The following is a 57,671-nucleotide window of genomic DNA, read 5'->3' on the forward strand; positions in this document are numbered from 1 at the left end:
GGGGTGGGGTGCCGGACGTAAAGCGAAGCAGTCCGACACCCCACCCCCGCAGACCCGTCACCGCACCCCAACAGCCCCGCGCAGCGGCAACAACGCGCCGCAGGCGCTCCAAAATCACCCCCCACGGCGGGGGACCCGCCCACGGGGATCCCCCGCGCACGCGAAAGGCGCCGCAGGCGCTCCAAAATCACCCCCACGGCGGGGAACCCGCCCACGGGGGATCCCCCGCGCACGCGAAACGCGCCGCAGGCGCTCCAAAAACACCCCCGCGGCGGGGAACCCGCCCACGTGGGATCCCCCGCGCACGCGAAACGCGCCGCAGGCGCACACGCAACACCCCCCACGGCGGCCCACCCGACAACGTGGGAAGAACCCCCCGATACGCTCGGGACCGTGCAGAAAAACATCCCCACCCCCGGTTTCGCCGACGACGACGGCTCCGCCGATCCCGCGCTCGCGGCCGCCCTCGCGGCCCGCGCGGCGGATCCGGGCGACCCGGCCGCGGAAACCGCCCTGCTCTCCGCCCTGGCGGGCGCCCGCCTGCTCGTTCCGGTGGTGGCGGTCCTCGGGGAGGTCGAGACCGGCCCGGACGGCCTGCGCCGCGAGAAGACCAGCGATATGGCGGTTCCGACCCTCACCGCGCCGGACGGCCGCCGCGCCCTTCCGGCGTTCACGTCGATGGCGACCCTGCACCGCTGGCGGCCGGACGCGCGCCCGGTGGCGGTGCCGCTCCAGCAGGCGCTGCTGGCCGCCGCGCACGAGCAGGCCGACACCGTCGTCATCGACCTGGCGGGCCCGGCCCCGTACCAGCTCACCGGCCCGGCGCTGCGGGCCCTCGCGGAGGGCCGGACCACCGCCGACCCGCTGGCGGACCCGGCCGTCACCGAGGCCCTGCGGGCGCTGCTCGCCGCCGAGCCGGCGGTGGTCGAGGCGCGGCTGACGCCGTCCGCGGAGACCGACGGCACGCTCGCCGTCGGCCTCGCTCCGGACGCCGCCCCCGCGGAGGCCGCCCAGCGCCTGGCCCAGGCCCTCGCCGCCGACGAGACCCTCCGCGCCCGCCTGGTCCGCGGTCTGGACCTGGCCCTCCTCCGCCCCGGCAGCGAAGCCTCCGGCACGCCCCTCTACCGGCGCTGACCCGCCCGCGCCACCCGGCGCGGGCGCCCCGAAGCCGCGCCGCCGCACCGGTCCCCACCCGCCCCGAACGGCCCCACGGCCCGCCCGTACGCCCCCGACACGTACGGGCGCCGCGCCGCCGCCCCGCCGTCCCCTGAGCAGCGCCCGCGCCGGCCCCCGCTCCCCCCTACCTCCCGCGCCACCGGGACCCGGCGCGCCGACCGGTCTCCCTGCTCCGCCCCGCTCGTCTCCGTGGTGCGCGGAAGGCCCGCCGCCCACCGGCGCGCCCCGCCCCCTCCCCGCCAACGGGCGCCCCCGCGCTCCCGGCCGCACAATGCCAGGAGAGCTCAAGATCCACGCGAGGAGAGCCCATGGAGACCACGGAGACCCGCACGGTCGTATCCGAATTCCTCGGCACGCTGCTCCTGGTGTTCTTCGCCGTCGGCGCGGCAGTGCTGGCCGGCGAATACATCGGCACCTTCGGCATCGCCCTGGCCTTCGGTTTCGTCATGCTGGCACTTGCCTACGCCCTCGGCCCGATCTCGGGCTGCCACATCAACCCCGCGGTGACGCTCGGCATGCTGCTGGCGAAGCGCATCACGCCCCGTACGGCCGTCGAGTACTGGGTCGCGCAGATCCTCGGCGGCATCGTCGGTGCCGCCCTGCTCTTCCTGGTCGCCAAGCAGGTCCCGGGCCTCCAGACCCACGCGGCCTTCGGCACGAACGGCTGGGGGGACCGCTCCGCGGTGCACATCAACCTCGGCGGCGCGTTCGTGGCCGAGATCGTGATGACGTTCCTGTTCGTCTTCGTCGTCCTGGGCGTCACGCACAAGGTGGCGGTGGTCGGTTTCGGCGGGCTGGCGATCGGTCTGGCGCTGGGCACCGTCAACCTCATCGGCATCCCGCTGGACGGCACCTCGGTGAACCCGGCGCGGAGCCTGGGCCCGGCGGTGTTCGCGGGCGGCGCGGCCATCACCCAGGTGTGGCTGTTCATCGTGGCGCCGCTGATCGGCGGGGCGGTGGCGGCCCTGGTGCACCAGATCACGCACCCGCCGCAGGAGCCCGTGGTGATCGCCGACCGGGCCGCCCCCGTCGGCCCGGCCCGCCCCGACGAACCGGCTCCCGGCGACCGCGTCTGACCGCGCCGGGCCCGCGGCCCGGGCAGTCACCGGCGGCAACGAGCCCCCACCGGAAGGATCCGGTGGGGGCTCGTCCGCCGAGTGCGGGGCCGGGTCAGCCGTAGACCGGGCCGGTGAACTTCTCGCCGGGGCCCTGGCCGGGCTCGTCCGGGACGACCGACGCCTCGCGGAAGGCGAGCTGGAGCGACTTCAGGCCGTCCCGCAGCGGGGCCGCGTGGTAGGAGCCGATCTCGGTGGCGCTGGCGGTGACCAGGCCGGCGAGCGCCTGGATCAGCTTGCGGGCCTCGTCCAGGTCCTTGTGGTCCGCGCCGTCCTCGGCGAGGCCGAGGTTGACCGCCGCCGAGCTCATCAGGTGCACCGCGACCGTCGTGATCACCTCGACCGCCGGCACCTCCGCGATGTCCCGGGTCATGGTCTCGAAGTCCTGCCGCGCCGCGCCGGCGCTCTCCGGGGCGGCCGGCTGCTGGGGGGTCTGCTCACTCATGGGGTGGGGCTTCACTTCCTGCTGGAGGGGTCGCCCCCAGCCTATGGCCCCGGGGCGGCGGCCCCGCGCCCGGGAGCGCCAGCGGGCGCGGGGTGGTGGCGTGCGGCGCGGCGGCCGCCCGCACACCAGTGGGGCCGCACCCCTTGACTCGTGTATCCTGGTGTTCCGACCGGCCGGACACATAGGTGACCGGCCCACAAGTGGAGGCTCCGATCTCCCACCCGACCGATCTGACGGTTGGCGGGTCAACGGTCCGGCTGCGCCCCGCGGAGACTTCGCGGCGGTGCTCCTGATCTCATGGAGCCCCGCCTGTGTCCCGTCCGGGGCATTTTTCGTGTACCGGCGCGGTTGGTCACACCGAACAGACGTTACGCGGCAGTCCGCCAGGCCGTCGCGTGGTGCTACCGAGGAGGATCCATCAGCGCCGAGCCCCGCATCAACGACCGGATTCGCGTCCCCGAGGTGCGACTCGTCGGTCCCAGTGGCGAGCAGGTCGGCATTGTGCCGCTTGCCAAGGCCCTGGAGCTTGCGCAGGAGTACGACCTCGACCTGGTCGAGGTGGCGGCGAACGCCCGTCCGCCGGTCTGCAAGCTCATGGACTACGGAAAGTTCAAGTACGAGTCGGCCATGAAGGCCCGTGAGGCGCGCAAGAACCAGGCGCACACGGTCATCAAGGAGATGAAGCTCCGGCCGAAGATCGACCCGCACGACTACGACACCAAGAAGGGTCACGTCGTCCGGTTCCTCAAGCAGGGTGACAAGGTCAAGATCACGATCATGTTCCGTGGTCGCGAGCAGTCCCGGCCCGAGCTGGGCTTCCGACTGCTCCAGCGGCTCGCGGAGGACGTCCAGGACCTCGGGTTCATCGAGTCGAACCCGAAGCAGGACGGCCGCAACATGATCATGGTCCTCGGTCCGCACAAGAAGAAGACCGAGGCGATGGCCGAGGCCCGTGAGGCGCAGGCCGCCCGCAAGGCGACGCGTCAGGGCGGGGCTCCCGCGGAGCCCGCTGAGGAGCGCGCCGAGGCGTGACCTCCAGGGTGAGCTGCCCCGGATTCAGGCCGGGGCAACCGCCACGGAACAACCGATACATCTGACGCTCCCGCACAGCGGCCTGGGCCGGCGGGAGCGCCACTGACGAGGAGAGAACGGCGCATGCCGAAGAACAAGACGCACAGCGGTGCCAGCAAGCGCTTCAAGGTCACTGGCTCCGGCAAGGTGCTGCGCGAGCGCGCAGGCAAGCGCCACCTGCTCGAGCACAAGTCGTCCCGCGTGACGCGTCGCCTCACCGGCAACGCCGAGATGGCCCCGGGCGACACCGCGAAGATCAAGAAGCTTCTCGGCAAGTGAGCCGGGGCGCTCCGCCGCACGGGCGGGGCGCACCGACCGCACCGGGACCACACGCTGATCCGGGCCGTGTGAAGAACGACCACGGCCCCGCTACAAGGAGTTAACAAGTGGCACGCGTCAAGCGGGCAGTCAACGCTCAGAAGAAGCGCCGGGCGATCCTGGAGCAGGCCAGCGGCTACCGCGGCCAGCGCTCGCGCCTGTACCGCAAGGCGAAGGAGCAGGTCACCCACTCCCTCGTCTACAACTACAACGACCGCAAGAAGCGCAAGGGCGACTTCCGTCAGCTGTGGATCCAGCGCATCAACGCCGCTGCCCGCGCCAACGGCATGACCTACAACCGCTTCATCCAGGGTCTGAAGGCCGCCAACGTCGAGGTGGACCGCAAGATCCTCGCCGACCTGGCCGTGAACGACGGCAACGCGTTCGCCGCGCTGGTCGAGGTCGCGCAGAAGGCGCTGCCGAGCGACGTCAACGCCCCGAAGGCTGCTGCCTGAATCCCAGCCTCCGAGCGCTGTGACGTCGGGACGACGTCGTGATGACGGACCCGCGGGCCCCGGCCTGCGGGTCCGCCGCGTTTCCGGCCCCGGGCCGTCCCGCCGGGGCCCCGCACCGAACGAAAGAAGCGAGCCGCCGCCCATGGGCACCCCCGAGCTGATCTCCCCGCGTTCCCCGCGCGTCTCCGCCGCCCGGCGGCTGGCCCGCCGCCACTTCCGCGGCAAGGAACGCCGGTTCATCGCCGAGGGCCCGCAGGCCGTCCGCGAGGCCGTCGCGCACCGCACCGGCGGCGCGCCGACCCTCGTCGAGGTGTTCGCCACCGCGGAGGCCGCCGAGCGGCACGCGGAGATCGTGGAGGCGGCGCGGGAGGCCGGGGTGCGGGTGCACTTCGCCGACGACCGGACCGTCGCGGACATCTCGCAGACGGTCACCCCGCAGGGCCTGGTGGGGGTCTGCCGCTTCCTGGACTCGCCGTTCGAGGAGATCCTCGCCGCCCGGCCGCAGCTGGTCGCGGTGCTGGCCAACGTCCGCGACCCCGGCAACGCCGGGACGGTGCTGCGCTGCGCGGACGCCGCGGGCGCCGACGCGGTGGTGCTGACCGACGCCTCGGTGGACCTCTACAACCCCAAGTCGGTGCGGGCCTCGGTCGGTTCGCTGTTCCACCTGCCGGTCGCGGTGGGCGTGCCGGTCGAGCAGGTGGTGTCCGGGCTGCGGGACGCCGGGGTCCGGATCCTGGCCGCGGACGGGGCGGGCGACCGCGACCTGGACGCCGAGCTGGACGCCGGCGCGATGGGCGGGCCGACCGCCTGGGTGTTCGGCAACGAGGCGTGGGGGCTGCCCGCGGAGACCCGGGCGCTGGCCGACGCGGTGGTGCGGGTGCCCATCCACGGCCGGGCCGAGAGCCTGAACCTCGCGACCGCCGCCGCGGTCTGCCTCTACGCCTCCGCGCGGGCCCAGCGCACCGCCGGCGGGTGCCGGGCGGGGTCACCCGCCGGAGGGGCGTAGCCGCGATCCCGGCGGGCGGGCCGGGCCGAGCTAGTAGTCTTGCCAGCTCCGGCCCGGAAGGGGGTAACACGGCGATGACGGCGAGGACTTCGGCGATCGCGGCGACCGCCGGAAGCGGCCCGCCGGCGGCGTCCGGCACCGGCCCCGGGCTGGCCCCCGACGACCTCCCCGACGGGCTGGTGGTGGCCGACGAGCACGGCCGGGTGATCTGCTTCAACGCCGCGGCGGCCCGGATCACCGGGATCGCGCCGGGGGACGCGCTGGGCCGGCCGGTCGGGGACGCGCTGCCGCTCCAGGACCTGGAGGGCCGCCGCTGGTGGCAGCTGACCGACCCGTACGGGGGACTGGCGATCCGGCGCGGGCAGCCCGAGCGGAATCTCCTGCTGGGCGGCCGCGAGGTGCTGGTCTCGGCCCGGTACGTGCGCAGCGCGCCGACCGGTCCGGTGCGGCGGCTGGTGATCGCGTTGCGCGGCACCGAGGCCCGGCGGCGCACCGAGCTGAGCCACGCCGAGCTGATCGCCACCGTGGCGCACGAGCTGCGGTCGCCGCTGACCTCCGTCAAGGGCTTCACCGCCACCCTCCTCCAGAAGTGGGAGCGGTTCACCGACGACCAGAAGCGGCTGATGCTGGAGACGGTGGACGCGGACGCCAACCGCGTCACCCGGCTGATCGCCGAGCTGCTGGACATCTCCCGGATCGACTCCGGGCGGCTGGAGGTGCGCCGGCAGCGGATCGACATGGTCGCCGCGGTGCGCCGGCACGTCCAGGCGCAGACCACCGCGGGCCAGCGCCCGGACCGCTTCCTGATCCGGATGCGGGAGCCGCTGCCCGATCTGTGGGCGGACCCGGACAAGGTGGACCAGGTGCTGGGCAACCTCCTGGAAAACGCGGTGCGCCACGGCGCGGGAACGGTCACCATCGAGGTGGGACCGGCCGGCGGCGCCGGTGGCACCAGTGGGGGAGAGGGGACGTGCGTCACCGTGAGCGACGAGGGCCCCGGCATCCCCGAGGAGTCGATGAGCCGCGTGTTCACCCGCTTCTGGCGGGGCAGCAAGCGAGGCGGCACCGGCCTGGGCCTCTACATCGTCAAGGGCATCGTGGAGGCGCACGGCGGCACGATCACGGTCGGCCGGGCCCCGGCCGGCGGCGCCCAGTTCCGCTTCAGCCTGCCCGTCGCCGCCCCGGCCTTCCTGGGCTGAAGGGGGGCCGCGGGCGCCCCGGCCCCCGGGGGCGGGCCGCCCGCCCCTTAGACTTGACCTTTGGCACCTTTGGCGCACAGGCATCGCGGACACGCGGGCGCAGAGCCGAGGCGAAGCGAGCCGCGCCAAGCCACACCACCGGAAGCACGGGAAGAGATGTCCGCACCCAATAAGTCGTACGACCCTGTCGAGGTCGAAGCCCTGAAACCGGAAGAGATCGCCCGACGGGTCGATGAGGCGCTGGCCGCCATCGCGGCCGCGGGTGACCTTGACGCGCTCGCCCAGGCGAAGGTCGCGCACACCGGTGGCACGTCGCCGCTGGCGCTGGCCAACCGCGAGATCGGCGCCCTCCCCCCGCACGCCAAGGCGGACGCCGGCAAGCGCGTCGGCCAGGCCCGGGGCCGGGTCAGCCAGGCGCTCAAGGCCCGCCAGGAGGAGCTGGAGGCGGAGCGCGACGCGCGCGTCCTGGTCGAGGAGGCGGTGGACGTCACGCTGCCCTACGACCGGGTACCGGCCGGCGCCCGGCACCCGCTGACCACCTTCATGGAGCGGGTCGCCGACGTCTTCGTCGCGATGGGCTACGAGGTCGCCGAGGGCCCCGAGGTCGAGGCCGAGTGGTTCAACTTCGACGCGCTGAACTTCGTACCGGACCACCCGGCGCGCCAGATGCAGGACACCTTCTTCGTGAAGGCCAACGGTGCCGGGGCGGCCGCCGAGGGCGAGTCGGGCGTGGTGCTGCGCACCCACACCTCGCCGGTGCAGGCCCGTACGCTGGTCGACCGCGAGCCGCCGGTCTACGTCGTCTGCCCGGGGCGGGTCTACCGCACCGACGAGCTGGACGCCACGCACTCCCCGGTCTTCCACCAGATCGAGCTGCTGGCCGTGGACGAGGGCCTGACCATGGCGGACCTCAAGGGCACCCTGGACCACATGGTCCAGGCGCTCTTCGGCCCGGACATGAAGACCCGGCTGCGGCCCAACTACTTCCCGTTCACCGAGCCGTCCGCCGAGATGGACATGGTCTGCTACGTCTGCCGTGGCGCGTCCGTGGGCAACCCCGACCGGCCCTGCCGCACCTGCTCCAGCGAGGGCTGGATCGAGCTGGGCGGCTGCGGGATGGTCAATCCCAAGGTGCTGATCGCCTGCGGCGTGGACCCGGAGAAGTACAGCGGCTTCGCCTTCGGGTTCGGAATCGACCGGATGCTGATGTTCCGGCACAACGTGGAAGACATGCGCGACATGTTCGAGGGCGACGTCCGGTTCACCCGGCCGTTCGGGATGGAGATCTGATGCGGGTCCCGCTTTCTTGGCTGCGGGAGTACGTCGACCTGCCGGCGACCACGACCGGCCGCGACGTCCAGGAGAAGCTCATCGCGGTCGGCCTGGAGGTCGAGACCGTCGAGCAGCTCGGCGCGGACCTGACCGGCCCGCTGGTGGTCGGCCAGGTGCTGACCATCGAGGAGCTGGAGGGCTTCAAGAAGCCGATCCGCTTCTGCACGGTGGACGTCGGCGCGGCCAACGGCACGGGTGCGCCGCAGGAGATCGTCTGCGGTGCGCGGAACTTCGCCGTCGGCGACAAGGTCGTCGTGGTGCTGCCGGGCGCGGAGCTGCCCGGCGGCTTCAAGATCGCCGCCCGCAAGACCTACGGCAAGAAGTCGCACGGCATGATCTGCTCCGGCGACGAGCTGGGCATGGGCGACGACGGCTCGGGCGGCATCATCGTGCTGCCGCCGGAGACCGAGGTCGGCACCGACGCGATCGAGCTGCTGGAGCTCCGCGACGAGGTGCTGGACATCGCCGTCACCCCGGACCGCGGCTACTGCCTGTCGATGCGCGGGGTGGCCCGCGAGGCCGCCACCGCGTTCGGGCTGCCGCTGCGCGACCCGGCGCTGCTGGACGTCCCGCCGCCGAACGCCGGCGGCTACCCGGTCCAGGTGGCCGACCCGATCGGCTGCGACCGCTTCACCGCCCGTACGGTCAGCGGGCTCGCCCCGGAGGCCCGCACGCCGATCTGGATGCAGCGGCGGCTCCAGAAGGCCGGGATGCGCCCGGTCTCGCTGGCAGTGGACGTCACCAACTACGTGATGCTGGAGCTGGGCCAGCCGCTGCACGCCTACGACCGGGCGACCGTCGAGGGCCCGATCGGCGTGCGGCGCGCCGCCCCCGGCGAGGAGCTGGTCACCCTCGACGGCACCAAGCGGGTGCTGGACGGCGAGGACCTGGTCATCACCGACAACCGCGGCCCGATCGGGCTGGCCGGTGTGATGGGCGGGGCGAACACCGAGATCGCCGCCCCGGTGGCCGACCCGGAGACCGGGGCGCTGCGCGGCACCACCGACGTGGTGATCGAGGCCGCGCACTTCGACGCGATCGCCATCGCCCGGACCGCCCGCCGCCACCGGCTGTCGTCCGAGGCCGCCAAGCGCTTCGAGCGCGGGGTGGACCCGGAGGCGGCCTCGGCCGCGGCCCAGCGCACGGTGGACCTGCTGGTGCTGCTGGCCGGCGGCACCGCCGAGGACGGCGTCACCGAGGTCGTCTCGCCGCGCGGACCGCGCACGCTCACGATCCCGGCGGACCACCCGGACAAGGTCGCCGGCGTCACCTACGGCCGGGAGACCGTCGTCCGCCGCCTCCAGCAGGTCGGCTGCGACGTCTACGGTCAGGACGAGCTGGTGGTCACCGTGCCGTCCTGGCGCCCGGACCTCGCCGACCCCAACGACCTGGCCGAGGAGGTCATCCGGCTGGAGGGCTACGAGAACCTGCCCTCCACGCTGCCGCTGCCGCCGGCCGGCCGCGGTCTGACGGAGCGTCAGCGGCTGCACCGCCGGGTCGGCCGGGTGCTGGCCGGCGCCGGGTACGTCGAGACGCTGAACTACCCGTTCACCGGCGCGGCGGTCCTCGACCAGCTCGGCATCGAGCCGGACGACCCCCGGCGGGACGCGGTGACCCTGGTCAACCCGCTCTCCGACGAGGAGCCGGACCTCCGCACCACCCTGCTCCCGGGGCTGCTGGCCGCGCTGCGCCGGAACTACGGGCGGGGCAGCCACGACCTGGCGCTCTTCGAGACCGGCCCGGTCTTCCGGGCCACCGGCCAGGAGCAGCCGGCCCGCCGGCTGGTGGTCGACCGCCGGCCCACCGACGACGAGATCGCCTCGCTGGACGCCTCGCTGCCGCAGCAGCCGCGGCGGGCCGCCGTGGTGCTCGCCGGGGCCCGGGAGCAGGCCGGCTGGTGGGGTCCTGGTTACCCGGCCGGCTGGGCCGACGCCATCGAGGCGGGCCGCACGGTGGCCCGGGAGGCCGGCGTCGAGCTGATCGTCCGCCAGGACCAGCACGCCCCCTGGCACCCCGGCCGGTGCGCGGCGCTGCTCGCGGTCGCCGACGGCGAGGAGATCCTCGTCGGCAACGCCGGTGAGCTGCACCCGCGGGTCGTCAAGGCGCTGGGTCTGCCGGAGCGCACCAGCGCGATGGAGATCGACCTGGACCGGCTGGAGCGGGCCGGCGCCGGTGCGCTGAAGGCCCCGCGGATCTCCACGTTCCCGGTGGCCACCCAGGACGTCGCGCTGATCGTCGACGCGTCGGTCGCGGCGGCGGACGTGGAGGCCGCGCTCCGCGAGGGCGCCGGCGCCCTGCTGGAGTCGCTGCGGCTGTTCGACGTCTTCACCGGCGAGCAGGTGGGCGAGGGCAAGAAGTCGCTGGCCTACGCCCTGCGGTTCCGCGCGGACGACCGGACGCTGACCGCCGACGAGGCCAGCGCGGCCCGGGACGCGGCGGTCGCGGTCGCCGTCGAGCGGATGGGCGCGGTGCTGCGCGGCTGACGCCCGGTGTCGCGTGCGGGCCCTCGTCCACGGTGGTGGGCGGGGGCCCGTCGCGTGTGCGGCGCGGGCCGCGGCCGGATCACACCCCGTGTGAACTCCCCCTGATTACGCTGGACTTACGGAGTCCGTACGTCCCCGGGGGGCGAGGCATGGAGCCCAACACGCTGCTCGACGCGATCCTGGACGAGGCCGGTATCTCGCACGCCGGCCTCGCGGCCCGGATCAACCAGCTCGGGCGGCGGCGCGGGCTCGCGCTGCGCTACGAGCACACCGCCGTGGCGCGCTGGCTCAAGGGCCAGCGGCCGCGCGGCCAGGTGCCGGACCTGATCTGCGAGATCCTCGGCGAGCGGCTGCACCGGCCGGTGGGCCTGGACGACATCGGGCTCAGCGGCCCGGGGGCGCGCCGGGCCGCGGACACCCCGCTGTCGGGGTTCGTCGAACGGGCCACCGCGCTGTGGCGGTCCGACGAGCAGCAGCGGCCGCACGTGGTCGCGGCGCCCGCGCTCACCGGGACCTCGGCGATCATCCCGGTGTGGGAGTGGGAGAACCCGCCGGAGGACTTCGACGTCTCGCGCGACGGGCTGACCCGGGTCGGCATGGCCGACATCGAGATGCTCCGGGCGGCGCGGACCCACTACGAGCAGATGTACCGGAAGGCGGGTGGTATCGCTACCAGAACGCGCATCGTCGGATTCCTCAACACCGAGGCGGCGCCGCTGCTGCGGGGCAGCTACAGCGATGCGACGGGGCGTCAGCTGCACCGGGCGACCGGTGGGCTGGTGGCCGTCGCGGGCATCTGCGCGTACGACTCGGACGCTCTCGGACTGGCCCAGCGCTACTTCCATCAGGCGCTGCGGCTGGCCAAGGCCAGCGGGGACCGCGGCCTCGGCGCGTATGTGATCGCGCTGCTGGTCAACCAGTCCCTCTTCGTACGGGAGTACCGCCAGGCGGTCGCCTTCGCCGAGGCGGCCCTGCGCGCCGCGGGCGGGCAGCTCACCCCGGCGCTGTCGGCCGATCTCTACGCGATGCAGGCCAAGGCGTACGCGCGGCTGGGCGACGGTTCCAGCGCGCTGGCCTGCATCCGGCGGGCCGAGGCCGCGGCGGAGCGGATCCGTCCGGGGCTGGAGCCCGCGGAGACCGGTTATGTGCAGCCGGGCCTGGTGAACGTACAGGTGGCGGAGGCGCTGCTCAGCCTGGGGGATCTGCGGTCCGCCCGGGAGCAGGCGGACGCCGCCGTGGACACCCCCGCACACGACCGCGGCCGGGTTCACCGGCTGGCCATGCTCACCCATATCGAGCTGCGCCAAGGGGACGCGGACCGGGCCGTGGCCAACGCCGCGGAGATGACGGAGCAGGCCCGGGGCATGGAGTCGCAACGCCTGCGGGACCGGCTGCGGGCGGTGCGCGAGCATCTGGCGGAGACCGGGAGCGCCGCGACGGACGAGGCTGCCGATCTCATCGACGAGGTGCTGCGCGTTCCGCTGTGACCGGGCTCGTGTCACCTTGCCGGCCCACACAGCGGAAGGTGGCAGTTACGTGCGTTGGAACAACCTCGGCGAGAAGCCGGTCTACGCGAATCCCTGGTTCCGGGTCACCCTGGCCGATGTGGAGCTGCCCGACGGCCGCCATCTGGATCACTTCCTGATCCGGATGCGGCCGGTCGCGGTGGCCACCGCGGTCAACGACGCCAACGAGGTGCTGCTGCTGTGGCGGCACCGGTTCATCACCGACAGCTGGGGCTGGGAGCTGGCCGCCGGCGTGGTGGAGGACGGGGAGGACCCGGCCGCCGCGGCCGCGCGGGAGATGGCGGAGGAGACCGGGTGGCGGCCCGGACCCCTCCAGCACCTCCTCACGGTGGAGCCGTCCAACGGCCTCACCGACGCGCGGCACCACATCTACTGGTCCGACCGCGCCGAGTACCTCGGCGCCCCGGAGGACGACTTCGAGTCGGACCGGCGGGAGTGGGTCGACCTCAAGCTGGTGCCCGACATGGTGGCGAGGGGGGAGGTGCCGGCCGCGAACATGGCCGCGGCGCTGCTGCTGCTGCACCACCTCAGGCTCGGCTGAGGCCGGCCGGGCTCAGTGCCCGGACGCCTGCCAGAGCGCGGCCGCCAGCGCCCCGAGGCCGGTGAGTGCGGCGATCGACGGCAGCGGCCAGCGGCGGCTCTCCAAACGCGTGACGCGGACCTGGAGTTCGTCCGCGTCACGCGTGTTCTGCTCGCAGCGCTGGGCGTGCAGTGCGAGCCGGCCGTCGACCTCGGCGGTGCGTACGTCGAGTAGGCGGCGCAGCTCCGCTAAGTCGGCGGCGATCAGATCGGGGTCCCGGTGGGCGGTCACGTTCCGCTCTCCTCTTTCCTTCTCCTGGGGACGGTCGGGGGTTACCGGAACCAGTCAACTGCCGTGGGCGGGACGGCGGGAGCGTGTGCGGCGGGGAGATCCGGGTCCCCGTTTCACACCCCGTGCGAAGTGACGGCGGGTGACCGTTTCGCACGGGGTGCGAAACGGCCGCACCGAGTTGGCGCATTCACACTCTGTCATCGGCGGCGGGAAAGGAGTTGACTCGTAGGCGACGGGGGCCGCGGCCGGCGGTCGGGCGCCCGCCGGCCCGTTCCGCCCGCCGAACTTTCCCCCGAGCGGCGGGCGGACGGCCCCCGTCGCCCCCGGCGCCGTACCCCGGGGCGGCCGCTGTGTCAGAGTGCGGGGGCGGGGCCGGTTCGGCGGAGGGGGCGTGGTGGGCAGAGGGCGCCGGCGGGAGCCGGAGGGGGCGAGCGGTGCGGGCATGTCCGGCGTGGCGGCCGGCGGTGCCCGGGAGCCCAGGTCTCCGCGGCCGCGGCTCGGGTGGGTCGCGGGGCTTGCCGCGCTGGTGGTCGTGGTGCTCGGGGTCCGGTATGCCGGAGGCAGCGGGCCCGGTGGGGTGGACGGGTGGGTCGGGGCGGCGGTGGACGGGGTGGGGCCCTCGTGGCGGGGCGTCGCGCTGGCCGTGGACTTCCTGGGGGAGCCCGGGGGAGCGGTGGTGCTGGTCGCGGCCGCCGTGGCGGGCTGCCTGCTGCTGCGGCGGCCGCGCGCGGCGGGGCTCGTCGTCGCGGGTGCCGGTGCGAGCGTCGCGGCGGCGACGGTGATCAAGCAGCTGGCGGGGCGCACCATCCACGGGGACGGCAATCTCTCCTACCCGAGCGGGCACACCGCCTTCCTCACCGCGCTCGCCCTCGCGGGGGCGCTGCTCGTGTCCCGGCGGCTCGGCCTGGGCCGGCGGGCGGGCACGGTGCTCGTGGTCGCCACGGCGCTGGCCGCCGGGGGTGTCATGGGGTGGGCGCAGGTCGTGCTGGGGGCGCACTATCCGACCGATGTGCTCGGGGGCTGGTGCACCGCGCTGGTGGTGGTGCCAGCGGCGGCGTGGCTGGTCGACCGGCTGGGGGAGCGCGGCTGACGGGCGTCCCGGTGCCGTTCGGGCTCCTCCGGCGCGGGCCCGGGCCGGGTCACGCCCGACGGCGGAACACGGGCTTCACCGGGCGGCCGGCCAGCCAGGGGGTGGGGTCGGCGGCGTCCAGGGCCTTGCGGTAGACCGCGCACGCCTGGGCCACCACCTCGATGGTGCGGTCGATGTCGGCCTCGCCCAGCGCGCTGCTCACCACGAACGACGGGGCCAGCACGCCGCCCGCGAGGAGCCGGCGCAGGAACAGGGTGCGGTACGGCTGCGAGGGCTGCCGGTTCTCGTCGAGGGTGGCGAAGACCAGGTTGCTGGCCCGGCCCCGGACGAGGAGGTGGTCGCCCACGCCCGTGCGCGCCGCGGCGTCGCGGACACCGGCGGCCAGCCGCTCCCCGAGGGCGTGCAGGCGCGCGGTGACGCCCTCCTCGGTGTAGGTGGCCTGCACGGCCATCGCGGCGGCCAGCGAGTGCGTCTCGGCGCCGTGCGTGGTGGACAGCAGGAACACCCGGTCGCCGGAGTGGCGCAGGCCGCCGCGCTCCATCAGGGCGCGGCGCCCGGCCAGCGCGGAGACGGCGAAGCCGTTGCCCAGCGCCTTGCCGAACGTGGAGAGATCGGGGACGACGCCGTACAGGCCCTGGGCGCCCGCCTCGGACCAGCGGAAGCCGGTGATCATCTCGTCGAAGACCAGGACGCAGCCGTACCGGTCGGCCAGGTGGCGCAGGCCGGCGAGGTAGCCGGGCGGCGGCTCGGTGCGGGCGGCGGGTTCGAGGATCAGGCAGGCGATCTCGTCCGGGTACCGGGTGAGCAGCTCCTCGGTGGCGGCCAGGTCCCCGTAGGGGAACGTCACGGTGAGCCCGGCGGTCGCCGCCGGCACGCCGGCGGACATCGGCGTGGTGCCGATGAACCAGTCGTCGGTGGAGAAGAACGGGTGGTCGGCGCAGAGGGCCACCCGCGGGCGCCCGGTGGCGGCGCGGGCGAGGCGCACCGCCGCGGTGGTGACGTCGGAGCCGTTCTTGGCGAACTTGACCATCTCGGCGGTCGGCACCGTGGCCAGGAAGCGTTCCGCGGCCTCGACCTCCACCACGGACGGCCGGACGAAGTTGCTGCCGCGGCTGATTTCCCGCCGCACCGCCTCGGTCACGCGGGGGTGGGCGTGGCCGAGGCTGACCGACCGCAGACCCGAGCCGTACTCCAGGTAGCGGTTGCCGTCGATGTCCCACACGTGGGCGCCGCGGCCGTGGCTGATGACCGGGGCCAGGTGCTCGGGGTACTGGTCGTCGCCCTTGGCGTAGGTGTGCGCGCCCCCGGGGATCAGGGCGTGCAGCCGCTCGTTCGCCGCCCGCGACCGGGAAAGGCGGAACTCCGCGGTGTCTTCGGGGTGTTCGGTGTCCACGGCGGCCTCACTTCTCCCGGTGCGTCAGGACCTCGGCGAGCCGGGGCGCCTCCCGGTCCCGCCGGGACATCGAGGTGACCGGCAGCGGCCACGGAATGGCCAGTTCCGGGTCGTCGAAGGCGATCACCACGTCCTCGGCGGGATCGTGCGGGCGGTCGATCCGGTACGCGGTGTCGGCGGTTGCGGTCAGGGCCTGGAAGCCGTGCGCGCAGCCCGCCGGAACGTACACGGTCGCCTGGGTCTCGCCGGACAACGCGAAGCAGGCCCGGTGGCGGTAGGTCGGCGAGTCCGGCCGCAGGTCCACCACGACGTCGAAGATCCTTCCGTAGGCGCACCGCACGAGCTTGGCCTCGCCGGCGCCGGAGCGCAGGTGCAGGCCGCGCAGTACGCCCCGGGCCGAGCGGGACACGCTGTCCTGGACGAAGGCGTGCGGGTCCAGGCCCACCGAGCGGACGACGTCGGCGTCGAAGGTGCGGCAGAAGAAGCCGCGTTCGTCGGCGTGCGGCTCCGGCTCGAACAGGTACGCGCCGGCGATCTGCGGGACTTCGGTGGCTTTCATGGGGCCTTCCGTACGGTGGGGGCGGGGCCGGGCGCGGGGAACAGGGTCGCGGTCAGGTCGGTGAACTGGGCGGTGAGTTGGCCGGTGGCGAGCCGGTTGCGCTCGGCCAGGGTGCGGCGCAGGTCAGCGGCGTGCTCCTCCAGCGCCCGGAACTGCTCCAGCAGCCGCCCGGCGTCCAGCTCGCGGGCCGGGTGGCAGTACGCGCCGAGCCCCATCCGCGCCATGAGCGCGTCGCTCTTCGCCGCGTAGCTCAGGGCGAGCGTCGGCGTACCGGCCTTCAGCGCGCAGACGAGGTTGTGGTAGCGGATCGCCACCACGGTGTCGGCGGCCGCCGTCTCCCGCATCAGGTCGGCGAGGGAGGCCGCCTCGGCGGCGGTGACCAGCGGTGAGTCCACCGCGGCCAGGATCGCGGCGGCCACCGGCGCGTCGCAGCTGTCGCCGGTCAGCAGCCGGACCGGCCTGCCGTCCGCGACCAGCGCGCGGACGAAGCGCGTGGTGCCGTCGAGGTAGCGCCGGTGGATCGCGTCGGCCCGGGCGCGGTCGTCGTCGCCGCCGTGGAAGTCCATGACGCCGACGCAGACCCGGCCCGGCGGGGCCGGGGGCCCGCTCGCCCGGGGGACCGGCAGGGCGAACGCGAGGTCCGGGTAGACCCCGTCGCCCGCGGTGTCCACGCCCATCGCCCGCAGCGCGTCGCGGGACCGGGTGTCCCGGTACGACCGGTACGCGGCCAGCCGCGCCGCCCGGCGCACCAGGGCCCGCGTCGGCCGGCTGCCGATCGCCGCGGCGCCGACGCTGACCAGCGCGACCGGGGTGCGCAGCAGCCGGCCGGCCGCGCAGAGCAGGAACAGCGCGTACGGGAAGCCCCACGGCCGCAGCGGCAGGGTGGCCTCCAGGACGCCCATGCCCGGCACGATCACCACGTCGTGCCGGCGCACCCAGGCGGCGGTGCGGAAGGCGTCGACGAGTTTGCCCAGCGCCTTCGCCGCGATCGCGCCGGCCCGCGACGCGGTCCGGTACTCCCCGCGGTACCAGTGCAGCCGCGTCGCCGGGATCCCGAACCGGGCCGTCACGGCCTCGGGTCCGCCGCACAGCGCGTCCACGACCGCCTCCGGATGCGCGGCGCGGAGGTACCCGAGCAGGGCCTCCAGCGACCCGTCGTTGCCGAGGTTGCCGGAGCCGAGCAGGCCGAACACCCCGACGCGCACGGGGGCCCGGTCCGCGGACGTCATGCCTGCCTCCCCTCACGGCCGGCGACCAGGGCGTCGACGCAGACGGCGACCCGGCCCGGGTCGACCGGGGCGCGGTCCTCGACCCGCTCGCCGGCGCCCGGCCGGGCCCGGCTGGCCAGCCACGCGGCCAGGTGGCGGTAGCAGGCGCGCCGGTCGGCCGGGGACAGCGGCGCGCGCCGGACCGCCGCGGCGAAGCCCCAGACGTACTCGGCGAGCAGCCGGGGCGTCGGGTGCAGCGGGCCCGCCCGGCGCGGGTCGAGGTTGACGCACCGGGCGCGCTTGCCCGGATTCGCCCGCTCGGCGCGGGCGGGGTGGTCGCGGCGGAAGTACAGCAGCTCCGGCACCTGGTGGAAGGGCCCGTGCAGGGTGAGTTCGGCGACGAACGTGCGGTCCGCGTGGTGGTAGCTGTCCAGCGGTTTCACCCGGCGCAACACCTCGGCCCGCAGCACCCCGTAGAAGTCGTCGCCGCCGGGCTCGAACAGCAGGCTGCGGAAGCGTTCGGGCGGGTGCGGCGAGTCGGTGGCGAGCCCGTACGCGTAGGGGACCTTCAGCGCGCCGCCGCCGTCGACGACCGCTTGGCCGGTGTGCGCGAGGATCACGTCCGGCCGCTCGTCCAGCGCCTGGACGCAGCGGCGCAGCAGGTCCCGGCCGTACAGGTCGTCGTGCGAGGCCCACTTGAACAGTTCGCCGCGGGACGCGGCGAACACGCGGTTGTGGTTCGGCGTGGCGCCGATGTTCCGGGGCAGCCGGAGGTAGCGGATGCGCGCGTCCTGCGCGGCGTACCGGCGGCAGATGTCCTGGGTGCCGTCGGTCGAGGCGTTGTCGGAGATGATCAGCTCGAAGTCCTCGTAGGTCTGCCCCAGCAGGGCGTCGAGCGACTCGGCCAGGTACTCCTCGCCGTTGTACACGGGCAGGCCGATGCTCAGCCTGGGACGGGCGGTCATGGGGTCCTCGCTTCCGGGAGGGGGTCGGGACGGTGCTCGGGCAGGGCGGACCGGAGCTGGAGCCACCACACGGCCGAGCCGCTGACGGTCGCGGCGGCGACGCCCCAGGCCGAGCCGGCGGTCCCGGCGGCGGCCGCCCCGCCGAGACCGCCGCCGACGTAGCACAGGGAGGCGAACAGCTGGCAGCGCAGGCTGCGCCGGGCCGCGCCGAGCGCGCGCAGCCCGGCCGCCGCGCCGGTGCCCAGGCCCGCGCCCGCCACGCCGAGGGTGACCGGCACGATGAGCGCCGCGGCGGAGTGCCAGACGCCGCCGAGCACCAGCTCGCCGAGCCGGTCCGGCACCAGCAGCAGCGCCCCGCCCCAGAGCAGCGCGGCGACGGCCTGCCCGCCGCCCAGCACCAGGCAGAACGCGCCGAGGCGGTGCGGGGCCTGCCGCAGCACCCGGGCCGCCTCCGGCACGGTGACCAGCGACAGCCCCATCAGCACGGCGAGGAACGGGCCGAGCAGGAGCTCGGCGCCCCGCACCGCACCCACCGCGCCGACCCCGGCGATCGCACCGAGCCCGTACGCCCGCAGCTGGCTCGCGCCGCTGAGGCTGACGTTCTCGACGAGGTACCGGGAGCCGAGGTCGCGCTGCTCGCCGAGCCACCCGCGGGCCCCGCCGATCCGGGGCCGGATGCCGGACTGGAGGCAGCCGTAGGCGGCGGCCACCGCGGCGGCCGCGCCCCAGGCGAGCACGAACGCGGCCACGCTGCCCACCCGGTCCGCCGCGACCATGGCCGGGACGAGCGCGACGCCGCACACCAGGTCGTTGGCGAACGCCTTCCGCCCGGCGCCGGCGGCGAAGAACGCGAACCGCCAGGCGTCCTGGAGCAGCAGCCCCGGCAGCAGCACGCCGAGGCAGGCGAACGCGGTCCCCACGCGGCCGCCGAGCACCGGCCCGGCCACCAGGCACACCGCGCCGACGGCGCCGCCGACGCCGAGCGCGGTACCCGAGGCCCGGGCCACCGCCGCGCGCCAGGACGACTCCGGCACACCGCTGAAGCGCACCACGAGCGGGTCGGTGGCCAGCCCGCGGGAGACGTTGAGCACCACGCCGTAGGTCACCCAGGCCAGGCTGAACACGCCGAACGCGGTCACCCCCAGCGAGCGCGCCACGTAGGCGCCCACCGCGAAGTTGGTCACGCTGGAGGCCGCCTGATCGGCCAGTCCCCAGGACAGCCGGCCGGCGAGGGCCCGCCCGGCGGCCCGGCCCGGTGCGGTCGGGGGGACCGCCCGGTCCTCCCCCTCGGTGGCCCTCGGTGTCATACCGCGACCAGCCCGGCGCCGTGCAGGGCGTCGGCCGCGGCGGCGACGGTGTCGAACGGCAGCCCGGACCGCTCGGCGACGTCGAGCAGGCTGTGCGCGCCGTCGGAGAGGCTGAGCACCCAGAGCATCGCCATCTGGGCCTCCTTGGTGTCGCTGCGGCCGCCGAGCGCGTCGTAGAGGCCGCGCCGCCCCAACTGCGGTTCGCCGTACGGACTCTGGTTGCGGTACCGCCGGTTGCGGTCGAGGACGGCGAACGCCTCGCGGCAGACGGCGAGGGTGTCCGCCAGTGCCTCGGGGGAGACGAAGTCCGGGTTGTCCGCCGAGGTGTGGTACTCGGGGTACGCGGCGTAGGGCGTCCGGCTGAGCGAGCCCACGCCGAGGTCGAAGCCGGGCGAGCAGAACTGCCGCTCGTCGTAGCCGTACGGCGTGAACTCCGTTATCTCGTGCGGTCGTCGGGACGTGGTGAGGACGTGGCGGAGTACCCGGTCGATCTCGGCGTCGCCGCGCCTGCTCTGCTTGTACGTCAGGTGGCCCCGGTCGCCGGCGCAGGCCAGCACCAGCCCGTGCCGGACCCGGTCGATCCGCTCCGCGTTGCGCGCCAGCCAGGTGATCGCGCCGATGGTGCCGGGCGCGTACAGGAACCGGTAGGTGTAGTACGGGGACCGCCCGGCCAGCGAGCGGGCCAGATAGGTCGCCACCGCGATACCGGCCAGGTTGTCGTTGGCCAGCGACGGGTGGCAGACGTGGCAGGAGACCAGCACCTCGTCCGGGACCCGGCCGGGGACCACGTGCTCGGCGTAGGTGAGGTGGCCGTCGGCGAGGGTGGTGTCGATGCGCACCTCGTAGTCGCCGTCGGGCAGCGCGTCCAGGGTCTCCTGGGCCAGGCAGAAGCCCCAGTCCGGGGTGTAGTAGCTGGTGCGGTACGGCACCCAGGACGGGTGGTCCGGCAGGGTGTGCAGGTGGGCGCGCAGCTCGGCCAGCGGCATGGTCGCGGACACCGGCACGCTGTAGCCGAGGACGTGCAGACTGGACGCGGCGAAGTCGACGACCCGCCTGCCGGCGGGGTCGGCGATGTACGCGTCGCGGATGTTCCACTCCTGCGGCACCGTCCAGTCGAGCACCCGCGTCCCGGTCGGCACCTCGTGCACCCGGAGCGGGACGTACTCGCCGACGATGTCCAGGGTGGCCCGCACCCCGTCGCCGGTGATGCTCCGGCACAGCGGGTACAGCCGCTCCACCAGGGCGTGCATCTCCTCGCCCGCGGCGGTCACCGGCGCCACCGCAGGGTGTCGTCGACGGCGCCCGCGCCGGAGGCCGCGCGCAGCACGGCGAGCCGGGTGAACCGGTTGTCGAAGTCCTTCCCGGTCAGGCCGAACGCCCGGTAGGCGCCGGCGAGTTCGCGCGCGCCCCGCTGCACCGTCCACGCGCAGTCGAAGCCGGGGATCGCGGCGCGGAAGCGGGAGAAGTCCACGCGGTACGAGCGCGGGTCGGCGCCGTTCTCGCCGGTGATGTTCACCTTCGCACCGGGGACCGCCTCGGCGACCTGCTCGGCGATCTCGGCGACCGTGACGTTGTTGGCCTCGCTGCCGATGTTGAAGGCCCGGTCATGGACGGCCGCACGGGGTGCGGTGAGTGCGGCCGTGAAGGCGCGGGCGATGTCGGCGGCGTGCACCAGCGGGCGCCAGGGGGTGCCGTCGGAGAGCACCCGCACCTCGCCGGTCAGCAGCGCGTGGCCCACCAGGTTGTTCAGCACGATGTCGGCGCGCAGCCGGGGGGAGTGGCCGAAGGCGGTGGCGTTGCGCAGGTAGACCGGGGAGAAGTCCTCGTCGGCCAGTGCGTGCAGGTCGTCCTCGACGCGCACCTTGGACTCGGCGTACGGGGTGACGGGGCGCAGCGGGGCGTCCTCGCCCACGAGGGCGTCGCCGCCCGCCGCGCCGTAGACCGAGCACGTGGACGCGTACAGGAAGCGCTTCACCCCCGCGTCGCGGGCCAGCCGGGCGAGGCGGACCGAGGCGTGGTGGTTGATGGCGTAGGTGAGCTCGGGCGCCAGCGAGCCGAGCGGGTCGTTGGAGAGCGCGGCGAGGTGGATCACGGCGTCCACCCCTGCCACGTGGTCGGCGGTGACATCGCGCAGGTCGACGCGGTGTCCCCGCGGGTCGGCGGGTGCCGGGCCGAGGATGCAGTCGGCGAACAGGCCGGAGTCGAGGCCGACGACGTCGTGTCCGGCGGCTTCGAGGACCGGGGCCATGACGGTGCCCAGGTAGCCCTGGTGTCCGGTCAGCAGTACGCGCACGGGTCAACCCCCAAGAGTGAGCGTGAGTTTGGTGACGGCGAACGCCTCGGCGTAGCGCGCACGGCATTCGATGCCGCGGATCCGCGCGAGGCCGAGGAAAGCCTCCCGGTCGTACCAGGGCCGGTGCCGCTGCGAGGGGTAGTGCTCCTGGAGCAGCCGGACCTTCCGTTCGGCGATCCGCGGTGACAGCGGCTGGTAGGCGGCCGGACGGCCCAGATCGCCGTCCCACTTGACGATCTCGTAGCCCAGCACGAGGTGGTCCCGGAAGGCGGTGGGGACCAGCTTCGCCAGACCGCGGTGGTCCTGGTGCGCGTCCTCGGTCCGCGGGGCCAGCACCAGGTCCGGCTCGATGCCCGTGCGCACCTCCTCGACCGCGGCCTTGGCCTCGTCCCAGTACGCGGGCAGCAGGCCGTCCGGCAGCTTCAGGACGGTCAGCCGCAGGTCGGCGCCCGGGCAGAACGCGGCGAGCGCGGTCCGCTCCTCCTGCTCGCGCTCGGTGCCGCCGCCCGAGAGCACCAGCGCGTCGACCCGGAGCCCCGGCCGGGCCAGGCACATCGTCAGCAGGGTGCCGCCCGCGCCGATGGCGATGTCGTCGCAGTGCGCGCCCACCGCGACGATCCGGTCCAGGCGCCCGGCGCCGAGGCGGATCATGCGCTCACCCCCGCGCCGTCCCGCTCCCACACGGCCCACGGGCGGTCGCCCCGGGCGTAGGCGGCGTCGAGCGCGGCCCGTTCCTTGACGGTGTCGGTCGGCTTCCAGAAGCCGCGGTGCCGGTGCGCCACGAGCCGCCCCCGCTTGGCGAGCCGGGCGCAGCCGTCGGCGACCAGGTCACCGTTCTCCGGGAGGTGGTCGAAGACCTCCTGGCGCAGCACGAAGTAGCCGCCGTTCTCCCACAGCGGCAGTTCGCTCACCGCGGTGATGCCGCCGACCAGGCCGTCCTCGCCCAGCTCCACGCAGTGGAAGGAGGACTGGGGCGGCACGACCATCATCGACGCGCCCGCGTCGCGCTGCGCGAACCGGTCGATCATCTCGGGCAGCGGGGCGTCGGTGAGCACGTCGGCGTAGTTGGCGAGGAACATCTCGTCGCCGTCCAGGTGGTGCCGCACCCGGCGGAGGCGCTCCCCGATCGGCGAGGCGACGCCGGTCTGCGCGAACGTGATCGTCCAGTCGGCGATGTCGGTGGACAGCAGCTCGGTCCGCCCGCCCCGCAGCACGAAGTCGTTGGACGCGGTCTCCTCGTAGGTGAGGAAGAAGTCCTTGATGTGGTGAGCCCCGTGGCCCAGGCACAGGATGAACTCGGTGTGCCCGAAGTGCGCGTAGTAGCGCATGACGTGCCAGATCAGCGGCCGCGGGCCGACCATCGCCATCGGCTTGGGCACGTCGTCGCCCGCGCCCTGGCGCATCCGCATCCCGTAACCGCCGCAGAACAGAACGACCTTCATGCGGTGCCCTTTCCGGAGGCGACCTCGACGATGCTCAGTTCCGGGATGGGGAAGACCAGTCGGCCGCCCCAGGCGCCCACGTAGGACAGCTGCTCGACCAGCTCGGCCCGGAGGTTCCACGGGAGGACGAGGACGTGGTCCGGCTTGTCGGCGGCGATCCGCTCGGGCGGCAGGATCGGGATCCGGGTGCCCGGCGTGAACCTGCCGTGCTTGTACGGGTTCCGGTCGACGGTGTACGCGAGCAGGTCGGGCCGGATGCCGCAGTGGTTGAGCAGGGTGGTGGCCTTGCCCGGCGCGCCGTAGCCGACGACCGTCTCGCCCCGCTCGGCCGCCCCGATGAGGAACGCCAGCAGGTCCCGGCGCACCGTGGCCACCCGCGCGGAGAACTCCGCGTACCCGGACAGCTCCTGGAGGCCCGCGGCCTTCTCCCGGGCCAGCAGGTCCGCCACCCGGCGGGTCGGCTCGCCGGCCGCCTCGGCCGGCCGGGCCCACAGCCGGAGCGAACCGCCGTGCGTGGGCAGCACCTCGGCGTCCACCAGGGCCAGTCCGCCGCTCGCCAGGGCGCGGATCGCGGAGGCGACCGTGTAGTACTGGAAGTGCTCGTGGTAGATCGTGTCGTACTGGTTCCCCTCGATCAGGGTCAGCAGGTGCTGCACCTCCAGGGAGACCCAGCCGTCGTCGGCGACCAGGGCGCGCAGCCCCCGGGTGAAGCCGGCCACGTCGGGGATGTGCGCGTAGACGTTGTTGGCCACGACCAGGTCCGCCGGGCCGTGCTCGGCGCGGACCGCCGCGCCGGTGGCCGGGGACAGGAACGCGGTGAGCGTGGGCACCCCCGCGTCCCGCGCCGCGGCGCCGACGTTCACCGACGGCTCGATGCCCAGGCAGCGGATGCCCCGGTCCACCACGTGCCGCAGCAAGTACCCGTCGTTGCTGGCCACTTCGACCACGAAGGCGTCGGGGCCGAGCCCCAGGTGCGCCACGGCGCCGGCGACGAAGCCGCGCGCGTGCTCCACCCAGGACGTCGAGAAGGAGGAGAAGTACGCGTACTCGCTGAACGTCTCCTCCGGCGTGATCAGCGGCGGGAGCTGCGCGAGCCAGCAGTCCGTGCAGACCCGCAGGTGCAGCGGGTACGCCGGTTCCGGCAGGTCCAGTTGGTCCGCGGCGAGGAAGCTCTCGCACGGCGGCGTCGCCCCCAGGTCGACGACGCTCGCCATCGCTTCCGCGCCGCAGAGTCGGCATCGTGTCATCTGCTGCCCCCCATCGATTCCGTCCCCCTTCATTCCGGCCGCACCGCGAGCGCGGTGCGGTACCCCTCCACCAGGCGCTCCAGCCCGACGGCCGGGCTGAAGTCCCGCTCGTACCGGTGCCGGGCCGCCCGGCCCAGCTCCTGGCCCAGGTCCGCCCCGGCCGTGATCCGCCGCAGGCAGGACGCGAGCGAGGCGGGCTCGCCCGGCCGGTGCAGCAGCCCGGTCACCCCGTCCTCGACGAGTTCGGTGAAGGCGCCGTGGCCGGCGGCGACGGCCGGGACGCCGGCCGCCATCGCCTCCACCACCACCAGGCCGAACGCCTCCAGCCACGTCGAGGGGGCCACCACGGCGACCGACCGCGCGAGGGCCTCGCGGCACTCCGCGGTGCCGTACAGACCGGCGTAGCGCACGTCGTCCCGGCCCGCCGCCCAGGCGGCCACCTCGGACTCCAGCGGCCCCGACCCGGCGATCACGAGCGGCACGCCCACCCCGCCGTCCGCGGCGAGCTCGTCCCACGCGGCCATGAGCAGCCGCACCCCCTTGGCCTCCGCGAGCCGCCCGAGGTAGAGCAGGTGCTCACCGGCGCCCGCCCGGCAGGCGCCCGGATCGGGCACGAAGTTGTGCTTGACCGCCAGCCGCCCGCCCGGCACCCCGGCCCGCACCAGGACGTCGCGCTGGGCCGCGGAGATGCAGAAGAACCGGGTGACGCCGGACCACCACCGCCGCCGGTTGACCGCCAGGCTGACCGCGAGCGGCACCGTCGCCAGCCGGGAGCCGCGGTAGCAGCCGTGCCGGACGGCGGGCAGCGGCGCGGTCCCGACGCACTCGGTGCACGGGCGGCCGTCCCGCTGGAGCGTGCCGGGTGGGCAGACCTGGGTGTAGTTGTGCAGCGTGGCGACGGCCGGCACACCGGCGTCGGCGCAGGCGGCCAGCACCGAGGGCGACAGCAGCGGGAAGACGTTGTGGATGTGCACCACGTCCGGCCGCCCGGTGCGGAGCCGGGCCGCCAGCTCCGCGCGCACCGCCGGGTTCCACGGCACCAGCAGCGGCACCGCGGCCTTGCCCAGCAGGGACCGGGCGGCGATGTCGTCGCTGCGCCGCTCGAACACCTCGACCCGGTGGCCGGCCGCGCGCAGCAGCGCCACCTCCTGGTCGACGACCGTGTTCTCCCCGCTCGGCTGCGCCGAGCCGTAGCGGTTGTGCACCACCAGGACGTGCATGCTCAGGTCACCTCCCCTTCCCGGGCCCCGCGCGGGACGCGCCGGGGGGTGCCGGGCGCCGCCAGCAGCGAGGCGGCCACCGTCAGATGCAGCAGGTACGGTGCGGCGTCGCCCAGTCCGGCCTCGGTGTACGACGCGATCGCGCAGTAACTGATCAGGAAGAGCGCGCAGGCCCGCGACAGCGACGGCGGCCGCAGCAGCGCGACCCCGCCCAGGACCAGCAGCACCGCCGCCACCAGGGCGACGCCGGCCAGGCCCTGCTCGTGGTAGACGGCCAGCCAGCTGTTGTCGATCGGCAGCCCGCCGAACGACTTGTCGCCCAGGCCCGTGCCGAACACCTCCTGGCCGAGCGTCCGGGGCGCCGCCAGCAGGGCGTCCCAGACCTTGGCCCGGCCGGTGAGGCTGGTGAAGTTCTCCTGGCTCTGCCCGCGCAGGAACCACGCCCGCAGCGGTCCGCCGAGCCCCACCGCGGCCACGGCGGCGCCCAGCACCGTCCAGGTGAAGAACCGGCGGGCGGCGGCGCTGGTCAGGACGAGCGAGCCGACCGCCAGCGCCAGCCCGACGAGCAGGCCGAGCGTCGCCGTCCGGGTGTGGGTCAGCGCGAGCAGCACGAGGGACGGCACGACGACCAGCGCCGCGCTGCCCCGATCGGTCCGGCGCCCCAGCACCAGCAGCACGGCGAGTCCGGTGACCACCGCGGCGTACTGGCCGATCTGCGGCGGGGTGAGCGGCCACAGCGCACCGACCAGCCGGCCGCCGTACAGGTCGGGCAGCGCCGCGCCCGGGGAGAGGACCAGGCCGGCGGCCACCGAGACGAGCACCGCGAAGTACATCCTCACGTGGTGCCGGGCGAACCCCGGGCCGCCGTCCCACCAGCGGCTGAGCAGCCACAGCGTGGCGACGAAGAGCGCCAGCCGGGCGCACCGGAACAGCGCGCCGAGCCCGGACCCCAGCTGGGCGCTGGAGAGCACGCTCGGCACCAGCAGCAGGGTCAGCAGGAACAGGTAGGCACTGGGCCGGACGCGCAGCCGGCGGTTGGCGGCCAGCGCCAGCGCGAACGCGGTGACCAGCGCGCCCATGGTGATCATCTGGATGAGGGAGCGGGGCAGCGGGACGAGGGTCCTCGCCCCGGTGGAACCGAGCGTGTTGAGGATCAGCAGCCCCCAGGCCGCCCCGACGGTCCGCGGCGCGCGGTCCGCGCCCGGCTCATCCGCCGCCCCGGGTGCGGACGGCGCGGCCGGCCGCACCCGGGGCCGCCACGTCATCTCCACGCGCCCCCCTGGCCGCCGAACCGGAGGACGGATGTGAACGCCGCCGCGCCGTCGGTGATGCCGGTGCCGACCAGCGTGGTGGCCGGTTCCTTGCGCCCGAAGCCGGGGGAGTACCAGCCCAGCGGCGGATCGGTCTCGCCGCGGTGCGCCCGCCAGGACAGCTGCCCGGGCAGGTCGAGCACCGCGGAGCGGTCCTCGCCGTCCCGGGTCCAGGCCAGCCGCGCCTGGTTCCCCACCAGGTCCGCGGTGATCGCCGGGCCGAGGTGGAACGCCAGGTGCGCGGTCCGGCGCGGGCCGCGCACCTCGTCGACCACCCGCAATTCCCGGCGCGCCGCCGTCAGTTCCACCCGCCGGCGGTGCACCGAGCCCCGGTACCCGTCGTGCTCGGCGCACCAGCGCGCGGTCCCTTTGGTGCCGGTGTCCGCGGCCAGGACGCGGCTGCGGGCGTGCCGGGTCCACAGGAACGGCCCGCCGGAGGCGGACTGGTCACCGCCGTCCAGGCACAGGGTGTTGTGGCCGAGGGTCGAGCGGAAGTACCGCCGCCACTCGGGCTGCCCGTGGTAGCAGAACGTCCCCGGGTCGGCGAGCACCTCGACCCCGTCGTGCCGGACCTCCACGGACAGCGCGTCCGCGTGGGCGTGCGCGGCGATGGACAGGAACCCGTGCGGACCGCCGTCGCAGCGGCACCAGATCTCCTCCGGGCCGCGCAGGATCGTGAGCCCGGCGTCGGCGAAGTGGGCCGGCCGGTGCGCCGGGCGGGCCGCGGGCAGGCGGGTGGGCCGGACGAGCGCGGCCAGCAGCGGGGTGCGCACATCGGTGCCGGCCGCCTCCGGCCACCAGGCGAGCCGGCCGAACACCGCGTCCCCGGTGGCCAGCAGCGAGGCCCAGCGGTCGGTGCCCGCGCCGTCCACGACCAGACCGTGGCCGTCGTCCGCGTCCCCCTGGCGCGGCGGCCGCAGCCGGCCGTCCACGACGGCCGCGAGCGCGTCGGTCATCCGCAGCAGCACCAGCCGGACCGGCGCGGGGACCGGCACGCCGGCGGCGTCCGCCTCGGCCACCGCGGCCAGGCCCAGCTCCAGCACCAGCCCGTGGTACTCGGTGGCCAGTTCGCGGTTGAGGCCCGAGCCGAAGGTGTTGGCGCGCAGCTGCCGCTCCAGGGACCGCAGGGCGTCGGCCCGCCAGCGCGCCGAGCCGGGGAACCACCCGAACGCGCAGGCCGCGGCGCACTGCCCGGCGGCCTCGGCGATGACGTGGTTGTTCGCCGAGGACCCGCGGCTGGGGAAGGCGGCCAGCCAGCGCTGGTGGTGCCAGATCTGCCGGTGCGCCACCGGGTTGTCCTCGAACAGCGCGGCCGCGCCCGGCCAGCCGTCGAGCAGCCGGCGGATCCACACCCAGGACAGCAGCCGGATGCCCAGCTCGATGCCGCTGGTCCAGTGCACACCGCGCAGCGGCGGGTTGGCCGCCCACCACGACCGCAGGTGCGCGGCCACCCGCTCGGCGTACCGCTCCGCGCCGGTGAGCGCGTGGGCGGCGGCCAGCACGGTGAGGTACTGGTGCCGGGACAGCTCCCAGATCTGCTTGATGTCCCCGACCGCGTCCTCGTCCCGGTACGGCACGTCGAACGCGTAGCCCGACGGGGCCCGGCGCCCGGTCCTGGGGTCGTACGCCCAGTCCGGGGCGGCGAGGTCGTCGCGGTCCACCCCGAAGTACGTCGCCCGCCCCGCCATCAGCCGGTCCGCCGTGGCCACCAGGCGCCGCGCGGCGTCCGGGGGCACGGCGGCGAGCGCACCCGCGGGCAGCACCGCGGTGAACCGGGCGCCGGTCACCCGCGGGCAGTCGGGCGGCGCCGCCCGCCACCGCCGCCTGCGCACCGCGTCGCCCATCCGGCCGCCGACCTCCCGCGGCCCCATCCGGGACAGCCGCCGGAGGTACCAGCCCGCGCCCATGGTCATCGCGCCGCCGCCAGCGCCACCGGCGCGCCACCGGCCAAGGAGGCCGGCACGGCGAGGGTGGCCGCCGTGGTGGCGGCCAGCGAGGCGAGCGGCACCGGCATCGGGCCGCCGGTCCGCACCGCCCGGACGAACGCGGCCAGTTCGGCGTTCTGGCCCTTGTCCCGCCCCCGGGGCAGCCGGGGGCTGCTCCACCGCTTGCGGCCGTACACGCAGGCGCGTACGAAGTCGTCGAGCGTGAGCACCTTGCCGTCCGCGACCAGGTCGAGCGTCTCCTTGGGGAAGCCGCGCGCGCCCGTGGTGAGGTAGCTGAGGACGGCGGTGGACCCGTCCGGGTAGCGCAGCATGACCTGGAGGTCGCCGTCACCGGGCGTGGCGACCGCGTGGACCGAGACCGGGTCGGCCCCGAGCAGCCAGCTCGCGGTGTCGATGAAGTGCCCGCCCTCGCCGGCGAACCGCGAGCCCTCGGTGTCCTGCCGGAGGTACCAGCTGCCGGGCTCCAGGCGGCCCGCGTTGACCAGGTAGCGCAGGCTCGCCGGACCGGACCGGGCCCCGAACCGCTCCTTGGCCTCCCGCAGCAGCGGCGCGAACCGGCGGTTGAAGCCCACCTGGAGCCGGTCGTTGCCGGACTCCTCCACCGCCGCGAGCACCCCGGCCAGCTCCTCCTCGGTGAGCGCCAGGGGCTTCTCCACGAACACCGCCTTGCCGGCGAGCAGCGCCTGCCGGGTCAGCGCGGCGTGCGAGCTGTGGCGGGTGACGATGAACACCGCGTCGATGGTCTGGTCGCCGAGCACCGCGTCGAGGTCGGTGGTCGCCTCGGCGAAGCCGAACTTCTGCTGCGCGTTGGCGGCGGACAGCGCCGTCGTCGTCACGACGGTCGACAGCGCGACGCCGTCGCGCCGCGCGAGGTGCGGCAGCAGCATCGACGCGGCGTAGCTCCCCGCACCGACGAACGCGACGCGCACCGGCGTCGGCGCGGCCCGCACCGGTCGCGGCCGCACGTCCGCGGCGGGCACCGCCACCGCCGCGGGCGCCGCCTCCGCCCGCTCCTCCGGCGCGGGCCCGGGGTACCGGAACAGCACGGCCACCGCCTTCGACGCGCCGTCCGCAAGGCTCCGGTACGTCTCGACGGCGTCGTCGAAAGCGGCGACGCGGTCGATCAGGGGCTCCACGTCGACGCTGCCGCGGGCGAGGAGGTCGAGGAAGCACACGAGGTTGCGGCGCTCGGTCCAGCGCACGTACCCGATCGGGTAGTCGCGCCCTTCGAGCTCGTACTCCGGGTCGTAGCGCCCGGGGCCGTAGGCGCGCGAGAAGCGGACGTCGAGTTCCTTCTCGTAGTACGCGTTCCACGGCAGGTCCAGGCGGCACTTGCCGATGTCGACGACCCGGCCGCGGTCCCGGCTCAGCCGGGCGGCCAGCTCGACGGGCTGGTTGCTGCCGCCGCCGGCGGCCAGGTACACCTGGTCCGCGCCGTGCCCGCCGGAGAGTTCGGCGACGGCGTGCTCCACGGCCGGGGAGCCGGGATCGCCGCAGGCCGCCGCGCCCAGGCGCGCGGCGAGCGCGCAGCGCACCGGGTCGGGGTCGGCGCCGACGACGCGGACGCCGGAGGCGGCGAGCAGCTGCACCACCAGCTGCCCGATCAGCCCGAGGCCGATGACCAGCGCCACGTCCCCGAGCTGCGACTCGCCGCGGCGGACGCCCTGGAGCGCGATCGACCCGACGGTGCCGAAGGCCGCGTGCCGCGGCGCGAGGCCGTCCGGCACCCGCGCGCAGAGGTTCTTCGGCACCCAGTTCAGCTCGGCGTGCAGCGCGTGCTCGTTGCCGGCGCAGGCCACCAGGTCGCCGGCCGCCAGCCCGTCGATCCCGGCGCCGACCTGCTCGACCACCCCGCACAGCGAGTAGCCCAGCGGCGTGTAGGAGTCCAGTTTGCCCATCACCTTGCGATAGGTGGCGGGCACCCCGTTGGCGGCCACGCTCTGCACGACCTTGGCGACCTGGTCCGGCCGGGAGCGGGCCTTGCCCAGCATCGACATGCCGGCCTCGGACACCTTCATCAGCTCGGTCCCGGTGGAGATCAGCGAGTAGGCGCTGCGGACCAGCACCCCGCCCGGCTTGCACCGCGGCACCGGCACGTCGAGCAGCGCCAGCTCGCCGCTCCGGTAGTTCTGCACAACCTGTTTCACCGAAGTCCTCTTGTCTCTACGCCGTCACGGAAACGGAAGGGGCCCGGCCGGCCCCGGCGGCCGCGCGGTACCAGTGTTCGAGGGTCAGGACGTGCCACAGATGCTTGGAAAAGTCGCGGTGGCCCGCGGCGTCCTCGGCGACCATCCGCGCCAGCGCGTCGCGGCGCAGGAACCCGGACCGGACGAGTTCGCCGTCGTGCACCACCTCGCGGACCAGCGGTGCCAGGTCCCGGCTCATCCAGGCCCGCAGCGGGGCGCTGAACAGGCCCTTGGGCCGGTACACGATCTCCCGGGGCAGGACCGAGGCGGCCGCCCGCTTGAGGACGGCCTTGCCCTGCCGCCCGACGATCTTGCGGTCACCGGGCACCGCGAACGCCGCCCTGACCACCTCGGTGTCCACGTACGGCACCCGCACCTCGGTCGACGCGGCCATGCTCGCCCGGTCCGTGTACGCGAGGTTCAGACCCGGCAGGAACATCCGGGCGTCGCCCAGGCACATGCGGTTGACGAAGTCGTCGAGGTCGTTGTCGTGGTAGACGTCCGCGTGCTCGGCGAGCACGTCCTCGACCGCCGGGGCCAGGTCCGGATCGACCAGGGCCAGCAGCTCGCCCCGGTCGTAGAGGGTGTAACTGCGCCGGAACGCGGTCTCCTCCGGCAGCTCGGCGAAGGAGAGGAACCGCTTGGCGAACCGCACCGAGCGGTACCCCCGGCGGGCCGTGGCGACCGGCAGCCGGTCCACCGCCCGGGACAGGCCGCGCCGCAGCGGCCGCGGCACCCGCTGGTAGCGCAGCGCGAGCACGTTGGCCAGGTGCTTGCGGTACCCGGCGAACAGCTCGTCCGCGCCCATCCCCGACAGCAGCACCTTCACCCCGGCCTCCCGGGCGGCCGAGCAGATCAGGAACGTGTTGATCGCGGCGGGGTCGCCGATCGGCTCGTCCAGGTGGTACGTCATCCGCGGCAGCAGGTCGAGCACGTCCGGAGCGATCTCGATCTCGTGCAGGTCGACGCCGAACCGCTCGGCCACCCGCCGGGCATGGCGCAGATCGTCCGGCATCGCCTCGAACCGGGCGTCCTCGGCGCGGAACCCGATCGTGTAGGCGGAGATCCCGGGCCGGTGGCGGGCCGCCAGCGCGGTCAGGTAGCTGGAGTCCAGCCCGCCGGACAGGAAGGCGGCCACCGGGACGTCGGAGAGCAGATGGCGCCGGGTGGACTCCTCGACGGCGGCGGCGATGTCCGGCCGCTCGCCGGCCCGGGCCCGTTCCCGGGCCTCCGCGGCGACCTCCTTCAGGTGCCAGAACCGCCCGCGGTCCACCCGGCCGTCGGGCCGGCACCGCAGCCAGCTCCCCGGCGGCAGCTTCTCCGCCTCGCGGAACGCGCAGCGCGAGTCCGGCACCCAGTAGTACAGCAGCGAGGCGACCAGCGCCGCGGGGTCCACCGCCAGCGTCCCGCCGGCCACCGCGGCGAGCGCCTTGAGCTCGGAGGCGAACACCAGGCCCGCGCCGCGCCGGAGCAGGAACAGCGGTTTGATGCCCAACTGGTCGCGGGCCAGCACCAGTTCACCGGTCCGCTCGTCGAAGACCCCGAACGCGAACATGCCGCGCAGCCGGGGCAGGCAGCCGGTGCCCCAGCGCCGCCAGGCTTCCAGCAGCACCTCGGTGTCGGAGGTACCGCGGAACCGCACCCCGGCGGCGGCCAGTTCGGAGCGCAGCTCGGGAGCGTTGTAGAGCTCGCCGTTGTACGTCAGGGCGAGGCCGCCGGAGACCATCGGCTGGGCGCCGGTCCCGGACAGGTCGATCACCGCCAGCCGCCGGTGCCCGAGGTGCACCTCCCCGCCACCGGCGGGGTGGCTGTACCGGCCCGCCCCGTCCGGGCCCCGGTGGGCGAGTGTCTCGGTGAGCCGGTCGGCCACGGCCCCGCCGTCCGGCCACCGGTACGTGCCTGCGATGCCACACATGTCCTACCGCGCCTCCTGGTAGCTGTCCGGGATCCGCGCCGCCCACCGCGGCAGCCCCTCCGCCCGCGGCCGGCCCGTCCCGTGCTGCCGGGCCGGCCGCTCGTTCCGGCCGCGCGGCGCCACGGGCCGCCCGTCCCACAGCGTGCCGTCGGTCCGGTCCCGCGGATCGGTGTCGAGCAGCACCACCCCGAGCACCGCGATGTGCTGGTCCGCGAGGTGCCGCGCCACGGTGTGCAGCCAGGCGGTGCCGGCGTGCCCGGCCCGTACGACGAGCACGGTCCGGCCGCCGAGGCACCGCAGGTCGGTCCAGGCCGTGCCGGGCGCGACCGAGCCGACACCGAGCCGCCGGGCCCGCGGCGGCCCGGCCTCGGCGGCCCCGCCGCTGACCACGGGCGGGTCCTCCGGCCTGCGGCCGCGGGCGAGCTGCGGGCCGGGCAGCCCGTCGACGAGGAGCACGGGCCCGTCCGCCGCCAGGGCCCGGGCGACCTCCAGGGCGAGCACGCTCGTCCTGTGCGCACAGCCCAGTTCCAGCAGCGACACCGTGTCCGCGGCGCCGCGGACGGTCCGGGCCAGGGTCGTGGTGAGCCGTTCGCGGGCCGCCCGGGCCCGCCGGCGCCGCCACGGCCAGGCCGGCCGGCGGGGCGCGCGGCGCAGTTCGGCGAGGACCGAGGCGCCCAGGTGCGCCGCGATGTCCCGGCGCAGCACGGGGCGGTCCGCCACCACCGTGCCGACCGCGGCCAGCGCGAGCCCGAGGAAGAGGCCGAGGGCGAGCCCGATCGCGGCGTCGGTGGCGGCGGCCCTGGGCAGGGAGTGCCGCACCGCGCGCGGCGCGTCCACGATCTGCGTCCCGGCGACGACCTGGGGGGAGCCGGTACGGGCCACCGCGGCACGCTGGTCGTAATCGGCGATCCGCGAGGTGAGTTCGGCCCGGCGGGCGAAGAGCGACTCGGTGCCCGCCGACGCCTCCGGGGCGCGCTGCGGCGACCGGTCCCCGATCGCCTTGTCGACCCGGGCGAGTTCGGTCCGCAGGCGGTCCCGCGCATCGAGCAGGGCCTGCGCCTCGGCCTGCGCCGCTTCCCGCATCCGCCGCACGTGGTCCGCGACGAACGCGTCGGCCAGCGCCCCGGCCCGGGCCACCGCTTCGGCCTCGCCGGGACCGGTGACCTCGATCCGGAGCAGGTTGTTGGTCAGGGGGGTGCCCTGGTAGTCCCGCAGGAAGTCCTCCGGTCTCTCCGCGGACTTCAGGGACCGCAGGGCCCGGCCGGCGACCCCGGTGGTCTGGAGCAGGGCGGCGTCGGTGCGGATCAGCGTGCCGGGGTCGTTGGGCTGGTCCTCCCGGTGCGCGACCAGCACCGTGGTCACCGCGGTCGGCGGCGGCCGCAGCAGGACCGCCGCCACCGCGCCGGCCAGCAGCCCCAGCAGGGCCAGGGTGCCCCAGAGGCGGCGCCGCCGGCGCACCGCCACCACCAGCGCCTGGAGGTCGATGAGCGGAGCGGCGGCCGGCTCCGGTGGGGTGCCCGCCGTCATGCCGCCCCTCCCGTCCCGCGGCCGCGGACCGCGAGTGCCGCGGCGGCGTCCTCCGGGGGAGGGGCCGCGGACCGCGGCGGCCGGGCCCGGTCCGGACCGGCGGCACCGGCGGCACCGGTGACGACGACGCCGACCACGCCGACGACCTCGTGCCCGCCGTCCGCACACGCCTCGGCGAGGCCGGCCAGCTCCTCCGCCGTCCACCGGCCCGTGCTGACCACGACCAGGGCACCGGACTCGGCCTCCCGGTCCGGCACCAGCGGCCGGTCCACCGGGACCTCCACCACCCGCGGCACGGGCCACTCCCCGAGCGGCGCACCCGGGGCGGGGCCGCTGCCGGCCTCGGCGACCAGCCGCGCGGCGGCCCGGCGGGCGCTCCCGTCACCGTCCGGTACGACGACCAGCAGTCCCCGGGAGGCCGCCGGCCGGCCTTCGAGGCGGGCGCACACCCGCCGGTAGCGGACCCGCCGGCCGGCCTCGTCGCCGGACCGCTGCGGGGGCGGCGCGTCCCACCGGGTGCCGAGGCCGAGGAACCGGCGGACCCGGGCCCCGGGGCCCCCGCCGCCCGGCCGTTCCGCGGGCACGTCGACGGTGCCCAGCAGCGGCGCGCCCAGCGCCGCGGCGGTCTCCGGCGCGGTGCGCGGCCGGCGGTCCACCCGCGCCGCGACGAGATGGCCGAGGACCCCGAGCAGGAAGCACAGCCCCGCCCCGCCGCCGACGAGCTGCCCCCGCGTCGGCGGTACCGCGCCGGCCGGCCGGGCCGCCGGGCCCACGACGACCGGGGCGGCCCTGGCGGCGGCCGGGCCGGCCTCGTCCAGCTTCTTCACCGCCTCCTGGAGCGCGGTGCGCAGCTTCTCCAGCGCGGTGCGGGCCTGCACGCTCGCCACCGTCCGCCCCGGATCGGCGGCCCCGGCCAGGTCGCTGACGCGGCGGTCGGTCTCCGCCACCTGCCGCCGCAGCGCCTCGGACCCCGCGGCCGCTCCGGAGGCGGCGCCGCCCGCGAGCCGCGCGGCGAACCCGACGAATTCCCTCGCCATCCGGTCGGCGAGCCGCTGCGCGTCCGCCGGGGTCCCGGCCGTACCGGAGAGCGTGATGATGTTCCCCTCGGTCGCCGTGGCGCTCACCCGGTCCCGCAGGTCGGGGCCGCCGGCGCCGGTCCGGCCGAGCGCGGCGGCCACCCGGTCGACCACCGCCGAACCGGTCGCCAGGTCCACCTGGGTCAGCAGCTCGCGCTCCTCCCACGGGCCCGGCAGCAGCACCGAGGCCGACGCCGTGTACCGCGGGGGGAACACCAGCGAGGCGCCGTGGCCGGCGAGCGCGCCCAGCAGGGCGAGGAGTACCAGCAGCCGCCCCCGCCGGCGGAGCAGCCGCCCGACCGCGACCAGCCGGATCGTGTCGTCGCTCAACGGCGCCGCCTCTTCCCTGCGCGGGCCGGGGCGCGGCCCGCGGAAGCGCGGTCCCGGCAGGCGGCGGCGTAGGCGGCGAGCAGCTGCGCCTGCGAGTTCCGCCAGGAGAGCGCCCCGCCGATGCGCTCCTGGCCGATCCTGCCCATCCGGGCCCGCCGCTCCGGGTCGTCGAGCAACTGCGCGACCAGCCGGGCGAACGCGGCCTCGTCGTCGGCGGGTGCGTAGACGGCGGCGTCCCCGGCGGAGACCCGCGCCTCCTTCAGGTCGAACGAGACGATCGGCCGGCCCATCACCATGTACTCCAGGACCTTGTTCATCGTCGACACGTCGTTGAGCGGGTTGCGCGGGTCGGGGGAGAGGCACACGTCCGCGGTGGACAGGTAGCGCACCAGGTCGGCGTCCGGGACCCGGCCGGTGAACTGCACCTGCTCGGCCAGCCCGAGCCGCCGGGACAGCTCCACCATCGCGTCGAAGGTGTCGCCGCCGCCGACGAACACCGCGTGCCAGTCCGTCCGCCCCAGCTCGTCGCGCAGCGCCGCCAGGGCCCGCAAGGCGTAGTCGACGCCGTCCTGCGGGCCCATCACGCCGAGGTAGCACAGCAGATGGGGCTTGCCGCGCTTCAGCTCCGGCTCGGGCGGTACGGGGCGGAACCGGCCGGTGTCCGGCGCGCTGCGCACCACGAAGACGTCGGCCGGCCGCCGGCCGCCGCGGCGCAGGGCGACGTCCCGGTAGCTCTCGTTGGTGGCGAGCACGACGTCCGCGGCCCGGTAGGTCCACCGCTCCAGGGCGCACACGGCGCGGTGGAGCGCGTCCTGGCCGCGGCCGAACCGGGAGAGGTACAGCTCGGGCACCAGGTCGTGCTGGTCGAAGACGAACCGCGCCCCGCGCCGCTTGAGCCACAGCGCCGGCAGGAACAGCAGGTCGGGCGGGTTGCAGGCATGGACCACGTCGACCGGGCCGACCCGCCGGGCCAGGCGGGCGGTGTGCCACAGCGCCGCTCCGTACTCCCGCAGGTAGCCGGCCGGCCCCCCGGTGGCCGCGCGCAGCGGGTAGCGGTGGATCCGTATGCCGTCGACCAGCGCCTCCGGCTCGGTGTCGCGCTTGCCGCCCCGGGGGCAGATGACGTGCACCGTCCAGCCCGCGTCGCGCAGCGTCGTGCACTCCTGCCACACCCGCCGGTCGAACGGCACCGACAGGTTCTCCACCAGGATCAGCGCGCGCCGGCCGCCGCCGGCCGCGTCACCAGGCAAGGCCCGCGTACCCCGGCTCGGCCCGGCGCGCCTCGGCGTCGGGGAGGCGGACGAGGTCGACGATCAGCGGGTCGCCGCCGTGCGGCAGCGCCGCCAGCACGGCCGGGTCCCGGGTCCCCACCAGGCACACCTCGGCGTGCGCCAGCACCTCGTCGACGGAGTCGGCGAGCAGGTGCGCGAGGTGCGGCAGCCGGGTCTCGATGTACGCGCGGTTCGCGCCGAGCAGCCGGGACAGGCTCACGTTGGCGTCGTAGATCTTCAGGTCGTACCCCTTGCCGAGGAGCCGCTCCGCCAGCTCGACGAGCGGGCTCTCGCGCAGGTCGTCGGTGCCGGGTTTGAAGGACAGCCCGAACAGGCCCGCCCGGCGCTTCCCGGTCCGCTCGACCAGCTCCACCGCGCGTTGCAGGTGGTCGGCGTTGGAGGGCAGGACGTGGGCGAGGATGGGCACCGAGACGTCGGCGCGCCGCGCCGCGTGGACCAGGCTGCGCAGGTCCTTGGGCAGGCAGGAGCCGCCGAAGGCGAAGCCGGGCCGCAGGTAGGCGGGGCTGATGTTCAGCTTGCGGTCGGCCAGGAACACGTCCATCACCTGGTGCGAGTCCACCCCGAGCGCCTGGCACACCGCGCCCAGCTCGTTCGCGAAGCCGATCTTGAGGCCGTGGAAGGCGTTGTCGGCGTACTTGACCGCCTCGGCCGTCGGCACCGGCACCCGGAACACCTCGCCGGGCAGGCCCTCGTACAGCGCCGCCACCGCGTCGCCGCTCACCGGGTCGAGCGCGCCGATGACGGTCTTGGGCGGGTCGAAGAAGTCCCGCACGCTCGTGCCCTCGCGCAGGAACTCCGGGTTGACCGCGACCCCGATGTCCACCCCGGCCGTGCCGCCGGCGGCCTTCTCCAGGATCGGCACCAGGAGGTTCAGGCAGGTGCCCGGGAGCATGGTGCTGCGGAACACCACGGTGTGCCGCCCGCCCCGCTCGGCGAGTGCGGCGCCGATCTGCTCGGTGACCCGCTCCAAGTACGCCGTGCACAGGCTGCCGTTGGGCTCCGACGGGGTGCCCACGCACACCAGCGACATCTCGCTGCCCGCGACCGCCTCGCGGACGTCGCCGGTGGCGCGCAGCGCCCCGGTCCGCACGCCCTCGGCGATGAGTTCGCCGATCCGCTCCTCGACCACCGGGGCCCGGCCGCCGTTGACCAGGTCGACCTTCAGCTGGTTCACGTCCACGCCGATGACCTCGTGGCCCATGCCGGCCAGGCACGCGGCCGACACGCAGCCCACGTAGCCGAGGCCGAAAACGCTGACTCTCATGATCCGTTCCTCCCCCCAGGCAGGCCCCCGGGGCCTGCGGTCCGCGCGCCGGCGGGGCCGTTGAACGGCGGCCCCCCGCGCATCAGTAGGCCCCCTGCCCGTGCACCACCGCACGCAGGGTCTTCCACAAGATCACGGTGTCCAGGGCCAGCGACCAGTCCTCCACGTACCGCAGGTCCAGCCGCACCGCCTCCTCCCACGACAGGTCGCTGCGTCCGCTGATCTGCCACAGACCGGTGAGTCCGGGCTTGACCAGCAGCCGCCGCCGGATGTCCGGCCCGTAGGCGGCGGTCTCCTCGGGCAGCGGGGGCCGCGGACCGACGAGCGACATCGAACCGGTGAGCACGTTGAGCAGCTGCGGGAGCTCGTCGAGCGAGTACCGGCGCAGCACCGCCCCCACCCGGGTCACCCGCGGGTCCCGGCGGAGCTTGAACAGCGGGCCGGCGCCCTCGTTGCGGTCGGCCAGCCCGGCACGCGCCCGGTCGGCCCCGGCGACCATGGTGCGGAACTTGAGGATGGTGAACTCGCGGCCGTCCTTGCCGACCCGGCGCTGGCGGTAGAACGCCCCGCCCGGACCGTCCAGCAGCACGAGCACCCCGACGCACACCATCAGCGGCGCGCACAGGACCAGCAGGGCCGCCGCGCCCATCCGGTCGACGACCTCCTTGACCGCGCGGCGGCCCCCGGTGAACGCCGGCATACTGACCCGCAGCAGCGGGATCCCCAGCACCGCGTCGATGTGCAGCCGCGGCCCGGCCACCTCCATCAGCACGGGGGCCACGACCATGTCGGCGTCGCTGCCTTCGAGGTTCCACGCCAGCCGCTGCAACCGGTCCGGTGACCAGTGCGGGTCCGGGGTGACCGCGACGACCCGGTAGCCGTCGCGGCGCACGTGCTCGGCGACGTCCGACAGCCGCCCGACGACCGGCACGCCGTCCAGCCGGTCACCGCCGGGCCCGGCACCGTCCGTCGTGCACACCGCGTCCACCCGCCAGCCGAGGTGCGGGAACTTCCGGGTCCGGGTGATCAGGTCGCGTACGGTGGCCGGGCTCCCGGCGGCGAGCACCGGCCGCAGGCACTGCCCTTCCTTGCGCTGCCGGTGCAGCCGGAGGCGGAGCAGGTACCGCACGGTCATGGTGACGAGCGCGATCGCGGGGATCGCGACGAAGATCCAGAGCTTGATGTTGTGCGAGGTCAGGGCGATCCCGCCGAGCGCCAGGACGACGGTCGCGGTGAACAGCGCCCGCCCCAGCCGGCGGAACTCCTCGGCGCCCTGGCCGAGCACCGCCGGGGCCCACGCCCGGCCCACCGCGAGCGCCCCCAGCACCAGCAGCTCGGTGCCGAACGCCAGGATCCCCCATTTCTCATGCCAGTTGGCCGCGTCCCGGGCCCCGAAGAAGGTGCCGATCGCCGCCGCCACGAAGGCGGTGGCCACGGTGTCACCGGTGATCACCGTACGGCGGTACCGCTGCTCCCAGTCGCTCGCGGCCGGGCTGATCGCCCCGTCCGCCGGACGCCCGCGTGCCGGCGTGAACGGGTTGGCTAACTCCCCCTGCTCCACAGGACCCCCCAGGTCACCAGTGGTTCGACGGTTCGCCTCACAGGTTTCTCCACCGGGCGGCACACCCCCGCCCCGGCCGCGCCGCGCTGTTCCTCCCCCCGGGAGGCCCCGCCCCCCGCGCATGACGTACCGGCTCGTGCACAGTCGAGTGGAACGACACCCGCCCCGCGGCAGCGCACACCGCGCCACCCGCCAAGGTCTCGGGATGCTGCAAGGACCCGTCGGGACCCGGATGCTCCCCGCACCCAGGGCCCTCCCGGGCTCCCCCTCTTACTCCCTCACGTCCGGCCCCGGGAACGCGCACCGCTGGCCTTTCATGGCACCGGACGTGCAGTTCATTCATGGTCGCTTCGTGTCCGAACCGCTGAAGCACGGTCAATCTAGACCATCCGGCGCCGGTATGTAGAGAGGATGTGTGGAATTCGTGCCCAACCTTGGGGTGTGACCCATCGGGGTGGCGGGTGGCGTCGGTGGTGCGCCGGTGCGGGGAGCGGTGCAGTGCCTGGGTTTGCGCGAAGTGGGGCCCGCGGTGGGGGAGTTGGCCAGGGCGAGTCGTACCCCCTCCCGCTGCCCGGCCGTACCCGTGTCCGGCGGCACCCCTGACGAAAGTCATGGCCGGGGCCTGCCGTTCGGCCAAGGCCGGCCGTGCTTCCGGCTCGTACCTTCGCCGGCATGAAGCAAGCGGAGAGTGGAAGCGTGTCCCCCGGCAGTTCCCGGAGCAAGAGGTCCCGAGGCGGGGCGCGGCCGTGGCTCGCCTGCGCCGTCCTGGGCGCGGGGGCGCTGGCCGTGGCGTGGCTCGCACCGGGCGGGTGGGGCAGGGCCGGCGGGGTGCAGGTGACGGGCGGGGCCTCGGCGTCCGTGTACCGGTCGGTGACCGAAGCGGTGGCGGACGGCCCGTCATGGGCGGGGTCGCCCACCCGCAGCCGGGCATAGTCACCCGGGTCCAGTACGGACAGCCGGGCCGAGCGGACGTCCCAGCCTGCGTGGGCGGCACAGAGCGGCGCCCACACCACCAGCGGCAGCACGATCGTGGTCACCGGCGCCCGCCGGACACTGCTGCGGGCCCGCCGGTGCTCCGGGTGCAGGGCCGGGGCCGGCGTTCGGGGCGCCACGGACGGGCGAGGGGCGGACGGCCTGTGCGGTATCCGCGCGGTGACTGCGAAGCCGCCCTCGTGCGGGCCGTACTCGAAGGTGCCGCCCGCCAGGCGTACCCGCGCGTCCAGCCCGATCAGGCCCCGCCCGGTGCGGGGCACGGGCTCGGGGCCGGGCCGCGTGATCGAGGGCCCGTTCCCCACGCGGACCGTGGTCTCCTCCGTCGTGTAGGTCACGTGCACGCTCACCCGGGCCGTCGGGGCATGCTTGGCGGCGTTGGTCAGCGCCTCCTGGACGACCCGGTGGGCCGCTCGCGCGACGGCCGGCGGAACGCTGTGGGGGGCGGTGCCCGTGCGCGTGGAGTCGGCGGCGGCCCCCGTCGCCGGGGGCGCGCCGGTGCTGGTGGCGTTTCCCGTCGCCGCCGGCCTGGAGGCGCCGGTGCGCGCGCCCGTGGTGCCTTCGGTCCGGGGCGCGTCGTCGTGGTCGATCCGCAGATCGACGACGAGGCCGGCGGCCGAGGCGTCCGCGAACACCCTGCTGCTTCAGCAGGTCCTGGCCGAACCGGCATGGGCGAAGAAGCTCTCCGATGAGGACCGGCGCGGGCTGACCGCCCTGTTCTGGTCGAACATCAACCCGTACGGCACCTTCCGCCTGGACATGAACGAGCGCCTCGACCTGCCGCCCGCCCAAGTGCCACGTCCCCGGTCGTCGGCGGATGTCGACGACCGGGGACGGACGGCGAAGCGAGGAACGCCTCCGTAGGAACTGGCCTGTTCCTCTGCAGTGCTGAGCGCGCCTATGCCGCCTGATGAACTGGCAGCTCACCGTCCACGAGTCCCGCCACCGCCTGGCCTGCGCGAGGCTGTTGGAGACCGCAGCGGCTCCGCTTCACGGAAGGAACTTCACCTCTGGGAAGGCCGCGCTGGGGCCGTCGAGCAGGTGCCCCCGGCGGTGCCGTAGGTGCAGGTCGAAGAAGGCGAGCGGGTACGCCTGCTGGATCCGTACCGCCCGGGCCGGATCGAGGGTGCCGATCCAGCTGCGAAGCTCCTCGTCGTTCATCCCGACGGCCATTGCCAGCTGCGGGATCAGCACCTGGTAGTCGCCGTATGAGTAGTGGACCGCACCTTCGGCCTGAACGTTGAGCCGCCATCCCCGCAGGTGCGACCAGAACTCGGCAACGCTCGGCTGCGTGGCCCGGGGGTACGCGGCGGTCATCAGCATGAACGGCCTATCGAGGTCGGTGGTGACCGTCGGTTGCATCGGGCCGTCGAGGCTCAGCCCGGCTCGGACGCGCTGGTCCTGGCTCATGACGAGGGCGGTCGCTGTCGCACCCTTTGACCAGCCGAACATGCCAATGCGATGCGGGTCGAGGGCGTCGAGCAGACCTTCCGGCAGCGACCGCTGATCGGCGTCGGGGTTGCGCCCGGCGGCGAGGTCCTCGATGCGGTCGAGCACGAACCGGATGTCCTTGGCGAAGTCCCGTGCCCCCAGGAATGGCGGGCCCTGTGCCGGGACGGTGAGCCGGCCGTCGGGGAATTCGCTGAACGCGTCGTAGGTGTGGTCCACCGTGACCACCACATACCCGTGGCCGGCGAGTTCCTGCGCCACGATGGTGGTGTCCGCACGGTGATCGTGCGCGCCGTGCGAGAACACGATGACGGGCAGGCGTCGGCCCGTTCGCAGCACCGGGGCGCCCTCGTGGCCGGCTGTGAGCGGCGCCGTCGCGGCATCGGCCGGGAGCCCTGCGTTCGCGAGCAGTGCCCGCAGTACGGCGGGGGACGCCCAGGGTGCGAGCGGATAGCGGTGGACGTCACGGGCGGGATACCAGACGCCGGCCATCAGTTCGCGGTGATGTCCGGGGCCGACCACGGGATCTGGGCGTGAGGTGTCGACGAGGTGCAGTGATGCCGTGCCCACCGGGTACGGTCCGCTGGGCGTGGGCAGTTTGAGCTGTACCGGGCGAGAGGCGGTGGTCGGATCCGCCCACGCGGGGCGTGCGACGCCGAGCGGCAGGCCGGCCCCGAACCCGGCGGCCAGCGCGGCTTGGAGCATACGGCGGCGCGTCATGTTCGTTTTGCTGGTGACCGACGTCGTGGTCACATGTCCTCCCCAGGTTTCTTGGATGGTGTTCGGCATGCTGCTCGTGCTCGCGAGCTCCAGTGCGAGCCGGTCGCGGGTTCCCAGGGGTCCGGGCTAGGACTTCGGGGCCGAGCTGCCTTGTTCGATCTGGTGGATGAGTCGCTTGAGCTGGGTGACCTCGTCCTGGAGGGCGCGGTCGCCGGCGGGGGTGAGGGACAGCCAGGTTCGGGCGCGCTTGCCCTCGTAGCCTTTCTCGATGTGGATCAGCCCGGCCTTCTCCAGGACGGCCAGGTGCTGGCTGAGATTTCCGGCGGTGAGTCCGAGCGCCGTGCGCAGGAAGCCGAACTCGACACGGCGCGCCTGGTGGGCGACGGTGAGAATGCCGAGGCGAACGCGCTGGTGGACGACGTCGTCCAGGCCGGTGACTGGGTGTTGGTCGCTCTGCTCGCTCATGAGCGGGTGCGCTTACCGGGCAGCTCGGCGAGGCCGAAACCGAGGGCGCTGAGCAGGAGCAGCAAGCCGGGGACGCCGAAGCGGGGCAGGGCGGACCAGGGCGAGGTGACGGGGATCCCCATCCAGCCGTCGGTGAGCGGCACCAGCTCGATGGCCAGGTACACCACGGTGAGCAGCAGCAGGGCGCGGCTGCGTTCCACCCAGGACAGCACGAGCAGCGGCAGCCCCACCGCTGCGGCCGGTCCGGTGAGCCGTTCGAGGAACATCGTCACCCCGGAGGCGGGGTCGAGATGCAGGCCCCAGAAATCGACCGTGGCGCCGGGCTGAACCATCCCCTGACGGATACTCCAGAACGTCGTGGCGGCCACCAGGCCGACCAGGGCGATCCCGGTGAGGATGTACGGCCGGACCGGGGTGCCGACCCCGCGGTTGCGGGAGCGGCGGATGTAGAAGAACGCCGTCGCGGCGTAGGCGAAGGCGAGACCGAGCGTCCAGTAGACCGGCGAGCCCTGCGTGATCAGGGTGCAGCCAGCGCCTGCCGCGGCGTCGCCCGTCGGGCAGGAAACGCTTTCGGCCTTGAAGGTGAAGCGGCCGACCAGGATTCCGCCCAGCGTGAGCGCGCCGAGCAGCAGGAGAGGGAACCAGGTACCGCGTTGGGCGGAGCGGACTCGGCGGGTCAGGTCGCCGAGGCTGGCGAGGACTTCTTGGGGGGTGTCCGGCGAGGGCACCGATGCGTCTGTCATGCAGTCAGCTTTGCATTGCAAACCAGTTATGGCAAGAGATCGTCTTCTGGGCCGCCAAGTCATCTCGTTCCGAAACCCGCAGACGCGCGTCAATGGAACATCGGCTTCAACAAACCATCGTTTTCCGAAGATCCGGCGTTCGAGATCGAACGAGCGTGACACGCCTTCAAAAACTCCTTCAGAAACCCTGCTCTTCAACAACCCGGTGAACACCGTTTCTTGAGAAGATCCGGGCATGAACGCGTCCCTGGAGCCGTCCGAACTCCTCACCCCCTCGCCCGCCGTCCTCACCGACATCCGGATCGGATACGCGAGGGTCTCGACCGGTGGGCAGAAGCTCGACCGCCAGATCGGCGCACTCAACGCAGCAGGCTGCCGCCGCATCTTCGCCGACAAGAAGTCTGGCAAGAACGACCTGCGCCCCGAGCTGAAGGCGTGCCACGCCTTCCTCACCCCCGGCGACACCCTCGTCGTCCCCTCGCTCGACCGCTACGGCCGCAGCCTCCAGGACCTCGTCAACATGGTCGCCGAGCTCCGGGAGCGCGGTATCGGCTTCCAGTCCCTCCACGAGGCGCTCGACACCACCACCCCCGGCGGGCGCCTGATCTTCCACGTCTTCACCGCGCTCGCCGAGTTCATCCGCGAACTGATCGTCGCCGGCACCCACGAGGGCCTTGCCGCCGCCCGGGCCCGCGGCAAGGTCGGCGGACGCCCCACGGTCGTCAACGAGGACCTCATCCGCGCGGCCCGCGACATGCTGCCCATCCCAGAGAACAGCGTCACCACCATCGCCAAGATCCTGGGCGTCTCCGTCGGCACGCTCTACAACCACATCCCCGACCTCAAGCAGCTGCGGAACTCCCGCGTCCCACGGCAGCTGGAGGGGGGCAAGTAGCCCCCGCGGCTACTTTGCACCGTGGGTCAGAGATAGGAGATCGGGGCCGAGTCCGAGGTGGACCAGGATCGCCTGGCGCGTCGGACGGAAGAGCACCGAGGCGACGTTCACCAGCCGGCGGTACGGATGTAGTGCCCGAGCGGGGCCACCGCCACCTCACCCCACGCCGTGAGCGCGTCATCCGGCTCCGCGTACCGGCCCGGCGGGCACTCAGGGACCGGACCACCGTCCGCGGGCGGGGAAGACACCGGGACCGCCGGCACACTGGCGGCCACCGTGTCCGGCAGGCTTGGCGGGCGTCGGTGAGGGGCATTCCGACGGAATACGACAGCCCCCGGCCCGGCGGGAGAGCCAGTCGAGGAAGGCGTGGGTGCCGCCATTGCACTGTGCGCCAGGCCCGCCGAACGACAGCCTCGTCAGGGGGGTTGGCGCCGAGGGGGCGTGTCCCTATCGTGTGAGCGAAACGTGAGTACTCCTCATATTTAAGGAGCACGGTGATGAACATCGTTCACCCTTCGCGCCGCAGACGCAGATCCCTCCCGGTGGTCTTACTGCTCTTCGCGGCGATGACCCTGCTGCTCGGCCCCACGCCGAGCAGCTCCGCGGCCGAGTCCAACTGGTGGGACCCCGTCGCACGGCCCACGCCCGACGCCCAGGTCAACGTCACGGGCGAGCCCTTCAAGGGCACCGACGCCCAGGGGAACGTACGGGGCTTCGTCGACGCCCATGACCACATCATGGCCAACGAGGGCTTCGGCGGTCGGCTGATCTGCGGCAAGCCGTTCTCGGAGCAGGGCGTCGCCGACGCGCTCAAGGACTGTCCCGAGCACTACCCCGACGGCTCGCTCGCCGTCTTCGACATGATCACCAAGGGCGGGGACGGCAGGCACGACCCCGTCGGGTGGCCGTCGTTCAAGGACTGGCCCGCCCATGACTCGCTGACGCACCAGCAGAACTACTACGCCGGGATCGAGCGGGCCTGGCGCGCCGGTCAGCGCGTGCTGGTCAACGACCTCGTCACCAACGGCGTGATCTGCTCGGTCTACTTCTTCAAGGACCGCAGCTGCGACGAGATGACCGCCATCCGTCTGGAGGCGAAGAAGTCGTACGACATGCAGGCCTTCATCGACACGATGTACGGCGGCCCGGGCAAAGGCTGGTTCCGGATCGTCACCGACAGCGCGCAGGCCCGCGACGTCATCGAGCAGGGAAAGCTCGCCGTGGTCCTGGGGGTCGAGACCTCGGAGCCGTTCGGCTGCAAGCAGATCCTGGACCACGCTCAGTGCAGCAAGGCGGACATCGACCGGGGCTTGGACGAGCTGCACGGCCTCGGCGTACGCAGCATGTTCCTGTGCCACAAGTTCGACAACGCCCTGTGCGGGGTGCGTTTCGACTCCGGCGCGCTCGGTACGGCCATCAACGTCGGCCAGTTCCTGTCGACAGGCACCTTCTGGAAGACGGAGAACTGCCGCGGCCCCGAGCATGACAACCCCATCGGCAACGCGACGGCAGAGCAGGCGGAGAAGCAGCTGCCGAAGGGCGTGTCCGTCCCCACGTACGCCTCGGGCGCGCAGTGCAACTCCCGCGGGCTCACCGACCTGGGCGCGTACGCGGTACGCGGCATGATGAAGCGACACATGATGCTGGAGCTGGACCACATGAGCGTCAAGGCCGCGGACCAGGCCTTCGACATCTTCGAGTCCGCGTCGTACCCGGGCGCGCTCTCCTCGCACAGCTGGATGGACGCGGGCTGGACCGAACGGCTGTACAAACTCGGCGGGTTCGCCGCCTCCTACATGAGCGGCTCCGAGGGCTTCAGTGCGGAAGCCAAGGCCAAGGACGCGCTGCGCACGAAGTACCACGTCGGCCTCGGCTACGGCACCGACATGAACGGCGTCGGCGGCTGGCCGGGCCCACGGGGCACCGACACCCCGAACCCGGTGAAGTATCCGTTCCGCTCCACCGACGGCGGCTCGTTGATCGACAAGCAGGTCACCGGCGAGCGCACCTGGAACGTCAACACCGACGGCGCCGCGCACTACGGCATGGTCCCGGACTGGATCGAGGACATCCGGAACGTCGGCGGCCAGGGAGTCGTGAACGACCTCTTCTCGGGCGCCGAGTCCTACCTCCGCACCTGGGGGAGGACCGAAAAGCACACGCTCGGCACGAACTTGGCGTCGGGGGCGGCCACTTCGGCGTCCTCCTCGGAGTGGTGGAACCCGATCGAGAGCTTCGCGCCCGGCAAAGCTGTCGACGGCGACACCGGCACGCGCTGGGCCAGCGAGTGGAGCGACGACCAGTGGCTGCGGATCGACCTCGGAGCCGCGAAGCCGGTCAGCCGCGTCACCCTCGACTGGCAGGCGGCGTACGCGAAGTCCTACCGCATCGAGCTGTCGGACGACGGCACGAACTGGAAGACGGCGTGGTCCACGACCACCGGCGACGGCGGCCTGGACACGGCACGCTTCTCTCCGGCTCAGGCCCGTTACGTACGAGCTCACGGGCTTGCGCGGGGCACCCGGTGGGGCTACTCGCTGCGCGAGGTCGGCGTCTACGCCGACTGAGAGCCGCCCGTGAGGCGGTGCCGGGGCCGAGGTCGGCCGGAACAGCGCTCCTGATCCGGCCGGCCCAGGCCGATGAACCGAACCCGAGCAAGGAATCGCGTGATCACTCATCACCCCGAAGCGCGCCTCTGGCTTCTGAGCACGCCCAGCACCTCCTACGCCTTCCGGTTGGACGCCGACGACGATCCCCGACACGTCCACTGGGGGCGGCCGTTGACCCTGGAGCAGGCCGTCGCGGTCGCGGCCGACCTGCCCGCGCAGGACCCCGGCGGCGACGATCCGGGGGGTGAGGAGTACGCGGTCGAAGGCGGTCTGCGGTTCGGGGCGCCGTCGCTGACCGTCCGGTTCGCCGACGGCGTCCGCGGCTTCGCGTGGCGGTTCGTCTCGCACACGGTCGAGGACGGCCTGCTCACACTCTCCTTCACCGACCGAGCCCGCTCCCTCGATCTCGACCTCAACTACCGAGTACGCCGCGGCCATGACCAGATCGAGCGCTGGGCCGTCCTCACTGCGGGGGAGCCGGTGGACGTCCTGCGGTTCGACTCCGCCGCCTGGACGCTGCCCGCCCGCGACGACTACCGGGTCAGCCATGTGGTGGGCGAATGGGGCCGGGAGTTCCAGCTCCGGCGTGACCGGGTGCCCGTCGGGGAGACCGTGTTCACCAGCCGCCTCGGCATCACGGGACAGCACGCCGGACCCTGGCTGATGCTCGATGCGCACGACGCCGCCGAGGAGCACGGCGAGGTCTGGAGCGCGGCCCTGGCCTGGAGCGGCAGCCGCCGGATCACCCTGCGCCGCGACCCGTACGGCCGCGCCTCGTGGACCGGCGGGTTCGGACACGAGGGGCTGGTCCGGAAGCTGGGCGCCGGCGAGCGTCTGGAGACCCCCGTCTTCACCGGGCTGTACGCCCCCGACGGCTTCGGCGGCACCAGCCGACGCTGGCACGCCTACGTCGAACGGCAGGTGCTCCCCGCCCGCCTTGCCGAACGCCCTCTGATCTTCAACTCGTGGGAGGCGACCGAGTTCGACATCAGCGAGCAACAGCAGTGGGAGCTGGCCGAGTTGGCCGCGGGGGTCGGTGTCGAGGTCTTCGTCGTGGACGACGCATGGTTCGGCGCCCGCACCAGCGACCAGGCCGGGCTCGGCGACTGGTGGCCCAACCCCGACCGCTTCCCCAACGGCCTCGGCCCACTCGCCGACCACGTACGCGAGTTGGGTATGGGATTCGGCCTCTGGGTCGAGCCCGAGGCGGTCAACCCCGACAGCGACCTTTACCGTACGCACCCGGACTGGATCCTCCACCAGGAAGGCCGCCCCCGCACGCAGCGCCGCAACCAGCACGTGCTGGACTTCGCTCGCCGCGACGTCCGCGAATGGGCCGTGGAGTGGCTGGTCAGGACCGTCACCGAGCTGGACGTCGGATTCCTCAAGTGGGACATGAACCGGCCCTTCAGTGAGGCCGGACAGCCCGGGGCCGCCGACCCCGACCGGGTCTGGATCGAGCACACCCGAGGCGTGTACGAGGTGATGGACCGGCTGCGTGCCGCCCGGCCCGGCCTGTACCTGGAGGCGTGCGCGGGCGGCGGCGGCCGGGCCGACCTGGGCGTTCTGGCCCGCGCCGACCAGGTCTGGACGTCGGACAACACCGACGCCGCCGACCGGGTCGCCATCCAGCACGGCTACGGCCAGGTGCTGCCCGCCCGCACGATGGGCGCGTGGGTCACCGACAGCCCGAACAGCCTCACCGCCCGCTCGACCCCGATCCGGTACCGCTTCCACGTCTCGATGGCGGGGGCGATGGGCATCGGCGGCGACCTGCGGAAGTGGACGGAGGAGGACCTGGCCTGGTCCCGGATGCTCGTCGAGCAGTACAAGCGGATCCGGCCCGTGGTGCACGGCGGCGTCCAGTACCGTCTGGGGGACGACGCCGTGCAGTACCTCACCGAGGACGAGGTCGTCGTCTTCCAGTTCAAGGCGTCCGCGCTGACCCGCTCGTCTGTCCGGACCCGCCTCAAGTGCCTTGACCCTGGCGCTCGTTACCGTGACGAGGACACGGGCACGGTCCACGAGGGTGCGGTCCTGCTCAGCCACGGCCTGCCGCCCCTGCCGTCCTTCGACTGCACCAGCGAGCTCGTCCACCTCAGGAAGGTGCCCCGATGAGCCTCGCCCCGGAGCGGGCCCGGGCCCTCGGGGAGCCGACCCGCGAGGTCGGCTCCGGCTGGGTTGTCCTGTTCGTCCTGGCCAACATCGGGATGTACCTGCCGATGCACGTGCCGACCACGTTCCTGATGCCCGAGCAGATCGCCGAGATCGACCCGGTGGGCAAGGTCGGCAGCTATGCCTGGGTCAGCATGATGGGCGCCGTCTCGGGCATCGTCATCGCGCCGCTGGCCGGCGCCCTCTGCGACCGCACCACGAGCCGGTTCGGGCGCCGCAGGCCGTGGCTGGTCGTCGGCTCACTGGTCTGCATGGCGGCGCTGGTGGGCACCGGCCTGCAGACGACGGTCGTCGGTGTCGCCGTCAGCTCTCTCGTGCTGTCCGCCTCATTCATGATCATCGGTGCCGGGCTCTCCCCGGTGGTACCCGACCAGGTCCCGGTGGAGCAGCGCGGTGTGGTGCTCGGCTGGGCCATGGTGCCGCAGGCGGGCGGTCTGATGGCGGGCGGGCTGCTGCTCGGTGTCGTCACGGGCTTCCCCGCGCAGTACACGCTGATGGCGGTGATGCCGCTGCTGATCCTCCTGTTCGCGTTCACGATGAAGGACCCGCCGCTGCCGCCGCAGCACCGCGCCCCGTTCTCGCTGCGCACCTTCCTGCGCGGCTACCGGATCAGCCCGCGCGAGCACCCGGACTTCGTCTGGGCGATGACCTCGCGGTTCATCATGGGCCTCGGCTACGGGACGGGCACGCTCTACCTGCCGTACTTCCTCGAAGACGTCCTGGACTACGCGCAGTTGTTCCCCGGGCAGTCCACGGAGGACGGCCTGCTCATCGTGATCGGCATCAACTGCATGGCAACGATCTCGACGGTCGTGCTCAGCGGCTGGCTCTCCGACCGGCTGGGCAAGCGGCGCATGCTCGTCTTCGTCGGCGGTGTCACGATGGCCGTCGCCGCGATCACGCTCGCGTTGCGGCCCACGTGGACCGTGACGCTGGTCGCCGCCGTCATCCTGGGCGTGGGCTACGGCGTGTACCTGGCCGTCGACACGGCCCTGGTCACGGAGGTGCTCCCGGCCTCGGCCGATCGCGCCAAGGACATGGCCCTGGCCAACCTGATGACGTCCCTGCCGTACGTCCTGGTGCCCCCGATCGCCTCAGTCGTGCTGGGCAGTCTGGGCGGCTACCGCTCGCTGTTCCTCTGCTCGGCGGCGATGTCCGTGCTGGGCGCGGCCATGGTCTGGAAGGTCAAGGGCGTTCGCCGAGCCGGTCGTCGAGGTAGCTGTTGAGGACGCGCTTGCACTCGGCGATCAGCCGGGCATCGCCCTGCGGATCGGTAGCGAACGCGAGTTTCAGCACGCTGTCCGCGCATTCGAGGGCCACCCGCACGGCGATGGCGAACTCGGGATCGTCCTGCCCCCCCGTCAGCGAGGACGTCAGTGAGCCCAATCTTCCGGCGACCGCCGTGTTGTTGTCCTGGGTCGCCTCCAGGACGTGGTCCTGTCCCACCGCACCGAAGTCGACCACCCCGAACCCGGCGATCGTCCGGCGCATGGTGACGAACTCGTCGACGGTCACCTCCACGATGCCCGCGATGCCTTCGGGTTCCTCGCGCTCCAGACGGCCCGAGACCCGCGCCAGGAAGGACTCCAGGTTGCGGGCGGCCAGCGCGCCGATCAGTCCTTCCCGGTCGGAGAAGAACTGGTAGAGGGTGCCGATCGGGACGTCGGCCCTGCGGGCCACCTCCTTGGTGGTCAGCGCGGCATAGCCGACCTCGTCCAGGAGTTCGGCGCAGGCGTCGAGGAGCCGTTCGAAGCGTTCGGCGCTGCGCTTCTGTACCGGCCGCTTGCGCAGCGTCCCTGTAGTGCGGTCTTGATTCACGCTTCCATCATCCCATCCAGGGCGTTAACGTGAGCCCTGCTCATGTTCCAGGAGGTTAGACGTGACGCTGAACCATCTCCCCGCCGACTTCATCTGGGGCGCCTCGACGGCGTCGTACCAGATCGAGGGCGCCACCAAGGAGGACGGACGTGGACCCTCCGTCTGGGACACCTTCACCGCCCGCCCCGGCACGGTCCGTGACGGGCACACCGGTGACGTGGCCTGCGACCATTACCACCGGTACGAGGAGGACCTCGCGCTGATGGCCGAGGCGGGCCTCACCGGCTACCGCTTCTCCCTCGCCTGGCCCCGCATCCAGCCGAGCGGCAGGGGCCAAGTCAACGCGCAGGGCCTGGACTTCTACGACCGGCTCGTCGACGGGCTGCTCGCGCGCGGCATCGAACCCGTCCCGACCCTCTACCACTGGGACCTCCCGCAGGCCCTCGAGGACGGCGGCGGCTGGCTGAACCGCGACACCGCGTACCGCTTCGCCGAGTACACAAGCATCGTCGCCGACAGGCTGGGCGACCGCGTCCAGAAGTGGATCACGCTCAACGAGCCGTTCGTCCACATGGTCTGGGGCTACGGCCTCGGCACCCACGCACCGGGCCGCGCCCTGTTCTTCGACTGCCTCCCGGTCGCCCACCACCAACTGCTCGGCCATGGCCTGGCGTTGCGTGCGTTGCGGGCACGCGGCCTCCAGGTGATGATCGCCAACAACTGCACCCCGGTGTGGCCGGCGTCGGACGACCCTGCCGATGTCGCCGCCGCGCAGGACTATGACGCCTTGCACAACCGTCTGTTCAACGATCCGATCCTCACGGGCACGTACCCCGACCTGTCGGCCTTCGGTGCGGACGCCACCCTGGGCGGCTCCGTCCGGGACGGTGACCTCGAACTGATCTCGGCTCCTCTGGACGCGCTCGGCGTCAACTACTACAACCCGACCCGGATCCAGGCGCCGACGTCCGAAGGGCTGCCCTTCGAGGAGGTTCCCATCGAGGGCTACCGCCGTACCGCCTTCGGCTGGCCCGTCGTCCCCGACGGCCTACGGGAACTGCTCGTCGGCCTCAAGGAGCGCTACCCGGCACTTCCGCCGGTCCACATCACCGAGAATGGCTGCTCGGTCGAGGACGTCGTCGGCGCGGACGGCACCGTCCAGGACCTCGCGCGCATCGACTACTTGGACACCCACCTGCACGCCGTCGACGCCGCCGTGGCCCAGGGCGTCGATGTGCGCGGCTACTTCACCTGGACCCTCATCGACAACTTCGAATGGGCCGAGGGCTTCCACCAGCGCTTCGGCCTCGTCCACGTCGACCACGACACCCAGGTCCGTACCCCGAAGGCATCCTTTGCCTGGTACCGCGACCTCATCCGCAGTCACCGGACGCCAGCATGACCTGGCGCAACTGGGCGGGAAACGAAGAGGCGCGGCCCGTGCGCGTCCACCGTCCGAGCAACTCGGCCGAGGTCGCCGAAGCCGTCAAGGACGCGAGGCGGGGCGGGCAGCGAGTCGTCATGCGATCGAATTTCCCAACGAGCAGCAGCTTTTGTCCGCCGGTGGGGGCAACGTTGGCGGGAGGCTCCGTTCGCGTCCGGAGCCGGCGAGCCGGCAGGAATCGGTGCCGGTCTTGATGAGGGTGCCGTTGAACTCCCGCATGGACCGGGCCGCCTGTCGACCCGGTCCATGGGATCCTTTGCCGCCAGTCCCGCTGACAGCGATCAGGATCAGTACTGGATGGTGTGATTGAAGAGGATGTTCCGGGCCTTCGAGCCGCTGTCCAGGCCGTAGACGGGCCGGTCGTTGACGAAGTACTCGCGGAAGCTCGACTGCCCGGTCCGCGACATCATCGAGTTGCTCTTGGTCCAGCCGCCGTCGACCTGGGACCACAGGTCGACCAGTGCGGTGGCCACGCGGGCCTCGCAGGCGTCGCCCGGATCGATGCCGCTCGTGGAACGGTCATTGGCGAGGTTCATGGAGCTGCCGTTGCCCCAGTAGTACGTGGTGTCGTTGAAGGTGTGGAACGCCACGGCGTTGGCGAAGCCCTCGGTCCAGCCGCAGCTGGTGGAGGAGGTGCGGTTGACGTAATGGGGCGAGCAGTTGCTCACCTGCGGCCACCAGCCTCTGTAGAGCTTGCCCATGAGGGCGTGGCCCGCTTCGTGGACGGTGGTGTGCTCGGCGTCGGGGTCGTTGTCGGCCAGGTGGATCTTGTCGTCGTTGGTGGTCCAGTAGGTGCCGTCGGTGGAGCCGGGGTACCACTGGACGGTGATCGGCGTGCAGCGGCCGTCCTGCTGGCTGCTTGCCCAGCAGTTGGTCGTGGAACCACGGTTCCACCACAGCTTGTTGAGCGTGTCGAGGGCGTGCCAGGCACGGCTCTGCCCGTCGTTGGCGTACACGTTGCCCAGGCTGGTGCTGCGCGAGATGTTGTTCAGCGCATACGTGGCGGTGGAGTAGAAGCGGCCGTTGCCGTCGACCACGGACCACATGCGCCCGGCCTGGGTCTGGAACTCCACCCATGCCTGGGAGGTGACGGAGGTCGTCGGGGTGTAGCAGAGGTTGAACTTGCCGTCGCCGTTGCCGGTCATTCCCGTGGCGAGCTTCTGCGTAGCGCTGCCGGCGGTCGGCCTGCCCCACAGGGTGAGGTTGGCGTTGCTGACCGGCTCGTCCCGGTTGGCCTTGCCGTTCCAACTGCCGCCCTCGGCGGACTGGAAGCGGTTGCGGAAGGTGCCGCTGACGCAGACCTGGGCGTTGGACGTGGCGGCGGCGCGCGGGGCGGCAGGGGCCGAGGCAGCCGAGGCGCGGGCAGCGGCAGGGGCGGGGGCAGCGGCCTTGGGGGGCACCGGGCGCGCCTTGCGGGCGCCGGCCCCGGGGCGGTGGGCCGGGGCCGCGTCGGCCGTGGTGACCGAGACGCCCTTGCGGGAGGAGCCCTTCGACGTCCCGACGGTGAGTTCCAACGAGTCGTGCCCGGCACGGCGCGGGTCGGGGCGGTCGATGTCGGTGACGTCCGCCTGGATCTGGGCGGGTCCGGCGGCGACGGCCTTGACCTGGAGTTTGATGGTGCGGTTGCCCGGGGTGAGGGCGAACGTCCGGCTGGTGCGCTGGCCGAAGGTGTCCGTGGTGGGTGCGGCGAGGCCGGATCTCTCGCCGGTCATCCGGAGTGCGGGCGGCAGCTGGACGGACAGTCCGGCGTGCCTGATGTCGGACTGCGCCGCGATGTTCACGGTGAGGGTGGCCTGCTCGCCGACAGCAGGCAGGTGGTCGAGGGAAGTGGTGACGCCGAGACAACTGAGCGGCGCCTCGGAGCCCTTCGCCGTGGCACGGATCGTGCAGGGGTGGTCGGCCGGGGTGGTGGCACCCGCGAACGCGGACGGCACGACGACTGCCAGACAGGCGCCTAAGCCTGCCAGCGTGGCCAGAGCGGCGGGTCGGGTGACCCGTATTCGGGACATGGGCATGCCTTTCAGCTGCGTGCACGACCCCGGTCCGGCACGACCGGGTCCGGTGCACGCAGGCAGAGCTGTGAGGGGGGTAGGAACTGCACCGCGGCCACTGCGGTTCAACCAGCGCATCAATCGTTGGCCAAAGCACCACCCAGGGTGACAGTGGCCGACACCATATACCGATGGACCACGCATGTCATCTCTTAAGGCAGAAGAAGAGAGCGAAACAGGCGTGAACGAAACGCAGATGACCTTCCGTCCACCGGCCCGCAGTCCAACAACTACGGCCCGAGGCAGCGAACCCGACAGCGAGTCGACCTGCCGCCCGCGGTCGGCATTCCGCACGAAGGGCACGACGGGACGGCTCGAAGCAGCCGCCCGCGGTGGACCCGCTCAACAGCGGTTGCGGAGCATTCCGTTCGGTACCGTCTGTCCACCAGACCCATGAGGAGAAGACCGTCGAGCAGGACCGGCGCATCTCCCACCCGCCGGCCACCGTCCAGCACGGGTGGAACACCCTGAGGGGGAGAGGCCCCGACCAGGTGCGCCTCCACCTCGCCCACCGCACCAGAACAGGCCGCGCACGAACCGGCTCAGCCGTCGCAGAGCGCTTCGGAATGATCACGGAGTTCTTGACGCTCAGTGATGCCCCGGAGGGCTCGTGCCTGCGGTCCCATCATCTCTTCCGGAACCCCTGTGGGATCAGTTCGCCGCTCCGCTGCTTTCGGGGTGGTGTCGGGGACGGTGTTGTGAGCGTGAGTCCGGTTTCCGCGAGACAGCCGTCGAGCAGGTGGGGTCCGCGTTGGGTGCAGGCGAGGCCGTGCCGGAGGGTCCGCGTGAGGTGGTCGGGATTCTCGAATGCGACGTTGGCCCAGTAGCGCCTTCGCAGGAGCGACCAGATGCCCGCGGCCGGGTTGAGGTCCGTGCGTAGCTGGGGCGTTGGACGATGGTGAGCCAGTCGTGGCCCTCGGCATACTTGCGCAGGTCGGCGGCCCGGTGGGTGTGCAGAGTGTCCCGGACCACCACGAGCGGGCCACCGAGTTGGATATGAGCGCGCACGAGCAGGTCTCGGTAGTCGGTCCAGGCGAAGCTCTGGCGAGCGCCTTTGAGCGGCATGTGGAACCGGGGCCGGCAGATGAGCCGGGAGGGCTCGCCGGGCTTGTAACAGGCTGCGGCGGCAACGGAGATACGACGTCTGGAGCGGCCGCGGACGCGCACAACGGGGGTGTGCCCGCGGCGGCTCCAGGTAGGGGCGGTAGGCGGTGTCATCGCGAAGCCGCCCTCGTCCGCAAAGACGATCCAAGCCCCGAGCGACCGACCGAGCGCAATGCCTCGACGCCGCCTTCCCGCCAGGCCCGACGCCAGCGCTCCACCGAGCGCTTGCTCACCCGCAGATCCCTCGCGCTCACCGACGTCCGCTCAACCCCGGGCAAACCGCACGCCAGCCCCCGACCGAACCTGCTCACGCTGCACCTGCCGCTCCGCGGTCACGCCCCCTCCCTGCGCATACCGCACACCATCGGCATAGCGCAGGGATCAAGAACCGTCACACGGCGGGGGCCTCTTCGGGCAGCCGACCGGCCTTCCACGGCGGATACGACCCTCGGCACGGGACTCACACGACTCTCGCCGGGGAAGACGTGACGCTACGGGCTGGCGAGTGGCCTCCTCGTGGCCCCGGTGTGGGGTACGGTGCCGGCCGAGACGAGCCGGGTGACGTCGACGGTGCCGGCCCCGGTCTGCGGTTCGGGGATGAGGGCCCACAACGTCGCGAGGGCGGCAAAGGCCACCAGCAGTGCGGCGGCTCCCGTGCGGCCCTTCGCCCAGGGGGCCCGGAACCGGATCGGGTCCTCCACCAGGACCTTGGAGAGCCACGCGGCAGCGAGGGACACCGCGAGGATGACGACCGTACGGCTCCAGCCCGTCAGGCCGAGGCGTTCTTCGCTCAGGAGCAGGTAGATGGGCCAGTGCCACAGGTAGAGGCTGTAGGAGACCAGGCCGCACCAGCGCAGGGCAGGCGTGGCGAGGACGCGACCGGCCAGGGTGCGGGGTGCTTGGGCGAGGCAGGCGATGAGCAGGGCGGCGGCCAGGGCGTGGAGGAAGAGACCGCCGTGGAATAGCGAGAGGTCGTTCTGCCCGTCGGACAGTGCCCAGTACGCCCCGACCCCGCATGCCAGGGCCAGGCTTCCCCAGGCTGTGGCCCGTTCACCGGCGCGTGCCAGGAGCCGGGTGGCCGGTGGCGTGGCCATGAGGGAACCGAGGAGGAGCGAGAAGGTGCGGGTGTCGGTGCCCTCG

General features: G+C 73.5%; 47 protein-coding genes and 1 pseudogene (1 of these 48 running past the window's edge). 18 read left to right on the forward strand and 30 right to left on the reverse strand.

What is annotated here, in order from left to right:
• The first annotated feature begins 393 nt into the window (after positions 1–393).
• Positions 394–1,134, forward strand: coding sequence for an SseB family protein (locus MUU72_RS28555; protein WP_248016301.1), 741 nt, complete (start codon positions 394–396; stop codon positions 1,132–1,134).
• 350 nt (positions 1,135–1,484) lie between these two features.
• On the forward strand, positions 1,485–2,252 hold the full coding sequence (locus MUU72_RS28560) for an MIP family channel protein (protein WP_248016302.1): 768 nt from the start codon (positions 1,485–1,487) through the stop codon (positions 2,250–2,252).
• Positions 2,253–2,346: 94 nt separating this feature from the next.
• Here MUU72_RS28560 and MUU72_RS28565 read toward each other — a convergent pair whose 3' ends face one another.
• Positions 2,347–2,736, reverse strand: coding sequence for a DUF1844 domain-containing protein (locus MUU72_RS28565; RefSeq protein WP_248016303.1), 390 nt, complete (start codon positions 2,734–2,736; stop codon positions 2,347–2,349).
• A 348-nt stretch (positions 2,737–3,084) separates the two neighbouring features.
• Between MUU72_RS28565 and infC the strand changes: the two genes are divergently transcribed.
• From infC to MUU72_RS28610, 9 genes are all read left to right on the forward strand, one after another.
• Positions 3,085–3,768 (forward strand): translation initiation factor IF-3, encoded by a 684-nt coding sequence (gene infC / locus MUU72_RS28570; RefSeq protein ID WP_248016304.1) that lies wholly within the window; start codon positions 3,085–3,087, stop codon positions 3,766–3,768.
• Positions 3,769–3,891: 123 nt separating this feature from the next.
• Positions 3,892–4,086 (forward strand): 50S ribosomal protein L35, encoded by a 195-nt coding sequence (rpmI, locus tag MUU72_RS28575; protein ID WP_046726698.1) that lies wholly within the window; start codon positions 3,892–3,894, stop codon positions 4,084–4,086.
• A gap of 107 nt (positions 4,087–4,193) precedes the next feature.
• Positions 4,194–4,580, forward strand: coding sequence for a 50S ribosomal protein L20 (rplT, locus tag MUU72_RS28580; protein ID WP_248016305.1), 387 nt, complete (start codon positions 4,194–4,196; stop codon positions 4,578–4,580).
• A 142-nt stretch (positions 4,581–4,722) separates the two neighbouring features.
• Positions 4,723–5,586: a TrmH family RNA methyltransferase gene (locus tag MUU72_RS28585; RefSeq protein WP_248016306.1), complete on the forward strand. Its 864-nt coding sequence runs from the start codon at positions 4,723–4,725 to the stop codon at positions 5,584–5,586.
• Positions 5,587–5,660: 74 nt separating this feature from the next.
• Positions 5,661–6,785 carry a sensor histidine kinase gene (locus tag MUU72_RS28590; protein WP_248016307.1) on the forward strand — a complete coding sequence of 375 codons (1,125 nt, stop codon included), beginning with the start codon at positions 5,661–5,663 and terminating at the stop codon, positions 6,783–6,785.
• Positions 6,786–6,941: 156 nt separating this feature from the next.
• Complete coding sequence (gene pheS, locus MUU72_RS28595; protein ID WP_248016308.1) at positions 6,942–8,075, forward strand: phenylalanine--tRNA ligase subunit alpha; 1,134 nt, start codon at positions 6,942–6,944, stop codon at positions 8,073–8,075.
• The gene (gene pheT, locus MUU72_RS28600) at positions 8,075–10,600 is read left to right on the forward strand and encodes a phenylalanine--tRNA ligase subunit beta (protein ID WP_248016309.1); all 2,526 of its coding nucleotides are present in this window, start codon (positions 8,075–8,077) and stop codon (positions 10,598–10,600) included. Before pheS ends, pheT begins: the two co-directional genes overlap by 1 nt.
• Before the next feature lie 149 nt (positions 10,601–10,749).
• Complete coding sequence (locus MUU72_RS28605) at positions 10,750–12,087, forward strand: NsdA family TPR-like regulatory protein (RefSeq protein WP_248016310.1); 1,338 nt, start codon at positions 10,750–10,752, stop codon at positions 12,085–12,087.
• Positions 12,088–12,136: 49 nt separating this feature from the next.
• A complete protein-coding gene (locus MUU72_RS28610; RefSeq protein WP_248016311.1) occupies positions 12,137–12,667 on the forward strand; it encodes an NUDIX domain-containing protein in 531 nt (176 codons plus the stop codon).
• Positions 12,668–12,679: 12 nt separating this feature from the next.
• Here the strand turns inward: MUU72_RS28610 and MUU72_RS28615 are convergent, their stop codons facing one another.
• A complete protein-coding gene (locus tag MUU72_RS28615) occupies positions 12,680–12,937 on the reverse strand; it encodes a hypothetical protein (RefSeq protein WP_248016312.1) in 258 nt (85 codons plus the stop codon).
• A gap of 442 nt (positions 12,938–13,379) precedes the next feature.
• On the opposite strand from MUU72_RS28615, the gene MUU72_RS28620 reads away from it, so the two are divergent.
• Complete coding sequence (locus MUU72_RS28620) at positions 13,380–14,027, forward strand: phosphatase PAP2 family protein (RefSeq protein ID WP_248016313.1); 648 nt, start codon at positions 13,380–13,382, stop codon at positions 14,025–14,027.
• 49 nt (positions 14,028–14,076) lie between these two features.
• On the opposite strand, the gene MUU72_RS28625 is transcribed toward MUU72_RS28620, so the two are convergent.
• The 21 genes from MUU72_RS28625 to MUU72_RS35950 form a co-directional block, all read right to left on the reverse strand.
• Positions 14,077–15,420, reverse strand: a complete 1,344-nt coding sequence (locus tag MUU72_RS28625; protein WP_248016314.1) for a glutamate-1-semialdehyde 2,1-aminomutase — start codon at positions 15,418–15,420, stop codon at positions 14,077–14,079.
• Between the two features lie 7 nt (positions 15,421–15,427).
• The gene (locus MUU72_RS28630; RefSeq protein WP_248016315.1) at positions 15,428–15,979 is read right to left on the reverse strand and encodes a dTDP-4-dehydrorhamnose 3,5-epimerase family protein; all 552 of its coding nucleotides are present in this window, start codon (positions 15,977–15,979) and stop codon (positions 15,428–15,430) included.
• The gene (locus tag MUU72_RS28635) at positions 15,976–17,208 is read right to left on the reverse strand and encodes a polysaccharide pyruvyl transferase family protein (RefSeq protein WP_248016316.1); all 1,233 of its coding nucleotides are present in this window, start codon (positions 17,206–17,208) and stop codon (positions 15,976–15,978) included. The genes MUU72_RS28630 and MUU72_RS28635 overlap by 4 nt, the downstream gene beginning before the upstream one ends.
• The gene (locus MUU72_RS28640; RefSeq protein ID WP_248016317.1) at positions 17,205–18,152 is read right to left on the reverse strand and encodes a glycosyltransferase family 2 protein; all 948 of its coding nucleotides are present in this window, start codon (positions 18,150–18,152) and stop codon (positions 17,205–17,207) included. Before MUU72_RS28640 ends, MUU72_RS28635 begins: the two co-directional genes overlap by 4 nt.
• Positions 18,149–19,459 carry an MATE family efflux transporter gene (locus tag MUU72_RS28645; protein ID WP_248016318.1) on the reverse strand — a complete coding sequence of 437 codons (1,311 nt, stop codon included), beginning with the start codon at positions 19,457–19,459 and terminating at the stop codon, positions 18,149–18,151. Before MUU72_RS28645 ends, MUU72_RS28640 begins: the two co-directional genes overlap by 4 nt.
• On the reverse strand, positions 19,456–20,739 hold the full coding sequence (locus MUU72_RS28650) for a DUF4910 domain-containing protein (protein WP_248016319.1): 1,284 nt from the start codon (positions 20,737–20,739) through the stop codon (positions 19,456–19,458). The genes MUU72_RS28645 and MUU72_RS28650 overlap by 4 nt, the downstream gene beginning before the upstream one ends.
• On the reverse strand, positions 20,727–21,752 hold the full coding sequence (locus MUU72_RS28655) for an NAD-dependent epimerase/dehydratase family protein (protein WP_248016320.1): 1,026 nt from the start codon (positions 21,750–21,752) through the stop codon (positions 20,727–20,729). The genes MUU72_RS28650 and MUU72_RS28655 overlap by 13 nt, the downstream gene beginning before the upstream one ends.
• A gap of 3 nt (positions 21,753–21,755) precedes the next feature.
• Positions 21,756–22,403: a PIG-L deacetylase family protein gene (locus MUU72_RS28660; protein WP_248016321.1), complete on the reverse strand. Its 648-nt coding sequence runs from the start codon at positions 22,401–22,403 to the stop codon at positions 21,756–21,758.
• On the reverse strand, positions 22,400–23,194 hold the full coding sequence (locus MUU72_RS28665; protein ID WP_248016322.1) for a glycosyltransferase family protein: 795 nt from the start codon (positions 23,192–23,194) through the stop codon (positions 22,400–22,402). The genes MUU72_RS28660 and MUU72_RS28665 overlap by 4 nt, the downstream gene beginning before the upstream one ends.
• On the reverse strand, positions 23,191–24,441 hold the full coding sequence (locus tag MUU72_RS28670; protein WP_248016323.1) for a class I SAM-dependent methyltransferase: 1,251 nt from the start codon (positions 24,439–24,441) through the stop codon (positions 23,191–23,193). The genes MUU72_RS28665 and MUU72_RS28670 overlap by 4 nt, the downstream gene beginning before the upstream one ends.
• Before the next feature lie 29 nt (positions 24,442–24,470).
• Positions 24,471–25,661, reverse strand: coding sequence for a glycosyltransferase (locus tag MUU72_RS28675; RefSeq protein WP_248016324.1), 1,191 nt, complete (start codon positions 25,659–25,661; stop codon positions 24,471–24,473).
• Positions 25,662–25,663: 2 nt separating this feature from the next.
• Positions 25,664–26,926: an O-antigen ligase domain-containing protein gene (locus MUU72_RS28680; protein WP_248016348.1), complete on the reverse strand. Its 1,263-nt coding sequence runs from the start codon at positions 26,924–26,926 to the stop codon at positions 25,664–25,666.
• A complete protein-coding gene (locus MUU72_RS28685) occupies positions 26,923–28,884 on the reverse strand; it encodes a heparinase II/III family protein (RefSeq protein ID WP_248016325.1) in 1,962 nt (653 codons plus the stop codon). Before MUU72_RS28685 ends, MUU72_RS28680 begins: the two co-directional genes overlap by 4 nt.
• The gene (locus MUU72_RS28690) at positions 28,881–31,064 is read right to left on the reverse strand and encodes a bi-domain-containing oxidoreductase (protein WP_248016326.1); all 2,184 of its coding nucleotides are present in this window, start codon (positions 31,062–31,064) and stop codon (positions 28,881–28,883) included. Before MUU72_RS28690 ends, MUU72_RS28685 begins: the two co-directional genes overlap by 4 nt.
• Positions 31,065–31,080: 16 nt before the next feature.
• The gene (gene asnB, locus MUU72_RS28695) at positions 31,081–33,018 is read right to left on the reverse strand and encodes an asparagine synthase (glutamine-hydrolyzing) (protein ID WP_248016327.1); all 1,938 of its coding nucleotides are present in this window, start codon (positions 33,016–33,018) and stop codon (positions 31,081–31,083) included.
• A gap of 3 nt (positions 33,019–33,021) precedes the next feature.
• Positions 33,022–34,545 (reverse strand): Wzz/FepE/Etk N-terminal domain-containing protein, encoded by a 1,524-nt coding sequence (locus tag MUU72_RS28700; protein WP_248016328.1) that lies wholly within the window; start codon positions 34,543–34,545, stop codon positions 33,022–33,024.
• Positions 34,542–35,951, reverse strand: coding sequence for a Wzz/FepE/Etk N-terminal domain-containing protein (locus MUU72_RS28705; protein WP_248016329.1), 1,410 nt, complete (start codon positions 35,949–35,951; stop codon positions 34,542–34,544). Before MUU72_RS28705 ends, MUU72_RS28700 begins: the two co-directional genes overlap by 4 nt.
• Complete coding sequence (locus MUU72_RS28710; RefSeq protein WP_248016330.1) at positions 35,948–37,201, reverse strand: glycosyltransferase family 4 protein; 1,254 nt, start codon at positions 37,199–37,201, stop codon at positions 35,948–35,950. The genes MUU72_RS28705 and MUU72_RS28710 overlap by 4 nt, the downstream gene beginning before the upstream one ends.
• A complete protein-coding gene (locus MUU72_RS28715; RefSeq protein WP_248016331.1) occupies positions 37,191–38,507 on the reverse strand; it encodes a nucleotide sugar dehydrogenase in 1,317 nt (438 codons plus the stop codon). Before MUU72_RS28715 ends, MUU72_RS28710 begins: the two co-directional genes overlap by 11 nt.
• 82 nt (positions 38,508–38,589) lie before the next feature.
• Positions 38,590–40,068 (reverse strand): sugar transferase, encoded by a 1,479-nt coding sequence (locus MUU72_RS28720; RefSeq protein WP_248016332.1) that lies wholly within the window; start codon positions 40,066–40,068, stop codon positions 38,590–38,592.
• A gap of 380 nt (positions 40,069–40,448) precedes the next feature.
• On the reverse strand, positions 40,449–41,444 hold the full coding sequence (locus tag MUU72_RS35950; RefSeq protein ID WP_443743069.1) for an ATP-binding protein: 996 nt from the start codon (positions 41,442–41,444) through the stop codon (positions 40,449–40,451).
• A gap of 61 nt (positions 41,445–41,505) precedes the next feature.
• On the opposite strand from MUU72_RS35950, the gene MUU72_RS28725 reads away from it, so the two are divergent.
• Complete coding sequence (locus MUU72_RS28725) at positions 41,506–41,922, forward strand: transposase (RefSeq protein WP_248016333.1); 417 nt, start codon at positions 41,506–41,508, stop codon at positions 41,920–41,922.
• Between the two features lie 126 nt (positions 41,923–42,048).
• On the opposite strand, the gene MUU72_RS28730 is transcribed toward MUU72_RS28725, so the two are convergent.
• Genes MUU72_RS28730 through MUU72_RS28740 form a run of 3 tightly spaced genes read right to left on the reverse strand, consistent with a single transcriptional unit; the run spans position 42,049 to position 44,435 of the window.
• Positions 42,049–43,296: an alpha/beta hydrolase family protein gene (locus MUU72_RS28730; protein WP_248016334.1), complete on the reverse strand. Its 1,248-nt coding sequence runs from the start codon at positions 43,294–43,296 to the stop codon at positions 42,049–42,051.
• Between the two features lie 57 nt (positions 43,297–43,353).
• Positions 43,354–43,692, reverse strand: coding sequence for a winged helix-turn-helix domain-containing protein (locus tag MUU72_RS28735; RefSeq protein ID WP_071383960.1), 339 nt, complete (start codon positions 43,690–43,692; stop codon positions 43,354–43,356).
• Positions 43,689–44,435 (reverse strand): hypothetical protein, encoded by a 747-nt coding sequence (locus MUU72_RS28740; protein WP_248016335.1) that lies wholly within the window; start codon positions 44,433–44,435, stop codon positions 43,689–43,691. Before MUU72_RS28740 ends, MUU72_RS28735 begins: the two co-directional genes overlap by 4 nt.
• A gap of 235 nt (positions 44,436–44,670) precedes the next feature.
• On the opposite strand from MUU72_RS28740, the gene MUU72_RS28745 reads away from it, so the two are divergent.
• The 4 genes from MUU72_RS28745 to MUU72_RS28760 all read left to right on the forward strand — a co-directional run bounded on the left by MUU72_RS28745 (position 44,671) and on the right by MUU72_RS28760 (position 51,340).
• Positions 44,671–45,330, forward strand: coding sequence for a recombinase family protein (locus MUU72_RS28745; protein ID WP_248016336.1), 660 nt, complete (start codon positions 44,671–44,673; stop codon positions 45,328–45,330).
• Between the two features lie 497 nt (positions 45,331–45,827).
• A complete protein-coding gene (locus MUU72_RS28750) occupies positions 45,828–47,897 on the forward strand; it encodes a discoidin domain-containing protein (protein ID WP_248016337.1) in 2,070 nt (689 codons plus the stop codon).
• Positions 47,898–47,969: 72 nt separating this feature from the next.
• Positions 47,970–50,057, forward strand: coding sequence for an alpha-galactosidase (locus MUU72_RS28755; RefSeq protein ID WP_248016338.1), 2,088 nt, complete (start codon positions 47,970–47,972; stop codon positions 50,055–50,057).
• Positions 50,054–51,340, forward strand: coding sequence for an MFS transporter (locus tag MUU72_RS28760; RefSeq protein ID WP_248016339.1), 1,287 nt, complete (start codon positions 50,054–50,056; stop codon positions 51,338–51,340). The genes MUU72_RS28755 and MUU72_RS28760 overlap by 4 nt, the downstream gene beginning before the upstream one ends.
• On the opposite strand, the gene MUU72_RS28765 is transcribed toward MUU72_RS28760, so the two are convergent.
• A complete protein-coding gene (locus tag MUU72_RS28765; RefSeq protein WP_248016340.1) occupies positions 51,300–51,932 on the reverse strand; it encodes a TetR/AcrR family transcriptional regulator in 633 nt (210 codons plus the stop codon). The genes MUU72_RS28760 and MUU72_RS28765 overlap by 41 nt on opposite strands.
• A 61-nt stretch (positions 51,933–51,993) precedes the next feature.
• Here MUU72_RS28765 and MUU72_RS28770 point away from each other — a divergent pair, with 61 nt between their 5' ends.
• The gene (locus MUU72_RS28770; RefSeq protein ID WP_248016341.1) at positions 51,994–53,334 is read left to right on the forward strand and encodes a GH1 family beta-glucosidase; all 1,341 of its coding nucleotides are present in this window, start codon (positions 51,994–51,996) and stop codon (positions 53,332–53,334) included.
• Positions 53,335–53,663: 329 nt separating this feature from the next.
• Here the strand turns inward: MUU72_RS28770 and MUU72_RS28775 are convergent, their stop codons facing one another.
• From MUU72_RS28775 to MUU72_RS28790, 3 genes and pseudogenes are all read right to left on the reverse strand, one after another.
• A complete protein-coding gene (locus MUU72_RS28775; protein ID WP_248016342.1) occupies positions 53,664–55,385 on the reverse strand; it encodes a mycolysin in 1,722 nt (573 codons plus the stop codon).
• 667 nt (positions 55,386–56,052) lie between these two features.
• Positions 56,053–56,891 (reverse strand): annotated as a pseudogene (locus MUU72_RS28780) (transposase).
• Positions 56,892–57,022: 131 nt separating this feature from the next.
• Positions 57,023–57,671 carry the 3' portion of an acyltransferase family protein gene (locus MUU72_RS28790; protein ID WP_248016344.1) on the reverse strand. It continues 599 nt past the right edge of the window, so the window shows 649 of its 1,248 coding nt (coding positions 600–1,248); the start codon falls outside the window, past its right edge; the stop codon is at positions 57,023–57,025.

Source organism: Streptomyces rhizoryzae (assembly GCF_023155275.1).
Classification (GTDB): Bacteria; Actinomycetota; Actinomycetes; order Streptomycetales; family Streptomycetaceae; genus Streptomyces; species Streptomyces rhizoryzae.

Bases quoted from the DNA above. Each gene is read 5' to 3' on its own strand.
- MUU72_RS28560 (WP_248016302.1), top strand. From the start codon at position 1,485: ATGGAGACCACGGAGACCCGCACGGTCGTATCCGAATTCCTCGGCACG.
- MUU72_RS28565 (WP_248016303.1), bottom strand. From the start codon at position 2,736: ATGAGTGAGCAGACCCCCCAGCAGCCGGCCGCCCCGGAGAGCGCCGGC.
- rpmI (WP_046726698.1), top strand. From the start codon at position 3,892: ATGCCGAAGAACAAGACGCACAGCGGTGCCAGCAAGCGCTTCAAGGTC.
- MUU72_RS28585 (WP_248016306.1), top strand. From the start codon at position 4,723: ATGGGCACCCCCGAGCTGATCTCCCCGCGTTCCCCGCGCGTCTCCGCC.
- MUU72_RS28590 (WP_248016307.1), top strand. From the start codon at position 5,661: ATGACGGCGAGGACTTCGGCGATCGCGGCGACCGCCGGAAGCGGCCCG.
- pheS (WP_248016308.1), top strand. From the start codon at position 6,942: ATGTCCGCACCCAATAAGTCGTACGACCCTGTCGAGGTCGAAGCCCTG.
- pheT (WP_248016309.1), top strand. From the start codon at position 8,075: ATGCGGGTCCCGCTTTCTTGGCTGCGGGAGTACGTCGACCTGCCGGCG.
- MUU72_RS28605 (WP_248016310.1), top strand. From the start codon at position 10,750: ATGGAGCCCAACACGCTGCTCGACGCGATCCTGGACGAGGCCGGTATC.
- MUU72_RS28620 (WP_248016313.1), top strand. From the start codon at position 13,380: ATGTCCGGCGTGGCGGCCGGCGGTGCCCGGGAGCCCAGGTCTCCGCGG.
- MUU72_RS28630 (WP_248016315.1), bottom strand. From the start codon at position 15,979: ATGAAAGCCACCGAAGTCCCGCAGATCGCCGGCGCGTACCTGTTCGAG.
- MUU72_RS28635 (WP_248016316.1), bottom strand. From the start codon at position 17,208: ATGACGTCCGCGGACCGGGCCCCCGTGCGCGTCGGGGTGTTCGGCCTG.
- MUU72_RS28640 (WP_248016317.1), bottom strand. From the start codon at position 18,152: ATGACCGCCCGTCCCAGGCTGAGCATCGGCCTGCCCGTGTACAACGGC.
- MUU72_RS28645 (WP_248016318.1), bottom strand. From the start codon at position 19,459: ATGACACCGAGGGCCACCGAGGGGGAGGACCGGGCGGTCCCCCCGACC.
- MUU72_RS28660 (WP_248016321.1), bottom strand. From the start codon at position 22,403: ATGATCCGCCTCGGCGCCGGGCGCCTGGACCGGATCGTCGCGGTGGGC.
- MUU72_RS28665 (WP_248016322.1), bottom strand. From the start codon at position 23,194: ATGAAGGTCGTTCTGTTCTGCGGCGGTTACGGGATGCGGATGCGCCAG.
- MUU72_RS28670 (WP_248016323.1), bottom strand. From the start codon at position 24,441: ATGACACGATGCCGACTCTGCGGCGCGGAAGCGATGGCGAGCGTCGTC.
- MUU72_RS28675 (WP_248016324.1), bottom strand. From the start codon at position 25,661: ATGCACGTCCTGGTGGTGCACAACCGCTACGGCTCGGCGCAGCCGAGC.
- MUU72_RS28680 (WP_248016348.1), bottom strand. From the start codon at position 26,926: ATGACGTGGCGGCCCCGGGTGCGGCCGGCCGCGCCGTCCGCACCCGGG.
- MUU72_RS28685 (WP_248016325.1), bottom strand. From the start codon at position 28,884: ATGACCATGGGCGCGGGCTGGTACCTCCGGCGGCTGTCCCGGATGGGG.
- asnB (WP_248016327.1), bottom strand. From the start codon at position 33,018: ATGTGTGGCATCGCAGGCACGTACCGGTGGCCGGACGGCGGGGCCGTG.
- MUU72_RS28700 (WP_248016328.1), bottom strand. From the start codon at position 34,545: ATGACGGCGGGCACCCCACCGGAGCCGGCCGCCGCTCCGCTCATCGAC.
- MUU72_RS28715 (WP_248016331.1), bottom strand. From the start codon at position 38,507: ATGAGAGTCAGCGTTTTCGGCCTCGGCTACGTGGGCTGCGTGTCGGCC.
- MUU72_RS28730 (WP_248016334.1), bottom strand. From the start codon at position 43,296: ATGCCGAACACCATCCAAGAAACCTGGGGAGGACATGTGACCACGACG.
- MUU72_RS28735 (WP_071383960.1), bottom strand. From the start codon at position 43,692: ATGAGCGAGCAGAGCGACCAACACCCAGTCACCGGCCTGGACGACGTC.
- MUU72_RS28740 (WP_248016335.1), bottom strand. From the start codon at position 44,435: ATGACAGACGCATCGGTGCCCTCGCCGGACACCCCCCAAGAAGTCCTC.
- MUU72_RS28745 (WP_248016336.1), top strand. From the start codon at position 44,671: ATGAACGCGTCCCTGGAGCCGTCCGAACTCCTCACCCCCTCGCCCGCC.
- MUU72_RS28750 (WP_248016337.1), top strand. From the start codon at position 45,828: ATGAACATCGTTCACCCTTCGCGCCGCAGACGCAGATCCCTCCCGGTG.
- MUU72_RS28755 (WP_248016338.1), top strand. From the start codon at position 47,970: ATGAACCGAACCCGAGCAAGGAATCGCGTGATCACTCATCACCCCGAA.
- MUU72_RS28760 (WP_248016339.1), top strand. From the start codon at position 50,054: ATGAGCCTCGCCCCGGAGCGGGCCCGGGCCCTCGGGGAGCCGACCCGC.
- MUU72_RS28775 (WP_248016342.1), bottom strand. From the start codon at position 55,385: ATGTCCCGAATACGGGTCACCCGACCCGCCGCTCTGGCCACGCTGGCA.